43 protein-coding genes (1 of these 43 running past the window's edge) are annotated in these 57,671 nt (G+C 72.3%); 20 read left to right on the top strand and 23 right to left on the bottom strand.

Annotation, left to right across the window (positions count from 1 at the left end):
- The 6 genes from ACWGI6_RS16300 to ACWGI6_RS16275 all read left to right on the top strand — a co-directional run.
- Positions 1 to 148 carry the 3' portion of a YfjP family GTPase gene (locus ACWGI6_RS16300; protein WP_453268117.1) on the top strand. Its footprint begins 2,198 nt before the window's first position, so only the last 148 of its 2,346 coding nucleotides appear in the window; its start codon lies beyond the left edge, outside the window; the stop codon is at positions 146 to 148.
- A gap of 182 nt (positions 149 to 330) precedes the next feature.
- On the top strand, positions 331 to 1,077 hold the full coding sequence (locus tag ACWGI6_RS16295; RefSeq protein ID WP_453268182.1) for a single-stranded DNA-binding protein: 747 nt from the start codon (positions 331 to 333) through the stop codon (positions 1,075 to 1,077).
- 225 nt (positions 1,078 to 1,302) lie between these two features.
- Complete coding sequence (locus ACWGI6_RS16290) at positions 1,303 to 2,700, top strand: LAETG motif-containing sortase-dependent surface protein (protein ID WP_453268116.1); 1,398 nt, start codon at positions 1,303 to 1,305, stop codon at positions 2,698 to 2,700.
- Between the two features lie 460 nt (positions 2,701 to 3,160).
- A complete protein-coding gene (gene ettA / locus ACWGI6_RS16285; RefSeq protein WP_453268115.1) occupies positions 3,161 to 4,825 on the top strand; it encodes an energy-dependent translational throttle protein EttA in 1,665 nt (554 codons plus the stop codon).
- Positions 4,826 to 4,830: 5 nt separating this feature from the next.
- Positions 4,831 to 5,265, top strand: a complete 435-nt coding sequence (locus ACWGI6_RS16280; RefSeq protein ID WP_393906204.1) for an acyl-CoA thioesterase — start codon at positions 4,831 to 4,833, stop codon at positions 5,263 to 5,265.
- The gene (locus ACWGI6_RS16275) at positions 5,262 to 5,993 is read left to right on the top strand and encodes a hypothetical protein (protein ID WP_453268114.1); all 732 of its coding nucleotides are present in this window, start codon (positions 5,262 to 5,264) and stop codon (positions 5,991 to 5,993) included. Before ACWGI6_RS16280 ends, ACWGI6_RS16275 begins: the two co-directional genes overlap by 4 nt.
- A gap of 279 nt (positions 5,994 to 6,272) precedes the next feature.
- Here the strand turns inward: ACWGI6_RS16275 and ACWGI6_RS16270 are convergent, their stop codons facing one another.
- From ACWGI6_RS16270 to ACWGI6_RS16235, 8 genes are all read right to left on the bottom strand, one after another.
- The gene (locus ACWGI6_RS16270) at positions 6,273 to 6,677 is read right to left on the bottom strand and encodes a globin (RefSeq protein ID WP_393906202.1); all 405 of its coding nucleotides are present in this window, start codon (positions 6,675 to 6,677) and stop codon (positions 6,273 to 6,275) included.
- A 130-nt stretch (positions 6,678 to 6,807) separates the two neighbouring features.
- Entirely contained in the window at positions 6,808 to 8,388 is a 1,581-nt protein-coding gene (locus tag ACWGI6_RS16265; protein ID WP_453268113.1) for an FHA domain-containing protein, read from the bottom strand.
- A gap of 60 nt (positions 8,389 to 8,448) precedes the next feature.
- Entirely contained in the window at positions 8,449 to 9,801 is a 1,353-nt protein-coding gene (locus ACWGI6_RS16260) for a vWA domain-containing protein (protein ID WP_453268112.1), read from the bottom strand.
- 268 nt (positions 9,802 to 10,069) lie between these two features.
- Complete coding sequence (locus tag ACWGI6_RS16255) at positions 10,070 to 11,563, bottom strand: protein phosphatase 2C domain-containing protein (RefSeq protein WP_453268111.1); 1,494 nt, start codon at positions 11,561 to 11,563, stop codon at positions 10,070 to 10,072.
- A gap of 1 nt (position 11,564) precedes the next feature.
- A complete protein-coding gene (locus ACWGI6_RS16250) occupies positions 11,565 to 14,150 on the bottom strand; it encodes a tetratricopeptide repeat protein (protein WP_453268110.1) in 2,586 nt (861 codons plus the stop codon).
- A complete protein-coding gene (locus ACWGI6_RS16245) occupies positions 14,147 to 15,469 on the bottom strand; it encodes a hypothetical protein (protein WP_453268109.1) in 1,323 nt (440 codons plus the stop codon). The genes ACWGI6_RS16250 and ACWGI6_RS16245 overlap by 4 nt, the downstream gene beginning before the upstream one ends.
- 147 nt (positions 15,470 to 15,616) lie before the next feature.
- Positions 15,617 to 16,633: a glutamate ABC transporter substrate-binding protein gene (locus tag ACWGI6_RS16240; protein WP_453268108.1), complete on the bottom strand. Its 1,017-nt coding sequence runs from the start codon at positions 16,631 to 16,633 to the stop codon at positions 15,617 to 15,619.
- 20 nt (positions 16,634 to 16,653) lie between these two features.
- Positions 16,654 to 18,027 (bottom strand): hypothetical protein, encoded by a 1,374-nt coding sequence (locus ACWGI6_RS16235; protein WP_453268107.1) that lies wholly within the window; start codon positions 18,025 to 18,027, stop codon positions 16,654 to 16,656.
- Positions 18,028 to 18,285: 258 nt separating this feature from the next.
- Between ACWGI6_RS16235 and ACWGI6_RS16230 the strand changes: the two genes are divergently transcribed.
- Both ACWGI6_RS16230 and ACWGI6_RS16225 read left to right on the top strand, forming a co-directional pair.
- Positions 18,286 to 18,978, top strand: coding sequence for a FadR/GntR family transcriptional regulator (locus ACWGI6_RS16230; protein WP_453268106.1), 693 nt, complete (start codon positions 18,286 to 18,288; stop codon positions 18,976 to 18,978).
- A 290-nt stretch (positions 18,979 to 19,268) separates the two neighbouring features.
- Complete coding sequence (locus ACWGI6_RS16225) at positions 19,269 to 19,607, top strand: hypothetical protein (protein WP_453268105.1); 339 nt, start codon at positions 19,269 to 19,271, stop codon at positions 19,605 to 19,607.
- A 193-nt stretch (positions 19,608 to 19,800) separates the two neighbouring features.
- Here the strand turns inward: ACWGI6_RS16225 and ACWGI6_RS16220 are convergent, their stop codons facing one another.
- The 7 genes from ACWGI6_RS16220 to ACWGI6_RS16190 all read right to left on the bottom strand — a co-directional run bounded on the left by ACWGI6_RS16220 (position 19,801) and on the right by ACWGI6_RS16190 (position 28,165).
- Positions 19,801 to 20,787, bottom strand: a complete 987-nt coding sequence (locus ACWGI6_RS16220; protein ID WP_453268104.1) for an N-acetylglucosamine kinase — start codon at positions 20,785 to 20,787, stop codon at positions 19,801 to 19,803.
- On the bottom strand, positions 20,778 to 22,061 hold the full coding sequence (locus ACWGI6_RS16215; protein WP_453268181.1) for a 6-phospho-beta-glucosidase: 1,284 nt from the start codon (positions 22,059 to 22,061) through the stop codon (positions 20,778 to 20,780). The genes ACWGI6_RS16220 and ACWGI6_RS16215 overlap by 10 nt, the downstream gene beginning before the upstream one ends.
- Before the next feature lie 42 nt (positions 22,062 to 22,103).
- Complete coding sequence (locus ACWGI6_RS16210; RefSeq protein WP_453268103.1) at positions 22,104 to 23,006, bottom strand: carbohydrate ABC transporter permease; 903 nt, start codon at positions 23,004 to 23,006, stop codon at positions 22,104 to 22,106.
- 6 nt (positions 23,007 to 23,012) lie between these two features.
- Entirely contained in the window at positions 23,013 to 23,969 is a 957-nt protein-coding gene (locus ACWGI6_RS16205) for a carbohydrate ABC transporter permease (protein WP_453268102.1), read from the bottom strand.
- Between the two features lie 12 nt (positions 23,970 to 23,981).
- On the bottom strand, positions 23,982 to 25,322 hold the full coding sequence (locus ACWGI6_RS16200) for an ABC transporter substrate-binding protein (protein ID WP_453268101.1): 1,341 nt from the start codon (positions 25,320 to 25,322) through the stop codon (positions 23,982 to 23,984).
- Between the two features lie 179 nt (positions 25,323 to 25,501).
- Positions 25,502 to 26,638, bottom strand: a complete 1,137-nt coding sequence (locus ACWGI6_RS16195; RefSeq protein ID WP_453268180.1) for an ROK family protein — start codon at positions 26,636 to 26,638, stop codon at positions 25,502 to 25,504.
- A gap of 438 nt (positions 26,639 to 27,076) precedes the next feature.
- A complete protein-coding gene (locus ACWGI6_RS16190) occupies positions 27,077 to 28,165 on the bottom strand; it encodes a mechanosensitive ion channel family protein (RefSeq protein ID WP_453268100.1) in 1,089 nt (362 codons plus the stop codon).
- Positions 28,166 to 28,455: 290 nt separating this feature from the next.
- On the opposite strand from ACWGI6_RS16190, the gene ACWGI6_RS16185 reads away from it, so the two are divergent.
- On the top strand, positions 28,456 to 28,992 hold the full coding sequence (locus ACWGI6_RS16185) for an HNH endonuclease (protein ID WP_006605595.1): 537 nt from the start codon (positions 28,456 to 28,458) through the stop codon (positions 28,990 to 28,992).
- Between the two features lie 229 nt (positions 28,993 to 29,221).
- Here the strand turns inward: ACWGI6_RS16185 and ACWGI6_RS16180 are convergent, their stop codons facing one another.
- A complete protein-coding gene (locus tag ACWGI6_RS16180) occupies positions 29,222 to 32,380 on the bottom strand; it encodes a beta-N-acetylglucosaminidase domain-containing protein (RefSeq protein WP_453268099.1) in 3,159 nt (1,052 codons plus the stop codon).
- 468 nt (positions 32,381 to 32,848) lie between these two features.
- On the opposite strand from ACWGI6_RS16180, the gene ACWGI6_RS16175 reads away from it, so the two are divergent.
- The 7 genes from ACWGI6_RS16175 (at position 32,849) to alc (ending at position 41,192) form a co-directional block, all read left to right on the top strand.
- Positions 32,849 to 33,118, top strand: a complete 270-nt coding sequence (locus tag ACWGI6_RS16175; RefSeq protein WP_393906186.1) for a hypothetical protein — start codon at positions 32,849 to 32,851, stop codon at positions 33,116 to 33,118.
- Positions 33,119 to 33,124: 6 nt separating this feature from the next.
- Entirely contained in the window at positions 33,125 to 35,458 is a 2,334-nt protein-coding gene (gene malQ / locus ACWGI6_RS16170; protein WP_453268098.1) for a 4-alpha-glucanotransferase, read from the top strand.
- Between the two features lie 145 nt (positions 35,459 to 35,603).
- Complete coding sequence (locus tag ACWGI6_RS16165; RefSeq protein ID WP_453268097.1) at positions 35,604 to 37,280, top strand: alpha-L-fucosidase; 1,677 nt, start codon at positions 35,604 to 35,606, stop codon at positions 37,278 to 37,280.
- A gap of 77 nt (positions 37,281 to 37,357) precedes the next feature.
- Complete coding sequence (locus ACWGI6_RS16160) at positions 37,358 to 37,606, top strand: hypothetical protein (RefSeq protein ID WP_393906183.1); 249 nt, start codon at positions 37,358 to 37,360, stop codon at positions 37,604 to 37,606.
- Between the two features lie 290 nt (positions 37,607 to 37,896).
- Positions 37,897 to 38,877, top strand: coding sequence for an acyl-ACP desaturase (locus ACWGI6_RS16155; RefSeq protein WP_453268096.1), 981 nt, complete (start codon positions 37,897 to 37,899; stop codon positions 38,875 to 38,877).
- A gap of 74 nt (positions 38,878 to 38,951) precedes the next feature.
- The gene (locus ACWGI6_RS16150; protein WP_453268095.1) at positions 38,952 to 39,956 is read left to right on the top strand and encodes a LysR family transcriptional regulator; all 1,005 of its coding nucleotides are present in this window, start codon (positions 38,952 to 38,954) and stop codon (positions 39,954 to 39,956) included.
- A 90-nt stretch (positions 39,957 to 40,046) separates the two neighbouring features.
- Positions 40,047 to 41,192: an allantoicase gene (alc, locus tag ACWGI6_RS16145; protein ID WP_453268094.1), complete on the top strand. Its 1,146-nt coding sequence runs from the start codon at positions 40,047 to 40,049 to the stop codon at positions 41,190 to 41,192.
- Positions 41,193 to 41,399: 207 nt separating this feature from the next.
- Here alc and pepN (ACWGI6_RS16140) read toward each other — a convergent pair whose 3' ends face one another.
- Complete coding sequence (gene pepN / locus ACWGI6_RS16140; RefSeq protein ID WP_453268093.1) at positions 41,400 to 43,994, bottom strand: aminopeptidase N; 2,595 nt, start codon at positions 43,992 to 43,994, stop codon at positions 41,400 to 41,402.
- Between the two features lie 183 nt (positions 43,995 to 44,177).
- On the opposite strand from pepN (ACWGI6_RS16140), the gene ACWGI6_RS16135 reads away from it, so the two are divergent.
- On the top strand, positions 44,178 to 44,744 hold the full coding sequence (locus ACWGI6_RS16135; protein ID WP_453268092.1) for a DUF1203 domain-containing protein: 567 nt from the start codon (positions 44,178 to 44,180) through the stop codon (positions 44,742 to 44,744).
- Between the two features lie 68 nt (positions 44,745 to 44,812).
- Here the strand turns inward: ACWGI6_RS16135 and ACWGI6_RS16130 are convergent, their stop codons facing one another.
- Positions 44,813 to 45,844: an aspartate-semialdehyde dehydrogenase gene (locus ACWGI6_RS16130; RefSeq protein ID WP_453268091.1), complete on the bottom strand. Its 1,032-nt coding sequence runs from the start codon at positions 45,842 to 45,844 to the stop codon at positions 44,813 to 44,815.
- 420 nt (positions 45,845 to 46,264) lie between these two features.
- On the opposite strand from ACWGI6_RS16130, the gene ACWGI6_RS16125 reads away from it, so the two are divergent.
- Positions 46,265 to 48,013 (top strand): TIGR03767 family metallophosphoesterase, encoded by a 1,749-nt coding sequence (locus ACWGI6_RS16125; RefSeq protein ID WP_453268090.1) that lies wholly within the window; start codon positions 46,265 to 46,267, stop codon positions 48,011 to 48,013.
- 46 nt (positions 48,014 to 48,059) lie between these two features.
- Here ACWGI6_RS16125 and ACWGI6_RS16120 read toward each other — a convergent pair whose 3' ends face one another.
- A complete protein-coding gene (locus ACWGI6_RS16120) occupies positions 48,060 to 49,082 on the bottom strand; it encodes a hypothetical protein (RefSeq protein WP_453268089.1) in 1,023 nt (340 codons plus the stop codon).
- Between the two features lie 124 nt (positions 49,083 to 49,206).
- Positions 49,207 to 51,795 carry an aminopeptidase N gene (gene pepN, locus ACWGI6_RS16115; protein ID WP_453268088.1) on the bottom strand — a complete coding sequence of 863 codons (2,589 nt, stop codon included), beginning with the start codon at positions 51,793 to 51,795 and terminating at the stop codon, positions 49,207 to 49,209.
- Between the two features lie 125 nt (positions 51,796 to 51,920).
- Here pepN (ACWGI6_RS16115) and ACWGI6_RS16110 point away from each other — a divergent pair, with 125 nt between their 5' ends.
- On the top strand, positions 51,921 to 52,556 hold the full coding sequence (locus ACWGI6_RS16110) for a mycothiol-dependent nitroreductase Rv2466c family protein (protein WP_453268087.1): 636 nt from the start codon (positions 51,921 to 51,923) through the stop codon (positions 52,554 to 52,556).
- Positions 52,557 to 52,688: 132 nt separating this feature from the next.
- On the opposite strand, the gene ACWGI6_RS16105 is transcribed toward ACWGI6_RS16110, so the two are convergent.
- The 3 genes from ACWGI6_RS16105 to ACWGI6_RS16095 all read right to left on the bottom strand — a co-directional run bounded on the left by ACWGI6_RS16105 (position 52,689) and on the right by ACWGI6_RS16095 (position 56,648).
- Positions 52,689 to 53,330: a superoxide dismutase gene (locus ACWGI6_RS16105; protein WP_453268086.1), complete on the bottom strand. Its 642-nt coding sequence runs from the start codon at positions 53,328 to 53,330 to the stop codon at positions 52,689 to 52,691.
- A 170-nt stretch (positions 53,331 to 53,500) separates the two neighbouring features.
- Positions 53,501 to 54,943, bottom strand: a complete 1,443-nt coding sequence (locus ACWGI6_RS16100; protein ID WP_393909783.1) for an amino acid permease — start codon at positions 54,941 to 54,943, stop codon at positions 53,501 to 53,503.
- Between the two features lie 292 nt (positions 54,944 to 55,235).
- Positions 55,236 to 56,648, bottom strand: coding sequence for an amino acid permease (locus tag ACWGI6_RS16095; RefSeq protein ID WP_453268085.1), 1,413 nt, complete (start codon positions 56,646 to 56,648; stop codon positions 55,236 to 55,238).
- Positions 56,649 to 56,973: 325 nt separating this feature from the next.
- Between ACWGI6_RS16095 and ACWGI6_RS16090 the strand changes: the two genes are divergently transcribed.
- The gene (locus ACWGI6_RS16090) at positions 56,974 to 57,606 is read left to right on the top strand and encodes a biotin transporter BioY (protein WP_453268084.1); all 633 of its coding nucleotides are present in this window, start codon (positions 56,974 to 56,976) and stop codon (positions 57,604 to 57,606) included.
- The last annotated feature ends 65 nt before the right edge of the window (positions 57,607 to 57,671 follow it).

Raw genomic sequence — 57,671 nt, 5'->3', positions numbered from 1 at the left:
GGCCAGGCGCTACGGGCAGGACGCCGAGCGGCGGCTGCGGAGTGCGGCGGCCGGGTGCGGACGGGCGCGCGTCCTGGAACCGGTCGCCGCCGAGCTGTTGCGCTATCGCGAGGTACGGGAGCAGTACGCGGTGGCGTCGGGCTCCTGACGGGCGGGCTCGTGGCGGCGGATTCCCTCTCCCGGGTGGCCGGGTTGTCCACAGCCGGCCACCCGTCCACATGCCGCCGCGGCGCCCGCCGCATCCGTGCAGCATGAGGTCAACGCAGCGCGAGCGGCACAGGACGGGAGCGAGCGCATGACGCGGGGGAGGCATGTTCCGTGCACGACACGATGGTGACGCTGGTGGGGAATGCCGCGACAGCGGTGGAGCACCGGCAGACGACGGCGGGGGTGACGGTGGCGAGGTTCCGGCTGGCCGCGACGTCCCGTCGGTGGGACAGGGCGCAGGAGCGGTGGACCGACGGGGGGACGAGTTTCTATACGGTCCGGTCGTGGCGCGCGCTCGCCGACAATGTCGCGGCCTCGGTGGCGGTGGGGGAACCGCTCGTCGTCCAGGGGCGCTTGCGGCTGCGGGAAGGGGAACAGTCTCCTGAACGGGGCGGGCAGCGCTGGTTCTCGGCGGAGGTCGACGCCGTCGCGATCGGCCACGATCTCGCGCGCGGCACCGCCGCGTTCCGGAGAGCCGCCCGGCCGGCGCGTACGGAAGCGGACCACGGACCGTCCCCGTCACCGCACCCCTCACCACCGTCGCGACAAGGGGGACCGGAACAACAAGAGACCGGGGAGGGGATGTTGCCCGCCGACCGGACACCGCCGAGCGCCGTCGGGTCGCAGACAACCGGGGAAGCGCCGCCGGCCGGGGCGCCACCCACACCTGCGGAAGTACCCACACAAGCCCGGGTGCGGCCGCCCGCGGAGACGGCGGCACAGGCCGGGCTGCGGACCCCTGCCAAGAGGTCGGCAGGCGCCAAGAGAACGGCGACCGCCGCGATTTCGCCACCGGCCGAGCCCCTGGACGCCGCCATTCCGCCGACCTCACGGGCAACCCATTCGCCCCGGAAGGCCGCTGTGTCCTGAAACGTCCCGGGGATTTGTCGATAATGCCAGTTCAGGGTGCCCGCTGCCGGTAACGATTGCGATTCGGATCGCTTATGGGATGCCATTACTGGGGACCCTGATGCACCTGCTCCATAAGATCCGACAAGTACTCACGGGGGCTGACCTGTTCGGCTGTTGAGTTCTTGGGATCTTTCCGGCGAGGCATCCTCTCCCACTCTCCCGCCTCGCCCAGAGGGGAATTTCATGCTTTCGATGAAGAGGCGGGGCGCAGCTCGCCTTGCCGCCGCGGTCTTGGCCTCGGGCCTGGTCGCGGCGGGTGCGATAGCCACCGCGGGAACTGCCGCGGCGGACGAGACCACCCCCACGCATGGGGGTGCCACCGCCACGCTGGGCGGTCTGAAGACCTTCGACCAGGCGGTCGTGCACAACGACGGAGGGGACCAGCGCGTAGGCGCCGGCCTCTTCGAGATGGCGGTCGACAACGGCGGCACGCTCCAGACGTACTGCATCGACATCCACAACCCGACGCAGCAGCAGGCGAAGTACCAGGAAGTGCCCTGGAGCGCCTCGTCGCTGCACAACAACGGGGACGCGGGCAAGATCCGTTGGATTCTGCAGAACTCGTACCCGCAGGTGAACGACCTGGCCGCGCTCGCCTCCAAGTCCGGCGCCGGTAACCTCACCGAGAAGACCGCCGCGGCCGGTACCCAGGTCGCGATCTGGCGCTTCTCCGACCACGCCAAGGTGGACGCGGTCGACCCGGCGGCCGAGAAGCTCGCCGCGTACCTGGAGAAGAACGCGCAGAACGTCGGCGAGCCCAAGGCGTCGCTGACGCTGGACCCGCCGGCTGTCTCCGGCAAGTCCGGCAGCAAGCTCGGCCCGGTCACCGTGCACACCAACGCCGACAGCGTCACGGTCTCCCCGGCCGCCGGTGTGCCGGCCGGTGTGAAGGTCGTCGGCAAGGACGGCAAGCCGGTCACCAGCGCCGCCGACGGCACCCAGCTGTTCTTCGACGTGCCCAAGGGCGCCGCCGACGGCAGCACCTCGCTGACCGCGCAGGCCGCCACCAAGGTCCCGGTCGGCCGCGCCTTCACCGGCATCGGTGAGCACGCCAAGAGCCAGACCCAGATCCTGGCCGGCTCCAGCGAGTCCACGGTCTCCGCGGCCGCCACGGTCTCCTGGAAGAAGCAGGGCGCCATCCCGGCGATCACCGCCGAGAAGAACTGCGCCAAGGGCGGCGTGGATGTCACGGCGGCCAACAAGGGCGATGAGGCCTTCCGCTTCCAGCTCTCCGGCAAGGACTACGAGATCGCCCCGGGCAAGTCGCAGACCGTGACCGTCCCGGTGGCCGAGGACCAGCCGTACAACATCACGATCAAGGGTGAGGGCGGCTTCAAGAAGTCCTTCTCCGGGGTCCTGGACTGCAAGACCGCCGGCAGCGGCGGCGGCAAGCCCTCCACCCAGCCCAGCCCGGCCTCGGTCGGCGGCAGCACGGGCGGCGACAAGGGCGGCGACCTCGCCGAGACCGGTTCCAGCAACGCCACCCCGATGATCGCGGGCGTCGCGGTCGTCCTCGTCGTGGTCGGCGGCGGCGCGGTGTTCTTCCTCCGCAAGAAGAAGGCCGGCACCCCCGCCCAGTGACACCGGGCACCCGGCGGAACCCGGCGTCCGGTGATACCTGGCCGGAGCCGGTGAAACCCGGCGCACAGTGAATATCGGCGGCCGCTCGGTGACCTCACGGTGAGCGGGCGGCAGTCGATCGAGTAACCCAAGGCCCCGGAGCGCAGCGACGCTCCGGGGCCGCTGGCGTCCGCCGCCTCGGCGCCGCTCCTCCCCCCGGGAAGGCGCGGCCCGGGGGCGGACGGCGGACAAAGAGCAAAGGCCCGCCCGCCGGCGACCGACGCTGACGGAGGGCGACCGAGCGGACACCGTGTCGTAGCAGGTCAACGCTGAGCAGGGGCGCTCTGACCTACTCGTTTCCGCCAGAGCGCAGCCGTACGGCAAGATGGGGTGTATCTGCCCTCCCTCGGTCACGGCGCACGATGGCCCGGGGGCGGTGCCGCACAGACCCTGATCGATCCAATCTGCCGGACGGTTTCTCTTGGCTGAGTACATCTACACGATGCGCAAGGCGCGCAAGGCGCACGGCGACAAGGTCATCCTCGATGACGTGACGCTGAGCTTCCTGCCGGGCGCAAAGATCGGTGTCGTGGGTCCCAACGGCGCCGGTAAGTCCACGGTGCTGAAGATCATGGCCGGTCTTGAGCAGCCGTCGAACGGTGACGCGTTCATCTCCCCGGGCTACACCGTCGGCATGCTCCTGCAGGAGCCGCCGCTGGACGAGTCCAAGACGGTGCTGCAGAACGTGCAGGACGGCGCCGCCGAGATCATGGGCAAGCTGCACCGCTTCAACGAGGTCGCCGAGCTCATGGCGACCGACTACTCCGACGCGCTGATGGAGGAGATGGGCAAGCTCCAGGAGGACCTCGACCACGCCAACGCGTGGGACCTGGACACCCAGCTCGAGCAGGCCATGGACGCGCTCGGCTGCCCGCCCGGCGACTGGCCGGTCACCACCCTCTCCGGTGGTGAGCGCCGCCGCGTCGCGCTGTGCAAGCTGCTGCTGGAGGCCCCCGACCTGCTGCTGCTCGACGAGCCCACCAACCACCTGGACGCCGAGTCCGTGCAGTGGCTGGAGCAGCACCTCGCCAAGTACCCCGGCACCGTCGTCGCCGTCACCCACGACCGGTACTTCCTCGACCACGTCGCCCAGTGGATCTGCGAGGTCGACCGCGGCCGCCTGCACGGCTACGAGGGCAACTACTCCAAGTACCTGGAGACCAAGCAGACCCGTCTCAAGGTCGAGGGCCAGAAGGACGCCAAGCGTGCCAAGCGTCTGAAGGAAGAACTGGAGTGGGTCCGCTCCAACGCCAAGGGGCGGCAGGCCAAGTCCAAGTCGCGCCTTGCCCGTTACGAGGAAATGGCCGCCGAGGCCGACAAGATGCGGAAGCTGGACTTCGAGGAGATCCAGATCCCGCCGGGCCCGCGCCTGGGCAGTGTCGTCGTCGAGGTCGACAAGCTCAACAAGGCCTTCGGCGAGAAGGTCCTGATCGAGAACCTGAGCTTCACGCTGCCGCGTAACGGCATCGTCGGCATCATCGGCCCGAACGGCGCCGGCAAGACCACGCTGTTCAAGATGCTCCAGGGTCTGGAGACCCCCGACTCCGGCGACATCAAGGTCGGCGAGACCGTCAAGATCTCCTACGTCGACCAGAGCCGCGAGAACATCGACCCCAAGAAGACCCTGTGGGCCGTGGTCTCCGACGAGCTGGACTACATCAACGTCGGCCAGGTCGAGATGCCCTCGCGCGCCTACGTGAGCGCCTTCGGCTTCAAGGGCCCGGACCAGCAGAAGCCGGCCGGTGTGCTCTCCGGCGGTGAGCGCAACCGCCTCAACCTGGCGCTCACCCTCAAGCAGGGCGGCAACCTGCTGCTCCTCGACGAGCCGACCAACGACCTCGACGTGGAGACCCTGTCCTCGCTGGAGAACGCGCTCCTGGAGTTCCCGGGCTGCGCCGTGGTCGTCTCCCACGACCGCTGGTTCCTCGACCGCGTCGCCACGCACATCCTGGCGTACGAGGGCGAGTCCAGGTGGTTCTGGTTCGAGGGCAACTTCGAGTCGTACGAGAAGAACAAGGTCGAGCGCCTCGGTGCGGATGCGGCCCGCCCGCACCGCGCCACGTACAAGAAGCTCACCCGGGGCTGACCGGCATGCGTCACCTCTACTCCTGCCCCCTGCGCTGGTCGGACATGGACGCGTTCGGCCATGTCAACAACGCGGTGTTCGTCCGCTACCTCGAGGAGGCGCGGATCGACTTCATGCGTGGTCTGGCGCCCGGGGACGGCAGCCCGTCGTTCACGGGCGGCTCGGTCGTCGCCCGACACGAGATCGACTACGTGCGGCCGTTGGTGCACCGGCCCGCCCCGGTGACCATCGAGTTGTGGGTGACGAAGATCAGCGCGGCGTCGATGACGGTCGGCTACGAGGTCAAGGACGAGGACACCCTCTACCTGCGGGCCTCGACCGTCGTCGTCCCGTTCAACTTCGCCGAGGAGCGCCCCCGCCGCATCACCGCGGAGGAGAAGGCGATCCTCAAGGAGTATCTGGCGGACGCGTCGCACCAGGAGGGGGCCGTCGCGGTATGACGGCGCTGCAACTGGCCGACGCGGGGGAGGCGGCGGACCTCGCCGCCTTCCTCGCCCGGCTGATCCACTACGACAAGGCCGCCGCGGTACGCCTCCAGGCCGGCGGCGGCGTGCTCGCCGTCTTCGGCCGCCCGCCGTCCTTCGAGGTGCTGGCGATCCGCACCGCCCGGCTCGCCGACGACACCGCCCTGGACCGGACGGTCTCCGCCGGTGAACTCCTCGAAGGCATCACGGAGTCGGCGGACGAGCTGACCGTGCCCGCCTCCGTCACCGGCCCGCCGTGGACCGGGCTGCTGCCCCCGCGCGGCGGCTGGCAGCGGGTGCCGGGACTGCCCGCGCCCGAGCCGCTGGTGCGCGCGGTGGCCGCCGCGGTCGCCGAATTCCGAGCCCGTGACGAGGCGTTGCCGCCGCAGCACCGCACCCGCAGCGAACGGGACCGTATCGGCCGGGAGATCTGGTCGCGCACCCTCGGCGACACCCCTCTTCCGCTGCGCGCGGCCCATGCCGCGCAGTCGCTGGGCTTTCTGCGGCCGGTGCGGGCCGGTGCGCTCGTGGGGGGCGGTACGGCTCCCGGAGCCGCTGCCCGTGCACCGCAGCCCCAGCCGCTGAGCCTGCTGTCCGCGGGCGGCTGGCTGCGGTTGAGCACCCCGTACGGGTCCATCGCCGTACGGACCGGGGGCCCGGCAGGGCTGACCGGGCTGTCGGGGCTCACGGTGACGCCCGCCTGACGGAGGCGGTTACCGCAGGACCGCAGGACGTGGGTGCGCCGTGCCGGGCTGCGGCCCGGCGACCGTGCCGCCGGGTCGCTCCGCGCGAAGACGGGCCGCCGGGTCGCTCCGCGCGAAGACGGGCCGCCGGGTCGCTCCGCGCGAAGACGGGCCGCCGGGTCGCTCCGCGCGAAGACGGGCCGCTCTCTCCGGAAGGGCCGTCGCCCGCTGCCGGGTGAGCTGGAACGGGCCTCGGCCGGACCGGTTCCGTACGGAGGCCGGCCCGGTGTGACGCGTTTCTCAGTCCGCAGCGTTGATCATCGTGGCGGCCGCGTACGTGAGGTAGTCCCACAGCTGCGTCTCGTGTGCCTCGGACAGGCCGAGGGAGTCCACCGCGTCCCGCATGTGGCGCAGCCACGCGTCGTGGGCGGCACGGTCGACGGTGAAGGGGGCGTGCCGCATCCGCAGCCGGGGGTGTCCGCGCCCGTCGCTGTACGTACGGGGGCCGCCCCAGTACTGCATGAGGAAGAGCGCGAGCCGCTCCTCGGCGGGGCCCAGATCCTCCTCCGGGTACATCGGCCGCAGCAGCGGGTCCTCGGCGACTCCCTGGTAGAAGCGGTGCACCAGGCGCCGGAAGGTCTCCTCGCCACCGACCTGTTCGTAGAAGGTCTGCTCCTCAAGCGTGCCGCGTGGAATCTTGTTCACCCGTCCATGGTGGCAGACGTCCCGGCCGAGGACTTCGGTCGTAGGACGGAGAGGCCGGCGACGGCCGGAAATGCGGCCGGGGCGTGACCGGTTGATCACGCCCCGGGGCCGCTTCGCGGTCGGTGGCCGGTCAGCCGCGGCGGACGGTCAGCGTCGTCCACGCACCGACATGCACCCGGTCGCCCTCGTGGAGCGGCACCGGCACATACGGCTGGATGGGGTCCTCGGCGAGGTTGACCGTCGTGCCGTTGGTGGAGTTCTGGTCCACCACTGCCCAGCTGCCGTCCTGCTGCTGCACCAGCAGCGCATGCTGGTGCGAGACGCCCGGGTCCTCCGGCGCGCTGCCCAGATCGATGTCCGGGGCCTCGCCGGTGCTGTTCCGGCGGCGGCCGACCGCGATCTGGCCGTTGGCAAGCGGGAGTACCTGCTCGGGGGAGTACGAGGGCAGATTGAGCCCCGCCGCCTCCGGGCCGCTGCGGCCCATCATCGCCATGAAGTACTCGCGGTCCGGCGCGATCGCCACCACCCAGCCGTTGCCGACGACCGGCGGCGGACCCTGCGGCGGCGCCGCGGGTCCCTGGCCGGGGCCGCCGTTCCACTGCTGGTCCGGTCCGGGCTGCTGCTGCGGCGGCATCTGCTGCTGTTCGTACGGGGCCTGCGGCTGCTGCTGTTCGTACGGCGCCGGCTGCTGCGGCGGGAACGGTGCGGGCTGCTGCTGCTCGTACGGGGCCTGCGGGCCCGGTCCGGGCGGCGCGGGTGCCATCGGCGGGGGGCCGGCCTGGGCGCTCGGCGGATTGAGCGTCCAGTCGTCGCCGCCCTGCTGCTGCGGCGGCGGGCCGGGCTGACCGGCCGGGCCGGGGCCGGGCATGCCGGGGGGCGGGCCGGGCTGGCCGGGGAAGCCGCCGGGACCCTGGTCAGGGAAGCCGCCGGGCCCCTGGCCGGGGAAGCCGCCGGGTCCCTGGTCGGGGAAGCCGCCGGGGCCGGGCTGGCCGGGACCACCGGGGGGCATGCCGTGCTGCTGCGGGGGCTGGGGCTGCTGCGGCGGTGGGAAGCCGTAGCCTTCCTGGCCGCCCTGCGGGCCGGGTGACGGCGGCGGGAAGCCGTAGCCGCCCTGGCCGCCCTGCGGTCCCGGCTGCCCGCCGGGCGGCGGGGCGTAGGACGTCGGGGAGTTGGTGAGGAAGTTGTAGCGGCACGCCTCACAGAACGGCGCCACCGCCTCACGCGGCGTACCGCACTGCGGGCACGTCTCGGGCTGACCGGGCTGACCGGGTCCGCCCTGGGGGCCGGGTGCGGGCGGCGGGAAGCCGTACCCGCCGTGGCCGCCCTGGGTGCCGGGGCCGGGAGCGCCGGGGCCGGGTCCGCCCTGGGGGCCGGGTGCGGGCGGCGGGAAGCCGTACCCGCCCTGGCCGCCCTGGGGGTCGGGGCCGGGCGCGGGGGGCGGGAAGCCATAGCCGCCCTGACCGCCTTGGCCGTCCTGACCGCCGGGGCCGGGGCCACCGAAGCCGGGGCCGGGACCACCGGGCGGCGGACCGGGCTGTCCGGGCGGGGGGCCGGGCTGCCCTGGAGGCGGGCCGGGCTGGCCGGCCGGCGGCGTGTTCAGAAAACCTGCAGGCAGGGAGGGCGGCGGGGGGACAGCGCCCGCCATCCGCTGGCCGCACACCTCGCACCAGTCTTCGGCCACCGACTGGTGGCCGCTCGGGCAGGTCGGCATGTCGGTTCTTCCCCCTCCGTACCGATTTGCTTCGGTGGTACTGCTCGGTACTGATCGTGGCTATTTCTTCACGCGAACGGTCTTCGTCGAGCGGGTCTCAAGAGTCATCTCGTCCGCTTCGGCGACCTTCGCCTTCAGTCGCACAGTACCGGTCGTCGCATCGACGACGTCCACCACCTTCGCAAGCAGTTTCGCAGTCTCCTCGTTCCCCGAGGCACCGGCGAGCTGTACCGCGCGGCCCAGTTTCGCCGTGGCACTGTCGATATCACCCGACTTGCGCGCATCCAGCCCCTGTTGGATGGCGTGTGCCAGTTCCGCCTGTCCTGTGTAGTGCGCGACCTGCGGATTGATCGATGTGGAGACGGTCACATCATCCGTCCACACGGCCCGTACGAGCCCCTGTGACAGGGGCTGCGGCGGGGTGGCGGGCGAGGCGAGGCCGTCCGGCGCGGAGATGATCAACGAGACGCGGCCGGCCAGCATTTCCTGGCCGACGGCGGCGGCCGGGACCCGCAGGCAGAGGTGGTAGTCGCGGGACTCGTCGCCCCAGGAGCCGGTCGGATAGTCCCCCGACCGCGGGCCGGAGTCCCTGCGCCGGCCCGTCAAGTCCTCCACGGTGGGCGCCACTTGCTTGACGAAGACGGTCTCGGCGCCCAGCGGGGTCCACAGCCGCAGAGCGACATCGGCGATCTCCTTGCCCATCGCCTTCTCCATCATCTGTGTGAAGTCTGCGGCGAGGCCGGCCGGATCGGCGACGATATCGGCGGTGCCGAGCAGCGCCGAGGCGATGCCGGTGACCTCCTTGACCTCCCAGTCCGTGCCGACGCCGCGGGCGTCGCAGGTGAAGGAGCCGAAGCAGGCGTCCAGGGCGGCGCGCAGCTCCTGCGGCGACTCGTGTTCATTGCGGCCGTCGGTGAGCAGGACGGCGTGCCGGATACCGGCCTCGGCGGACGACAGCAGCCGGTCGGTCAGCCGCAGCCAGGTCCCGATGGCCGTGCCGCCGCCCGCGCTCAGCTTCCGCAGCGCATCCTTGGCCCGCGCACGGGTGGCCGCACCGGCCACGGCCAGCCGGCCGCCGCCGGGGAAGATCTCGGCGGCCCGGTGCGTTCCGGCCACCACGGCGAAGCCGACACCGTCGCGCACGGTGTCGATGGCGGCGGCCGTCGCCTCACGGGCGCCGCGCATCTTCGTCGGCGGATGGTCCATCGATCCGGAGCAGTCCACCATGATCACCACGCCGGCGTCCGGCCCGCCGGTGCCCGCCGCGGTGACCGGCCGGCCCCCGGTCGTGCCGCCCCCGGTCGCGGTGACCGTGACGATGGCGTGGACCTCGCGACCGCCCTCGGGCAGGTACGGGTTCTGGTACACCTCGGCGGAGAAACGTGGCACACGGGACTTGGTGAAGTTGGCCATCCGTTCCGCTCCTTGAGACGCCGTAACCGGTCGATCGGTGCCGTGCCGCGTCGTACATGCCGCGTCGTACGTGCCGCGTCGTACGTGGTGCGTCGTACGTGGTGCGCGCCGTGTATGACTCGTGGTGCGCGGCGCTTCGTCCCTCGTGCGTCAGGCCTCGTACGTGGCGTGGGGCGCGCCGCAACGCACAGATGGCGCGCCCTGCCTGGCCGATGGTGCCTCCTGCCGGGCGCCTCACCGGCGCCCGACTCGTTCGGTTTTGAGCTGGTCAGGCCGATTCTGCCCGCACCGCGGGTGCGGGGAACGGCACCAGCGCCACCGTTACGTTGTCGTGCCCGCCGCCGTCGAGGGCGTGGGTGACCAGCGTGCGGGCGCCGCTCAGGGGCCGGCTGGGAGCGTCGTACGGCAGTGCCGCGGCCATCTGCTCCGCGGACTCCGCGTAGTTCCACAGCCCGTCGGTGCACACCACCACGACGCCGGGCCCGTCCGGCTTGAACGTGGCGGTGTGCGGCTCGATCTCGTAGGCGTCCGCGCCGAGCCAGCCCGTGATGGCGTGCGCACGCTCGTCGGCATTCGCCTCGGCCTCGGACATCAGGTTGTTGGCGACCATCTGGGCGGCCCAGGAGTCGTCCTCGGTGAGCCGGGCGGGCGGCGCCGAACGGTCGTTGGGGATCCAGTAGGCGCGGCTGTCGCCGACCCAGCCGACGGTCAGCAGCCCGCCGCCGACCACCGCACCGACGAAGGTGCAGGCCGGGGCGTTCTGCTGGCGGTGCTCGTCATGCGCCGAGGAGGGGTCGGCGGCCAGCGCGTCGACCGCCGAGGAGGCCGCCAGGATGGCGTCGTGCATGGCCTGTTGGGGGTGCGTACCGCGCGGCAGCGACGCGAGCAGCGCCTCCCCGGCGGCCTCGGACGCCGCCGTGGACGCCTCGTCCGGGCGGGTCGCCGAGGAGACACCGTCGCAGACCACCGCGACCACGGCGGGGGTGCCGTCCGGGAGGGCGGCGGCGCGGAGCGCGAAGAAGTCCTCGTTGCGGTGGTGCCGGTGGCCCCGGTCGCTGACCGCCGCGATGCCCGCCAACTCGCTCTCCATGTGGTCACGTCCGCAGGGCTGGGCGTGGCCGCAGCGCTCGCAGTAGCCGTCCGGCCCCACGGCACCGGACCGGCAGGCGGCACAGAGGGGGGTGCCCCGGGCGGGGGTGGCGGACGGCGCCCCGTCCGCGGCGGGCGCACCGGAGGGCGCGGCGGGCGTGCCGGGTTCCGTGTCCGGCGCAGCGGGGGCCGCGCCGGGCGCCCCCCGTTCCGCGCCCGGCGCACCGGACTCCGCGGCCGCCGCGTCGGCGACCGCCTCGTAGCCGACGACGCGCGGATCGGCGGCCGGCGGCGGGTCGGTGCCCGCTGCGGGAGCGGGCACCGAGGGCGCACGGCCGGGCACCGTCGGGGCGTGGCCCGGCATCGGCGGTGCGCCCGCGTCCCCGTACGGGAGAAGGGACTGCGGGTCCGGAGGGGGCGGCGGCCCGGCCGGAGCGGTCCCACCGGACACTGCGGGCGCGGGCGGCGGCCCGGCCGGAGCGGGCGGCACAGGGGGCGCCGGCGGCAGCGGCGGCAGGGGCGGTACGGCGGGGGCGCCGGCCGCGGGCGCGGCGCCGTACGCCGGCGGCGCGGCGGGCGCCAGGAGAGCGGCGCCGCACCGCCCGCAGAAGTTGTCTCCCGCATCCAGCGGTTCGTCACAGCCCGGACACCGGGACGGCCCAGTCACACCCATGTCACACCCACGTCCTGGGGCGGAAGCGGTTGGCCCGTTCCACCAGTTCGATCCTTTTCTCACCACGCTGCGCCAGCCGCGCGAGCAGGCGGTACGACCGCTCCAGGCCGAACCGCAGACCGCGCTCGTCCAGCGGGCTGCCGAGCAGCGCCGGCCGCTCGTCCACGGCCGCCGGGCCGGCCGGCCCGGCACCGTGGCTACCGGAGAGTACCCAGTCCAGGGCGCTGCCCAGTACCTCGGTGGTGAGTTGTTCCCTTCGCTCGGCGTCCAGACCGAAGTCCGCGAGCGCCTCGACCTGTTCGGCGGCCGCCCGCAGATCCGCCGGCAGCGGATCGTGGGGCGGGCGCTCCCGCAGCCGGGCGCGGACCGCCGCGATCCGCGCCGCGATGTAATGGATGGACGACTCCGGGACGGACTCCAGCGCCTCGACCGCGCCCGTACGGTTGCCCGCCGCCAGCCGCACCCGCGCCAGTCCGAACGCCGCGCTGACATAGCTGCGGTCGGTCGCCCACACCAGGCGGTAGTACTCCACGGCGTTGTCCAGCTGCCCCAGCAGCTCCGCGCAGATCCCCAGCGCCAGCTTCGGCGCCGGCTCACCGGGGAAGGCGTCGTAGACCGCGTCGAAGGCCAGCGCGGCGCTCTCGCGGTCACCGGTCGTCAGCGACACCAGGCCGCGGTGCCACACCACCCGCCAGTCCGCGCCCCACGTCTCGGACTCCGTGCCACCGCCCCGCTGCGCGGCGGCCCACTGCTCCGCGGGCTCCGCGGCGATCGCCTCCAGCGCCCGCTGCGCCGCCGCACCGTCACCCGTCTCCAGACGGGCGCGGAGGGCCAGCAGCCGGACCTCCAGGGAGTCGGCGGGCGCCGAGCGCAGGGCGCCCAGCCGCTCGGCGGGCGGGGCGGCCAGCAGCCCGGCCAGCAGCCCGGCGTGGGGATCGCCCGGATCCACCCGCGGCACCGGCAGGGCCAGGGCGGCGCCCGCGACGTCCAAGGGGCGCAGCACGGGGCCGCCGGACGCCGGTTCCGCGGGGCGCTCCGGCGCCGTCCCCCGCGCGCCCAGCAGCGAGCTGTCGCCCTCCGCCGCGGCCATCAGCTCCGTGTCGACGACCCGGAGTTCGGGCCCGAACAGCTGCGACAGCGCGGGTCGCGGCTCGCCCGACTGGAGCGCCACCACCTCCCGCAGCACGCCCGTCAGCTGCTCGGCCATCTCCTCCGCCGAGGCGAATCTGCGCACCCGGTCCGGGTCCGTGGCGCGCACCAGCAGCCGGTAGAAGGACTCGTAGGTGCGGAACACCTCGATGTTGTCCGGATCGGGCAGGGAGTCCGCGAAGACGTTCGTATAGCCCTGGAAGTCGAAGGTGAGGACGGCGAGGGTGCGCGCGACGGTGTAGAGGTCGGAGGAGACCGACGGGCCGAGCGCGGCGACTTCCGGTGCCTGGTAGCCGATCGTGCCGTATATCGGGCTCTCGTGGTCGTCCATCCTGCGCACCGCACCCATGTCGATCAGCTTGAGCCGGTCGTGCTGCTGGATGGCGTTGTCGACCTTGAAGTCGCAGTAGAGGTAGCCGCGGCTGTGCAGATGACCGAGCGCCTCCAGTGCCTCGATGCCGTACGCACAGGCCTGTTCGACCGGCAGCGGATCGCGCCGGCCCTGGGGCGTGCGCCGGTCGTTGGCGAGGTCCTTGAGCGACTTGCCGCCGACGTACTCCATGACGATGTAGCCGTCGAGGCTGCCCGTCGCCCGGTCGAGATGCTCCACGAAGTTGTAGATCCGCACGATGTTGGAGTGCTCGATCTCGGCGAGGAAGCGCCGCTCGGACATCGCCACCGCCAGCGCCTCCTCATCGCCGGTGTCCAGCAGCCCCTTGAGCACCACCCACCGGTCGGAGACCGCATGGTCCGTCGCCAGATAGACCCAGCCGAGCCCGCCGTGCGCCAGACAGCCCACGACCTCGTACTGGCCGTGCACCATGTCGCCGGGCCGCAGCTTGGGCACAAAGCTGTACGGATGGCCGCACTTGGTGCAGAACCCTTCCGTACGGCCCGGCCGCTCACCACGCGCCCGGCCCACCGGCGCACCGCAGTCCGCACGGCTGCAGAACCGCTTCCGCTCCGGGACCTCCGGATGCTCCAGCACCGCCGTACGCGGATCGGGCCGCGGCACCTCCGGCACCGCCACCAGGCCCGCGCCCAGCCGCCCCCGCGCCGCCCCGGACGACGAGCCGCTGCCCGCACCGCGCACCGACACCGCCGACATACCGCGCGTCGGACCACCGCCGGACACCGCGCGCGACAGCCGCCCGGACACCGAGCGCCGCGACGTCGACACGCGGGCGGAGGGCACGCTGTGACCGGAACCGGGGGCCGGGGAGGGGACCGTCAGCAGCGCCCCCGCCGCCTCGCGGTCCGCCGTGGTCTCCGCGAGCGCCCGGCCCGTCAGGCCCGTGGGCGGCGAGGACAGCAGACCGTCCGGCGAGACCACCGGCGCCAGCCCGCACAGGTCGCAGTACAGCTCACCGCCGCCGACATCCTCGTAACTGCCCGCGCACTCCCGCCGCTGGCAGCGCTCGTCGGCCCGCTCCGTCACGGCTCCCCCCTGCCCTCCAGCCGCTGCGGGGCCAACGCCTCCGCCGCCGCCTGCTGATAGCGCCACACCGCCTGCTCCGCCGCCCGCAGATCACACGGCCCGCTCCACAGCATCCGCCGCGCCGCGTCGTACCGCTCGGTCAGCAGCGGATCCTCCGCCAAACCGTGACGTGCGACCTTCGCCTTGTACGCGTCCAGCCGGCCGCGCAGCTCGGCCCGCACCGCCAGCGGCGCGGTCACCGCCGTCAATGACTCACGGGCGCGCAGGAGTTCGTCCTCCGCCCGCTCCTCCAGGCTGTCCAGCAGCGGCGAAAGCCGGTGCCACTGCGCCCGCCTGCGGTAGTCGGCGGCCGCCGCCAACTGCTCGTGCAGCGCCGTCGACGGGCCGCTGACCGCCGGCACCTCCGACGCGGCGATCTTCGCCAGCACCTCGCCACGGGCCTGCCGCGCCTCGGTCAGCGTGCGGTCCGCCCGCGACAGCACGTCCCGCAGCTGCATCAGCCGCCGCTCCGCGTCCTGCCGCACATCCAGCACCGCCGCCACCTCACGCCGGATGTCCTCCAGCGCACGCGCCGCACGGTCATAGCGCCCGGTGTCCGGACGGCCCCCGCCCGGCGCCGAACTCCCCGTCGACGACGACACCCAGAACGCCAGCGGATCCGCGATCACCTGGGCACGCAGCCGCAACAGCTCATCCGTGATCCGCTCCAGGTCGTCGCCCGCCGGATGCTCACCGGGGCGCACCCCCACCGAATGGGCCAGCGAACGCGTCCGCTGCAACTCGGCCGACAGCAGGTCTATACGGGCCGGCAGCGCCGACCAGACCGCATCGGCGGCGACGATGACATCCAGCGACCGCGCGTACAGCCCGTTCATCCGCTCGACGAGCCCCTCCAGACTGAACCGCTCGCTCAGCCGGGCCGGGCCGCTCTCCGCGCCGCCGGCCGCGGCCGCACCCGGCACCGTCACCCCGTCGCCGCGCAGCAGCTCCGTCAGCTCCGCCAGATCCTCCGGGGACGGCCAGCGCCGCCGCGCCCGCAGCTCACGCGCCGCCTCCAGCGCCGCCGTATACGCATCGAACAGCGACCACAGGACCGTGATGGACCGCTCCGCCGCGGCCCAGCGCTCCTTGGTGGTGCCGGCCAGATCGGCGCCCTCCAGCAGCCGGCGCCCCGCGTGATCCTGCAACGCGAGCAGCGACGTCTCGATCGCCTCGTACTCGGCATCGAGCCGCGCCAGGGCGCGGTCCACCTCCTCCCGGCCCAGCACCGGGGCATCGGGCCTCCCCGGAGAACCGGGGAAGGGTCCAGGGACCCCCATCGATCACCTCTCCAATACGCGTACGGTGCACGGCGGTTGCTGCGGCCGGACGGCCGATGCGGTCTGCTCCTCCCGCGTCCCCTTCCATAGTGACGGCATCCGGCCCTCCCGGGGCGGCCAGTGGCGGTACTCCGCTCCTTGGAGCGATCAGTCGCCGTACTCCGGCGACGGCGGCCCCGATATGCCCGGCAGATCGGCCTTCAGCCACTTGCGGTACGCCCGCATCCACGAGCTGTCGTCGCCGCCGCCCCGGTAGTCGTCCAGGACCTTGTTGACCCGCCGCACCAGATCCGTGTCGTCCTTGTTCATCGCCACGCCGTACGACTCGTCCGTGAACGGCTCGCCCTTCAGCTCCACCGCCGGATCCTGCGCCGCCTGCGCCGCGGCCAGCGCACTGTCCGTGACCACCGCGTCCGCCTGCCCCAGCTGCAGCCGCACCAGACAGTCGAGTTGACTGGGCACCGTCAGCACCTTCGCGCCGTGCCGCTGCGCCGTCAGCGCGGTCTCGCCCGTCGAACCCGCCGCCGTGCACACCCGCTTGCCCCGCAGCGAATCGTCGAACGCCCTGACCTTCGAGGCGATCGGAGCCAGCACCTGCTGCCCCGCCTGGAAATACGAGGTCGAGAACGCCACCTGCTGCTTACGCGCACAGTTGATCGTCATCGTCCGCACCACCATGTCGACGGAACGCTTCTGCAGCGCCGGAATCCGCTGGTTGGTCGGCACCGCCTTGAAGACCACCTTGGGGTGCGGCCCCAGGAGGTCCTCGGCGATCGCCCGCGCCAGATCGATGTCGAAGCCCTCCAGGGTGCCGGTGGCCGGATTGCGGTACCCCCACCGGTAGGTGTTCTGGTCCACCCCGACGACCAGCTGGCCCTTCTCCTTGATCCGCTTCACCGCCGCACCGTCGTCCGGCGACGGGCGCAGACTCTCCGCGGCGTTCCGCGCCGTGCACGGCGCGCCGGCCGGCGCCGCCCCCGGGCCGTGCGCCCGATGCGTCGCCGCGGGCGGGGAGACACGGCCGGGACCGCGCCCGGCCCGCCCGGCGTCACCGCCCAGCGTCGGCACCAGCACGGCGGCGGCCGCGGCCATCACACACATCCCGGCGGCGACCGGCGCCAGGACGGCACGCAGATTCACCAGCCCTCGCGCGCGCACCCTCATGTCCCTCCCACCAGGCCTCATCACCGGTACTCCGCCAGCCTGCGGCCGATCCCCAGCACCGCGCCCACCGCCGCCGACGCCGCCAGCACCCCGGCCCCCACCGGAAGTCCGTCCAGCGCCCCCCGCCCGGCGTCCGCCGCCGACCGGAACTCCGCCTGCTCATGCACCAGCGCCTGCTGCAGCCCGGCAGCCACCCCGTCGAAGGACTCCCCGGTGGACCCGCCCGTGCCGATCACCTTGGCCAGCGCCCGCTCGTAATCGCCCTTGTCGTCCGCCGCCCGCGCCGCGCCGTGCCGCACCTGCCACTGCCGCACCTGCGTCAGCGCCTCGCGCACCGGACGCCGCCCCGCCTCGTCGTCCGCCAGCGCCAGCGCCGCCCCGAGCCTGCTCTTCGCCGACGCATCCCCGTGCTCGCCCCCGCCCGCCAGATCCGCCATCCCGGAACGGAAACCGGCCTCGTAGAAATCCTCTTGGCCATCGGTCAGCACCGCACCGCGCGCCACCAGCGTCAGATTCTCGTCCCCGCGCGCCTGCAGCGCATCGATCCGCGCCTCGTTGAGCACCCGCAGCGACCGGGCACCGTGCTCATACGAACCGGTCAGCCCCGTGCGCGCCACCGTATGCCCGGCCACCAGCCACAACAACACCACGACGGACGCCGCCGTCGCCGCCAGCAGGCCCCTGCTGAACACCCGGTTGGTGCGCCGGTAGTGCCGCCGCTGCGCCCACCCCAGCGCACCGATCGCCACCACCCCCGCCGCCAGCGCGTACCACGGCCACGCCTTGGCCGCGCCGTAGTCCGCCGCCAGCCGGTCCGTCTCCGTGTCGTACAACGCCCGTGCGGCCGGGAGGAGTTCCGTACGCATCTGCTCATTGGCGTACCGCAGATACGCGCCGCCCAGCGGCAGCCCCTGCCGGTTGTTCGCCCGCGCCGTCTCCACCAGCCCCGTATAGCGCGGCAGCCGGCTGTTGAGCTTCGCTATCTGCGCACCCGCCCCGTCCGAACCACTGCTGTTGGCCGCCGCCTTGACCAGCAACGCGGACGCCGTGGAGATATCGGCGGCATACCGGTCGCGGGTCGCCTCGCTCTCCTTGTCACCGGCCAGAAAGCCCGCCGCGGCCGTCGTATCGGCATCCGCCAGCGAGCGGTAGATGCTCGCCGCGTCCGCGGTCAGCGGCTGGCTGTGCTCCACCACATCGTCCGCGGCCGCCGCCCGGTCCGCGACCTGCCAGGCCGTGACCGCGCCGAACAGCACCACCAGCAGGGCCAGTACGGCACCGATCACCCGCAGCCGGCCCGGCTCGGTCGTCGCCGCGGCACGCAGCTCGTCCAGCCCCTCGGCCCAGGCCGTCCTGCGCCTCGGGACGGGCGGTGACACGCTGGTGGTCGACACGGAACCTCCCCCTGGGCGCTGGCTTCGGGACCGGCCCCCGCGCACAGCGCCCGGGAGCGCTCACGAGAAGGACTGGTGCATGGGCAGCAGTATGTCTGTAGCCGCTGACACACACACCGCGATTGCCCCGATCTTGTTCGGATCGCGATCCGGCGGGAGCCCGCCGTGCCACCGGGACCGGCACTAGAGTTGGCGGAGAGTCGTCAGACATCAGGTGATGCCGGAGCCCGGACACCGCGCCGAAGGGGGAGTGATCTCGTGCAGTCGGTCCGCAAGGGCAGGGTGTCGCTCGTGGAGACCGCGACCGACGAGATCCGCGCCCAGATCGTGAACGGCACCTGGCCGGTGGGCGGCCGCATCCCGCCCGAGAGCGCGCTCTCCGAAACCCTCGGCGTCAGCCGCGCCTCGGTCCGCGAAGCCGTACGGTCCCTGGTGCACTCCGGCCTCCTGGAGCCCCGGCAGGGCGACGGCACCTTCGTGATCTCCGACGACGACAGCGCGGTCGCCCTCCGCCGCCGCCTCGAACGCGCCGAGCTCAGCCATGTCACCCAGGTCCGCCAGGGCCTCGACGTGGTCGCCGCCCGCCAGGCCGCCAAGCACCGTACGAACGCCCAGCTCGCCGGTATCGAAACCGCACTGAACCGCCGCAAGGCCGCCCTCGCCGCGCATGACAGCGAGGCGTTCACCGCCGCCGACGCCGAGTTCCACGTCCTGGTCGCCGAGGCGAGCGACAACCCCGTCCTCGCCGACATCTACCGCTCCCTGAGCGCCGCCCTCCGCGAGGAACTCCGCCGCGCCGCCTGCCTGGACACCGCCACGGCGGCTCCCGACGACCCGCACTCCCGCCTCACCGATGCCATCCGCGCCCAGGACCCACAGGCCGCCGTGGACGCCGCGGTCCTTCTCCTCGCCGGTCACGTACGGGATCTTGCGCTTCCGGTGGATGACTGACCGGTGGATGACTGACCGGTGGGTGACTGATTCGGGAGGGGTGGGCCGGTGGTCTGGCGGGCCGGTGGTCCGGTGGTCCGGTGGGCTGGCGACCTGGAAGTCCGGAGGCCTGGCGGGAGGTGACCCGGAGGCGCGCTGCGGTGTCTTCGCGCCCCCCGTTTCGCTCCCACGCGCCGCTGTCCCGCGAACCCCTCTCCGACTACTCTGAGTGACGAAGGTTGAACCTCGTCCCAGCAATCGCCCCGGGTCCGCCCTGCGCCCGGCGAATCGGAGAGCACGCCATGCGCCGTATGAACAGACTCCTCAACTCCCTTACGACCGCCGCGAGCGGAGACGGGCCGACCTCCGACAGACCTCCTTCCGCCAGTGGTTTCCTGACCATCGGCGGCACCACCTACGTCGATCCCGACGGCAGCTACCCCCTCGACCACCGTGTGGACGGCTCCGCCACGCTCATCATCAACGACACGGACCAACACGTCACCATCGTCACGGAGCGCGACTCCCGCGACCCCCACGCGCCACCGGGCCACACACCCCTCCCGGACGACACTTCCCGCCCGGACCTCGTCCTCGCTCCGGGCGAACGGACGGAGACGCGACGGGGGGACAGCGTGCGGGTGGGGTGACGGGGGCGCGGGGCCTGGGGCGTGGGGGAGGGGTGGGGGGAGGGGGAGGCCCCCAGGGAGGCGGCCCAGCGCGGTGGCTCAGCACGGCGTCGCCCCCAGCCCCACCACCCCCAGCCCCACCACCCCCCAGCCCCACCACCCCCAGCCCCACCCCAACCTCGCCCCCCACCCCCAACCTCGCCCCCACCTTCCCCTACCCCTCCCCCCAAGCCCCCCTCAACCGCTCATAAGCCCCCGCCTCCGCCCCCGCCCGGTCCAAGGTGTCCAGGGCGGCGCCCAACACCGGTGGGGCGGTCACCACATGGGGAACCGCCTTGGGGGCGCGCTCCGAGAGGAGCTGGGCGATCCGGTCGTGGAGAAGAGGGTGACGGGCGGCCAGGACGCCGCCCCCCAGGACCACGGGGGTCGGTTCGCCGAGGAGGCCGAGACGCTCCAGTGCGACGGTGGCCAGGACGGCGACTTCCTCCGCCTGGCGGGACACGAGGGTCCGGGCGACCGGGTCGCCGGAATCCGCGACGGCGAAGAGCAGCGGCGTCATTTCATGGCGGCGGCGGTCGGGGATGTCCCGCAGATGGAGGGCCTCGATCAGTTCCTGCACGGTGGTCAGGCCGAAGTGGGCGGGCAGGGCCTTGGCCAGTCCGGTCGGTGCGCCGCGGCCGTCCTCGGCGCGGGCCGCGCACCACAGTGCCTCTTCGGCGAGGAACGAACCGCCGCCCCAGTCACCGGAGATCCGGCCGATGGACGGGAAGCGCGCGGTGGCCCCCTGATGACCGAGCCCCACGCAGTTGATCCCCGCCCCGCACACCACGGCGACGCCCACCGGTTCCCCGTCGTCCGGCAGCCCCGCCCGCAGCAGCGCGAAGGTGTCATTGCGGACGCTCACCGTGCGGGCCCACCCCCGGCCCGCGATCTCGGCGGTCAGGTCCTCTTCCTCGACGGGGAGGTCGGCGTTGGCGAGAAAGGCGGAGAGATGCCCGACGGGGCCCGTCACCCCGGCCTGTGCCAGGACGGACCGCATCAGCGGCGCCAGGACGTCGACCGCCGGGCCGACGCCCACCACCGGCGGCTGGAAGCCACTGCCGCGTGCCGTGCCGAGCAGTGTGCCGTCCGCGGCCACCAGCGCCACGTCGGTCTTGCTGTTGCCCGCGTCGATGGCGAGCGCCGTGCCGGTCAGGCCCACGTGAGGTGCTCCCGGTTGTGCGCGATCAGTTCGTCGGTGAGCCGGTCCGCGTGGTCGGTCTGGCCGATGAGGGGGTGGGCGAGCAGGGCGGAGAAGACGGCTTTGCGCCCGCCGGCCCGGTCGGCGCTCCGGCCGTCCCCGCACCACAGCGCGGCCTCCAGGGCGAGGTGTTCGTAGGCGGTGACGTTCGCGACCAGCCCGGCGTACAGCGGTTCCAGGGGGCGTACGGGGAGGGGCGTGGCGCCCGTCGAGTCCACGGTCGCGGGGACCTCGATGACCGCGTCGTCGGGCAGGAACGGCAGGGTGCCGTGGTTGAGGGCGTTGACGACCTGGGTGTCTCCGGTGCTCCGCAGGAGGGAGGAGGTGAGCGCCACGGCGGCCTCCGAGTAGAAGGCACCGCCGCGCCGGGACAGCAGCTCCGGCTTCTCGTCGAGTGCCGGGTCGCCGTACATACCGAGGAGTTGCTGCTCGATGGCGGCGACCTCCGCCGCGCGGGAGGGTTTGCTGCGCAACTCCCGTACGACCGCGTCGTGTTGGTAGTAGTAGCGCAGATAGTAGGAGGGGACGACGCCGAGGCGGTCGAGGAGCGGGCGGGGCATGCGCAGGTCGTCGGCGAGGGCGTCGCCGTGTTCCGCCAGCAGTTCGGGGAGGACGTCCTTGCCCGCGACGCGTACCGCCCGCTCCCAGGTGAGGTGGTTGAGGCCGACGTGTTCCAGCTCGACCTCGCCGGGGGAGACGCCCAGCAGTGCGGCGAATTTGCGCTGGAAGCCGATGGCGACGTTGCACAGTCCGACGGCCTTGTGGCCGTGGGTGAGCAGCGCCCGGGTGACGATGCCGACGGGGTTGGTGAAGTCGACGATCCAGGCGTCGGGGTTGCGGCGGCGCACCCGCTCGGCGATGTCGAGGACGACGGGGACCGTGCGCAGCGCCTTGGCCAGGCCGCCGGCGCCGGTGGTTTCCTGGCCGACGCAGCCGCACTCCAAGGGCCAGGTCTCGTCCTGGTTGCGGGCGGCCTGGCCGCCGATCCGCAGTTGCAGCAGCACGGCGTCCGCGCCGTCGACACCGGCGTCCAGGTCGTCGGTCCAGGAGATCCGGCCCGGGTGCCCCTGCTTGGCGAAGATCCGCCGGGCCAGGCCGCCCACCAGCTCCAGCCGGTCAGCGGCCGGGTCGATGAGGACGAGTTCCTCCAGCGGCAGGACGTCCCGCAGGCGCGCGAAGCCGTCGATGAGTTCGGGGGTGTAGGTCGAGCCGCCGCCGACCACGGCGAGCTTGATGCGGGGGTGCGGGGTGCGTCCCTCGGGAGACGGCATGCAGGATCAGCCCTTCACTCCGGTGAGCGTGACGCCTTCGACGAAGGCCTTCTGTGCGAAGAAGAAAACGATGATGACCGGCGCCATGACCAGCAGCGTCGCCGCCATGGTGAGGTTCCAGTTGACGCTGTGGGCGGTCTTGAAGGACTCCAGCCCGTAGGAGAGCGTCCAGGCCGCCGGGTTCTGCGCGGCGTAGATCTGCGGGCCGAAGTAGTCGTTCCAGCAGTAGAAGAACTGGAAGAGGGCGATGGCGGCGATGCCGGGCCTGGCCATCGGCACGACGATTTTCAGCAGGGTGCGCAGTTCCCCGCAGCCGTCGACCTTCGCCGCTTCGATGTACTCCGGCGGGATGGTCAGCAGGAACTGCCGCAGCAGAAAGATCGAGTACGCGTCGCCGAATGCCATCGGGATGATCAGCGGCCACAGCGACCCGGCCAGATGCAGCTGCTGTGCCCAGACCAGATACATCGGGATCACGATGACCTGCGGCGGCAGCATCATCGTCGAGATGACCAGGATCAGCGCGGTGCGCCGGCCGCGGAAGCGGAACTTGGCGAGCGCATAGGCGACGGGGACGGCCGAGCAGACCGTGAACAGGGTGCCCAGGCCCGCGTACAGCAGGGAGTTCTTCCACCAGTCCAGGAACCCGGGGGTCCGGAAGACGGTGACGTAGTTGGACCAGTGCCATGCGTGGGGCCACAACTCGCCGCTCATCGCCTGGTCGTCGCTCATGACGGAGGTGAGGAAGACGAACACGAACGGGAGGACGAAGAACAGCGCGGCGGCGAGGGCGACGGCGTGTACGGCGATCCAGTGCAGCAGCCGGGTGCGGCGGGCGCGGCCGGCCGGGCCGACGGCGGTGCCGCCGCGGGCCGGGGCGCGGCGCGTGTCGAGGGTCGTGGTGGCCATGTCGGATCAGTCCTCCGCCCGGAGCAGGCCGGCGCGTTTGCGCAGCAGCAGGGTGGTGACGGCCATGGCGAGGACGAACAGCACGAGGGAGAGCACGCACGCCGCGCCGGTGTTGAAGTTCTGGAAGCCCAGGGAGTAGACGAGCTGCGGGACGGTGAGGGTGGAGTGGTCCGGGTAGCCGGGCTGGATGACCGTGCCGGGGCCGATGGAGATGCCGGAGGCGAGCTTTCCGGCGACCAGCGCCTGGGTGTAGTACTGCATGGTCTGGACGACGCCGGTGACCACCGCGAACATCACGATCGGGGTGAGCGACGGCCAGGTGACATAGCGGAACTTCCCCCAGGCACCGGCCCCGTCCAGCTCGGCGGCTTCGTACTGTTCCCTGGGGACGTCCAGCAGCGCCGCCACGAAGATCACCATCAGGTCGCCGATGCCCCACAGGGACAGCATGACCAGCGACGGTTTGGCCCAGGCGGGGTCGTTGAACCAGGACGGGGCGGGGATGCCGATCGCCCCGAGGATGTCGTTGACGGGGCCGGTGCCGGGGTTGAGCAGGAAGACGAACGCCACGGTGGCCGCCACCGGGGGTGCCAGATACGGCAGATAGAAGGCCGTACGGAAGAGGCCGACGCCCGTCTTGATTTTCGTGACGAGGAGGCCGACGCCCAGTCCGAAGAGCACCCGCAGCGCGACCATCACCACGACCAGCCACAGGGTGTTCCACAGTGCGGGCCCGAGCAGCGGCATCTGCGTCAGCACATATTTCCAGTTCCGCAGCCCCACGAAATCCGGGGGTTCGATCTGGTTGTAGTGCATGAACGAGAAGTACACGGTGGCGATCAGCGGATAGCCGAAGAAGACCGAGAAGCCGATGAGCCAGGGGGAGAGAAAGCCGAGGGTGCGCAGCCGCGCGCGCGTGCGCTTTCGCCGTAGTGCGGGCGGCGTGAGAGTGGTGGATGCCATGTCGGTTCTCCGTCAGTTCTCGGACTGAAGGTTGTCGGCGTCGATCTGGGCATCGAGTCCGCGCAGGCCGGCGTCGAGATCGGGGACCTTTCCGGCCTCGACGCGGTAGGAGAAGTCCTGCAGCGTGGTGACGTACTGCCCGCCGTTGTTGGACGGCGGCAGGGCCACGCTGTGCGGGTTCTGCGCGATATCGAGGAACGTGCGGAACGTCGGATCGGCGTCCAGTTCGGGCGAATTGAGCGCCGCCTGCGTCGACGGCACGTTATGGATGGCATTGGCGAGCCGGACCACCTGGTCGGTGTCCACGGTCAGGAATTTCACCAGCTCCCACGCCGCGTTCTGGTGCCGGCTGCTGTGGGCGATGCCGGCGACGGTGCCCGTGAGATACCCCCGGCCGTAGGTGTCCGCCTGGTCGTCCGGGACCGGCATCGGCGCGGTGCCCCAGTGGAAGGGTGCCTTTGCCTGGCGGAGCATCAGTCCGCGCCACTCGCCGTCCAGGTGCATGGCCAGCTTCTGCGTCAGAAAGGCGTTCTGCGACGACATCTCATCGCCGAAGGTGGTCCGGAATTTCTCCAACGGCCCGTAGCCGCCCTGGGCGTCCATCAACGCGCGGGTGGTGGCGAAGAATTTCTTGCCGGCCGGGTCCTTGGCGAGCCTGGCCTTGCCGTTCTTGTCGAAGTACTCCGGTCCCCACTGGGCGAGCATCCGGTCCGGACTGTTCTGGTAGAGCCGGAAGTTGGGCATGAAGCCGACCTGCTCGTACGAGCCGTTCCTGTCCCGTCGGGTGAGTTTGACGGCATCCCGTTTCAGCTCGGACATGGTGTGCGGCGGCCGTCTGATACCGGCCTTCCGGAACGCGTCCTTGTTGTAATACAGCCCGTAGGAATCGGCGAGCAGGGGCAAGGCGCACTGCTCGCCCTCATAACTCGTGTAATCCAGGAAGGTCTTGGGGAAGACCTTTTCCTTGTCCACCCCGGTCTTCTTCAGGAACGGATCGAGGTCCACCCACATGCCCGACGAGCAGTACTGCCCCACATTGTTGGTGGTGAACGACGACACCACATCGGGTGCCTCGTCCCCGCCGGCCCGCAGTGCCTGATTCATGGTCTCGTCGGTGACATCGGGCACCACTTTCACCGTGATGTTGGGGTGCCGTTTCTCGAAGCGGGCGACGCTGTCATTGATGGCCTTCCGTTCGCCGGCGGTGGACCAGCCGTGCCAGAACGTGAGCGTGGCCGGCTCGGCCGGATCGTCGTGCGCACTGCCGACGCCGGGATTGGCGCAGCCCGGAACGAGCAGCCCGGCGCCGGCCAGCACCGCCGACAACCAGACACGCGGACGCGGAAACGGCATGGCGGACTTCCTTTGCTGCGGAGGGAGGGGGAAGTGACCGAGTGACGTGCGTGGTCGTCCACTTGGCCGGTCCGGCGCCGGAAGTGTCCGGCCGGTCCGGCAACGGCACCGCGCCCGGCCGGTCCGGCTTTACGGCACCGTCCGGCCGGCCCGCGCAGGCATCGCGCCCGGCGTGCCGCTCAGCCGGTGCGGAACACCGCATCGCGCACATCCGCGAGCGCCGTCCGCAGTGCGCCGATCAGGATCGGAGGGCCGTCGATATGGCTCAGGCGCAATGCGGGGCGGGGCAGCGCGAGCCCGGTGAACTCCTCCTCGACCAGGGCGCGCAGCGCCTCCCCGCCGGCCTGGGCGACCTCACCGGAGAGCACCACCAGCCGCGGGTCGACGACCGCGACCACGGCCGCGATCCCGGTCGCCAGCCGCCGCGCGATCTTGGCGCGGACCTCGTCGTGTGCCAGCGCCTCGGCGACCGTACGGACCTGTGGGGCCCCGTACTCCCGGGCCAGCGCGATCACGCTCGGCGAGCCGACGAGCCGCTGGAAGCCGCCGCCGGCGTCCGCCTGCGCGGCGCTGCGGTCGCCGCCCCGGGACAACGGGGCGCCGGGCAGCGGCATATAGCCGATCTCGCCCGCGCCGCCGGTGGCCCCGCGCAGCAGCCGGCCGCCCAGCACGATGGCGGCGCCGACCCCCTCGTCGGCCCACACCAGCACGAAGTCGTCGAAGTCCTGTGCGGCCCCGTCGTGCTGCTCGGCGACCGCCGCCAGATTCACATCGTTCTCGATGGTGATCGGCGTGCCCAGCACCTCGGCGAGCTCTTCCTTCAGCGCCCGCGAGTGCCAGCCCGGCAGATGTGGCGCATAGCGCAGCCGCCCGGTCTGCGGGTCCAGCGCTCCGGGTGTGCCGATCACCGCCCCGTGCAGCTGCTCGCGCTCCAGCCCTGCCTTGGCCAGCGCCCCGTCGACGGCCCGCGCGACCAGTTGCGCGGTCCGGTTCGGCGCGTCCTCGGCAACGGCATCGGTGTCGACCCGTTCCTCCCCGAGCACCTGCCCGGTGATGTCGGCGACCGCGGCGGTGATCCCCAGCTGATCGACGGCCAGCGCGGCGATATGCGCCGCCGTCGGGTTGATCTCGTACAGCTGCGCGCTGGGCCCCGGCCGCCCGGTCACGTTCCCGGTCGTCCGTACGAGTCCCGCGGCCTCCAGCCGCGCCAGCAGCTGCGAGGCGGTGGGCTTCGACAGCCCGGTCAGCTCCCCGATCTGCGTACGGGTCAGCGGCCCCTGCGACACCAGCAGATCGAGCGCCGCCCGGTCGTTCATGGCCCGCAACACCCGCGGCGTCCCGGGCGTCCCCTGCGCGCTCTGCCCACCGGCCATGACCGTCACCCCCGTTCACCGGCGGCCGTGACGCCCGCCGAGCATCTGTTAAGAAACCTTCCAATCGATGAACAGGAAGGTAGGCGGCGGGCAGGGGCGAGTCAATGGGTACGGCAGGCTGACCTTGCACGCGACCCCGGACACGACAGACGGAGAACGGGCTCTGCCGTTGTGCGGGCAGGACCACGGCGTCGAGCCGATCACCCTCACGGCCGGCAGCAGCAACAGGCCGCGGAGCAGCGGCATCCGGTTCCCGGACGTCTCCGTACGCGATGCCCACGAAAACCCGCGATGCCCATGAACCCGCGATGCCCACGAACCCGCGACGCCCCGGGCTCGACGAACGAGTCCGGGGCGTCGCGGCGACGAACGCGGTGGGTGCTACTTCCCCATCTTCGACGGCGACGCGATCGGGCTGGTCGCCAGGGACTGCGGGGAGAGCGGGTTGTTGAGGGCCGAGGGGGCGGCCACGGCGTCGCTGGGGTCGGCGGCCTCCTCGTCCTCGTCCTCGGGGGCCGGGCGCGGGGCGAGGTGGACGCCGGCGCCGTCCAGGGCGCGCTTGATGCGCCAGCGCAGTTCGCGCTCCACACCGGCGGCCTTGCCGGGCATGGTCTTGGCCGAGACGCTGATGGTGACGGTGTCCAGGTGCACCTCGCTCAGGCCGAGGACCTCCACCGGCTCCCACAGCTGCTCGTTCCAGGGCTCGGCCTTGAACATCTCCTCGCCGGCGCCGGTGATGGTCTCGCGGGCGCGTTCCAGGTCCTGGTCGGCGGCGATCACCACATCGACGGCGGCGGTGGACCAGCCCTGGCTGAGGTTGCCGATCCGCTTGACCTCGCCGTTGCGGATGTACCAGATCGCGCCGTTGGGGCCGCGCAGCTTGGTGACGCGCAGGCCGACCTCGATGACCGTACCGGTGGCCACCCCCGCGTCGATCTCGTCGCCGACGCCGTACTGGTCCTCCAGGATCATGAAGACGCCGGAGAGGAAGTCGGTGACGAGGTTGCGGGCGCCGAAACCGATGGCGACACCGGCCACACCGGCGCTGGCCAGCAGCGGCGCCAGGTTGATCTTCAGCACGGAGAGCACCGTCAGGGCGGCGGTGCCCATGATCACGAAGGAGGCGATGCTGCGCAGCACCGAGCCGATGGCCTCGGAGCGCTGCCGGCGTCGCTCGGCGTTGACGAGCAGACCGCCCAGCGCGGTGCCCTGGGCGGCGGCCGCGGTGCGGTTCATCCGCTCGATGAGCTTGGTGATCGTGCGGCGGATCACATGCCGCAGCACCACCGCGATCACGATGATCAGCAAGATCTGCAGGCCGGACGTGAGCCACGTCCCCCAGTTCTCCTGCACCCAGCCGGCGGCGTTGGTGGCCTTCTGGGTGGCGTCGTCGAGCGACGTCGGGCCGGATGAGCCGGGCGTGGCGGCGCTCAGGTGCGCGGCAGCGGCCGGCGAAGCGGACCAGAACACAGTCGAACCTTCCGTGTGGGACAGCAGACCCGGGCCTCGGGGGGACCCCAGGAACCGGGCAGACCAACCACACTAACGGGGCAACGGGAGCGGTCCGCGCCCTTGTTCGAGTCGGATAGTTGTGCGCGGGCCCGAATGAGCCGGATCCGGACGGGCGTGCCGGATGTGTGGTGGAAAACACCTCCGACCCGTTACTCGGTCATGGTGGCGCTCCCACCAGGCACCGGGGGACACTGTGGGGAGATCGTCCCGGCGCGAGCCACGCGCCGCCGGCGTACAAGGAGGCACCCGTGCCGCATGTCCTGGTCCTCAACGCGTCGTACGAGCCGCTCGGCGTCGTACCGCTCCGCCGCGCGCTCATCCTCGTACTCAATGAGAAGGCTGTGAGCCTCGAGGAGTCCGGCGCCCTGATGCACAGTGCGACCCATGTCATACCCGCTCCGAGTGTGGTCCGCTTGAAGCGGTTTGTGCGGGTGCCCTTTCGCGGCCCCGTGCCACTGACCCGCCGGGCGCTGTTCGCCCGTGACGGCGGGCGCTGTATGTACTGCGGTGGCGTCGCAACCAGCGTCGACCACGTCATCCCGCGCAGCCGCGGAGGTCAGCACACCTGGGAAAACGTCGTCGCCGCGTGCCGGCGCTGCAACCACGTCAAGGCCGACCGCCATGTCGCCGAGATCGGCTGGCGGCTGCGGCATCAGCCCGCCCCGCCGTCAGGACTGGCGTGGCGGATCATCGGCACGGGCCATCGTGACCCGCGCTGGCTGCCATATTTGCAGCCGTACGGCGCGGATGACGCCCTGGCCCGGATCGACGCCGTATCGGCGTAGGTCCGGGTTTCTCCGTCCGTGACGGTGGTGTCGAACGTCTCGCTCCGGCCGGGGCGGACGCCGCCGGACCCTCGCCCCGTGGCCGACCGCCACGACGACGAGGGTCCCGCGGCGCCCACGACGGCAGCCCTTCTCCGTGCTACGGCTCACCCGCGGTGCCCGGCCGCGGCCCGCACGCCGTACGGCTCTCCCGTGCCCATGACGGCGGTCACCGCGTACGCCGCACCGCTCACCCCCGGTCAGCAGGTGCTGACCCGTGGTCCCCGCCTGCTGACCCGTGGTTCCCGCCCGCTGACCCGTGGTTCGCGTCTGCCGGCCCGCGGTCCGCGTCCGCCGGCCCGCGACCTGCGTCCGTCGGCCCGCGGTCTGCCGTCCCATGGTCTGCGTCTGCTCTCCCGCGGTCTGCGACCGCATACGCCTCCACCGACCACAGCGAGTAGCCGAAGCGGGTGGCCCGCTTGTCGCCCTGGATGCGGACGAACCGGGCGTCCTTGGCGTCCATCCGGACGGACTCGCGGCCGCCCTTGCCGTCCCGGACCGTGGCCGCCGTGCGCCAGCTGCGGCCGTCCGGCGAGACCTGGATGCGGTAGCGGGCGGCGTAGGCGTCCTGCCAGTTGAGGACGAGCCGGCCGAGGCGGGTCGGATGGGCCAGCGCGAACTGCAGCCAGGCGCCGTCCTCGGCGGTGGAGGACCAGCGGGTCCTGGGGTTGCCGTCGGTGGCCGCCGACGCCGGGAAGCCGGCGGCCTCGTCCCCGGATGAGGTGGCGACGGTGCCGCGCGCCAGGTCCTTGTCGTCGGTGCGCGGATACGACCGCACGGTCAGCGTCCGCTCCGCGCCGCCGAAACTCACCGGGATCTCATATGTCCCCGAGGGGGCGTCCTCGGGGACATCGACCGTGATACGGACCATGGCCGTGCCGCCGCGCGGTGCGGTGACCTCCTTGGGGGCGTGCACGGTGAAGCCCTTGGGCGCCTTGACCGTCAGCTTCCCGCGGACATCGCCGGGGCGGCGGGAGTAGATCCGGGCGTCCACCGTCGCGCTGCCGCCGGTCGGGGCGTCGGACTCCTTGCGGGACAGTTCGAGCCCGGCGGCGGAGGTGTCGTCGAACCACGGGGTGACTGCGTGGACGGTCGGGGCGTCCGCCCCCTTCGCCCAGGTCAGCCGTACCGCGTCGGCGCGCAGCCGGGGCGTTTTCGACTCGGTCCAGCCGGTGGCGGAGAGCCGGTCGAGACGGCGCCAGCCCTCGCCCGGGACGTGCGCCTCCAGGGAGACGGCACCCGCGGACGGGCCCGGATCGGTCAGCGCGGTCACCGCGGCCAGCGGGCGGGTCCGCTCGAAGGGGACGGTCAGGGACGTCGGAGCGGCGCCGTCGTCGGGCCGGGGGGCGTCGTGGCGGGCGCCGGTCCAGGCGTCGGCCTCGGTCATCGCCCGCTCCAGGAACGGTGCCAGCACCCCCTTGCCGACCGTCGCCGGGCTGTGCGCGCACTCCTTGCGCAGTTGCTGCACCGCCCGCTGGGCCGACCAGGCGGCGTCACCGTCGTCATGGGCCTGCGCCATGAGCGTGTCGACGGCCTGTGCACCGGCGCTGCCGTAGCGGGACAGCTGCTCGGCCCAGGGACGGATCTCCGCGGCCAGGTCCGAGCGCAGGTCCCGGGGCGCGGTGCTCATGGTGCGGAACGCGGCCCGCAGTGCCTTGGCCGCCTTGGCGAGGTCCGGGTCCCGGCCGGGCCGGCCGTGGTTGACCGCCACCTCGCGAGCCTTCCAGAAGCGGTCGATCAGGGGCTGCAGATAGCCGGATTCGGTGCGGTCCAGCACCGAGGAGGAGGCGTTGCCGGCCAGCGCGCGCAGCGCGGCACGGGCCCGCGGATCGCCGCCCGCCAGATCGTCGACGGCCGCGTCCCAGGACTGGGCCGGGCGGTAGTCGCGCGGGTTCCACGCATAGTCGGCGGCCGTGAACAGCGGGATGCGCGAGGCGAGCGGCTGCTGCATGGCGTTGGCGAGCAGCGCCGTGGAGCCGGTGGCGACGGCCGGCTCCCGGCCCCGGTAGGGGCCGAGGAAGATCCGGTCCTGGGCATAGTCGTTGACCGGGTAGTTGTCCATGGTCACCAGGGGGTGGCCGAACGCCTGGCGGGCGGTGGACAGCTCCCCGCCGGTGATGGTCCGCGGGACCACGCCCACACCGGTCCAGGCCACCTCGACCCGGTCGCCCAGCGCATCGGACAGCGCCCGGCGGTACGCCGTCGAGCCGTCCTGGTAGTACTCGGTCGGCATCAGCGAGAGCGCCGCGGACTGCGGGTGCCGCTGCGCCAGATGCTCGGCGAGCGTGTTGGCGACCCGGGCCTGGGCCCTGGCCGCGGCCCCGGGGCCGGTGCCGAAGGCGTCCGCGTCGGCGTCGCAGTGCCATTCGCTGTAGCTGACGTCCTGGAACTGCAGCTGGAAGGAGCGCACCCCCAGCGCCCACATCGCGTCCACCTTGCGCCGCAGCGCCCGCAGGTCCTCCTCGGACGACAGGCACATCGCCTGGCCCGGGGCGAGGGCCCAGCCCAGCGTGACGTGGTTGGCGCGGGCCCGCTCGGCCAGCGCCCGGAACTCGGCCCGCCGGTCGGCCGGGTAGGGGTCGCGCCACCGGGCCTGGCGGTACGGATCGTCGCCGGGCGCGTACAGATAGTGGTTCTGCTTGGTGCGGCCCATGAAGTCCAGCTGGGCGAGCCGCTGGGACTGGCTCCAGGGCTGCCCGAAGAATCCCTCGGTGGTGCCGCGGACCGCCGTGCCGGGCCAGTCCCGTACGGTCACCGAGGCCAGCTGCCGGCCGCCCGCCCGACTCCCGCCACCGCCCCGGCCGGAATCTCCCCCCGGGCCGTCGGTGACCAGTTGCCGCAGCGTCTGCGCGGCGTGGAAGAGCCCGTCGGGGCCGACACCGTCCAGGGCGACGGTGTCCCGGCCCGCGACCTGGCCCACGGCCAGCCGGTAGCCGCCGGCGGGCAGATCCCCGCGGGCCGGTGCCCGCAGCGCCCGCAGGGCGTCCGTGGCCTGCTTGCCGCCGACCCGGATCACCGGCCCGGCCGCGGGCAGCCGGTCGCCGGGCGCCGACCGGTGGACCGTGTGCACCCCGGCGTCCCGCAGCAGTCCGCGCAGGACGTCCAGCGCGTAGGGGTCGGTGTCCGGTGCGGCCACCAGCGTCGCCTCGCCGCCGAGCGGCACGGCGGCGCCGAGTTCCTGCATCGACTGCGGGCGCGGCCAGACGGCGGGCAGCTGCCCGCCGTCGGCCGGCCGGTCCGGCTGGTCGGGGGCGCCGATGGCGGGGTCCGCGGGCGCCGCCTGGGCGCTGGGTACCCCGCCGAGCAGGCCTCCGATGACGGCGGCGGCCAGCGCGGTGGTCCCCGCCACCCGCGCACGGGCGCCCGCGCCGTTCCCCCTGCCGCTCCTACCGATACTTCCGACGCTCCATACGCCCCGGCCTCGCACGGCTGCTCCTCGTCCCCGTCCATCACTCGCCGGTCTGCACCGGCGCCCCGTTTTTCCCCGCCGATGCCCGTTCGGACAGACCTTCGGCCGTGAGCCCACCATTGTGGCGGTTCGGGTGTCAACAAGGCGATGGCGGGGGTCCCGGACAGTTTGGCCGGTAGTGGCCTCCGGCCGTTCCGAGGGCGGTATCCGGGGGTTCGCAGGGCCGCAGAGTTTCCGTCCCGATGCCCGCTTTCCCGGCGTTCTCTGCGTCCGCCGGGCTCCCCCACAGTGAAATCGCCTGCGTGAGGCATAATGTGACGTGGGTCACGTTTCGTGAGCAGATGCGTCTGCGATCGTGTCGAGTGGGTAGGGCCCACCTGTCCCATTACCGATGAACGGGAGGCCCTCGTGGCCGCATCCGCTCAGCTGCTCCTCGACGCTCTGTCCTCCAAACCGGGAGGTGCGACGATGGAGCCCGACATCTTCGACGGGGTGTCCGACCCCGATTCCGGCCTGGACGGCTCCGGATCCTTCAGCTTCATCGAGCCGCCACTGACCAGCGAGCCCCCGCTCGCCGATGCCGCGCCGCTGACCAGTGAGGTCCCGATCGCTGCCGAGCTGCCGCTGACCAGCGAGCCGACAGCCGCCGGCCTGGGTACGGAGTCCATGGAGGTCTGAGGACCCATGGGCCGCGCGCGGCTCGCCCGGCTGCACGGCATCGCCACGTCCTACGAGCCCTCGCCGGGCAGGAGCGTCCCGATCACCGGCGACACCGTCGTCGCCGTGCTCGCCGCACTGGGAGTCGATGCCTCCACCCCGCACGCAGTACGCACCGCCCTGGCCGCGTACGAGCAGGGCGCGGGCCGCCTCTTGCTTCCCGGCACCGTCGTCGCCCGCCCGGACCGGCCGCCCGACCTCGCCGGTCTCCCCGAAGGCACCGTCCTGCGGGTCGAGACCGAGAGCGGCGCGGCCACGGAAGACCTGGCGGCGTCCGAGCCGGCGGCCCTCACCCGGCTGCCCCTCGGCGTCCATCTGCTGCACGCCCGCGCCCCCGACGGCCGCAGCGCCCGCGCCCGGCTGATCGTCGCGCCCGACCGGGTGCCCGCACCGCCCGGCCGCAGCCACGGCTTCCTGGTGCAGCTCTACTCGCTGCTGTCCCGGCAGTCCTGGGGCATGGGCGACCTGGGAGACCTCGCCGACCTCGCCGCCTGGTCCGGACGCGCCCTGGCCACCGGCTTCCTCCAGCTCAACCCGCTGCATGCGGCCGTCCCCGGTCCGCCCACCGACCCCTCGCCCTACCGGCCCTCCTCGCGCCGCTTCCCCGACCCGGTCCATCTGCGGATCGCACACATCCCGGAGTACGCCCAGCTCACCGGCGCCGCACGCTTACGGGCCGACGAGCTGACCGGGCAGGCCCGTGCGCTGCGTGACGGGGTGCTCGACGGGGGCGCGCTGATCGACCGGGACGCGGTCTGGGCGCTCAAGCGCGAGGCCCTGGAGCTGGTGTGTGCGATCCCGCTCACCCCGGGCCGGCGGGCCGCGTACTGCGACTTCCTCGCCGAGCAGGGCGAGGCGCTGGAGGACCACGCCACCTGGTGCGCGATCGCCGAGCGGCACGGTCCGGACTGGCGCGGCTGGCCCGACGGGCTGCGCGATCCGCGCTCCCCGGGCACGGCCCGGCTGCGGCCCCAGCTGCTGGACCGGATCGACTTCCACTGCCGGCTCGTCTGGCTCACCGACCAGCAGCTGGCCGCCGCGCAACGGGCCGCGCGGGAGGCGGGGATGGGCATCGGGCTGGTGCACGACCTCGCCGTCGGTGTCCATCCCTCCGGCGCCGACACCTGGTCGCAGCAGGACGCCTTCGCCGCCGGGATGTCCATCGGGGCGCCGCCGGACGCCTTCAACTCGCGCGGCCAGGACTGGGGTTTGCCGCCCTGGCGCCCGGACGCGCTGGCCGCCGCGGGCTACACCCCCTACCGGGAGCTGCTGCGCGGACTGCTGCGGCACGCCGGAGCGCTGCGCATCGACCATGTGATGGGGCTGTTCCGGCTGTGGTGGGTCCCGGAGGGCCGGCCGCCGACGGAGGGTGCCTACGTCCGCTACGACGGTGAGGCGATGCTCTCGGTGCTGGCCCTGGAGGCGCACCGGGCCGGCGCCGCGGTGATCGGCGAGGACCTGGGCACCGTCGAGCCGGGCGTCCGCGGCGCGCTCGCCGAACGGGGCGTCCTGGGGACGTCGGTGCTGTGGTTCGAGCGGGACTACGGGGGCGGGGAGCGGGAGGCCGAGGACGGGGACGAGGGCGGGGACGGGGCGCTGCGGGACGGGGCGGCGGACGGCCCCGGTGCGGCCCTGGCGCCGGAGGCCGTGGCCGAGCCCGCCCACAGGCCCGACCCGGAGGCCGCCCACAAGCCCGTTCCGGAGCCCGTCCCCGAGCCCGCGCCGACGGCCGTGGCCGCGCCCGACCCGGAGCCCGCCCCGGACGCCCACCCGGAGCCCGTCCCCGAGTCCGCCCCGACCGCCGCCCCCGAGCCCGTCGCCGTGGCCCGCATCCTGGCGCCCGAGGAGTGGCGCAGCGCCTGTCTGGCCACCGTCACGACCCACGATCTGCCGCCCACCGCGGCCCGGTTGACCGGCGAGGACGTCGCCCTGCGCGAGCGGCTCGGGCTGCTTGCCGGACCGCCGGAGCGGGAGCGGTCCCGGGCCCGGTACGAACGCGCCGAGTGGCTGCGGGAGTTGGTGCGGCACGGCCTGCTGCCCGAAGGGGCGGGCGACGAGGAAGCGGCCGTCAAGGCCGTACACCGCTTTCTGCTGCGTACCCCGGCACGGATGGTGGGCGTCTGGCTGCCCGATGCGGTGGGGGACCGGCGCCCGCAGAATCTCCCCGGGACATGGGATGAATACCCGAACTGGCGCCTGCCGATCGCCGGCCCCGACGGGCGTCCGCTCAGCCTTGAAGAGCTGGCCGCCTCGCCCCGCCTGCATGCGTTGATGCGGGAATTGGCCGACGGGCAGCGGTAGTCCGCCCCGGGATCAGGGCCGGAAGCGCCGGGAACCCGCCACTGCACACACCCTTCCGGTACGCCGCGCCGTCCGGCACCATGCCGTGGAAACCATCCAGACATCCGACCATTCATCGTGCGTGGTCGGCGAGTTGGAGGGAACCATGGCACTCCGCAGCACCCGGCGGACGCTGTGCGCGCTTGCGCTCACCGCGGCCGCCGCGCTCGTCCCCGTCCAGAGCTCCCTGGCCCAGTCGCCGCCGACCGCCGCCGGTCCCTGCGACCGGCCCGTACGCCCCGCCTCCCAGATGGCCGTCGAGCCCTGCGACACCCCGGACCGCGTCATCGAGAAGGCCGCCCATACCGTCCCCACCAAGGGGCAACTCGCCTGGCAGCAAAGGGAGGTCACCGCCTTCACCCACTTCGGCATGAACACCTTCACCAACCGGGAGTGGGGCTCCGGCGCCGAGGACGAGAAGCTCTTCGACGTCTCCGGCCGCTCCCGCATCGACGCCGACCAGTGGATGCGCGCGTACAAGGCGGCCGGCGCCGAGCAGGTGATGCTCACCGCCAAGCACCACGACGGGTTCGTGCTCTACCCGAGCCGCTACACACCGCACTCCGTCGCGGCGAGCCCCGGCCGCCCCGATGTCGTGGGTGCGTACGTCAGGGCCGCCCGCAAGGCCGGGCTGAAGGTCGGGATCTATCTCTCGCCCTCCGACGGCGCCGAACTCCCGCACGCCTGGCATGCGCAGTGGGTCGAGGAGATCCGCAGGAAGCAGCAGGAGGGCAAGCCGCTCAGCCTGCCCGAGCGGGTCGCCCTGGAGGACGGCGACCGGGCGCCGCGCGGCCTGGGCCGCTTCGGCAACGGCAGCAAGGTCACCGAGCGCACCATCCCCACCCTCGTCCCCGGTGACGACCGCGCCGCCGCCGTCCGCAGCGGCAGACTGCCCGTCTTCCCTGTCCGGGCGGACGACTACGACGCGTACTACCTCAACCAGGTCTACGAGCTGTTCACCCAGTACGGTCCCCTCGACGAGCTGTGGCTGGACGGCGCCAACCCCTGGACGGACTCCGGCATCACCCAGAAATACGACGTCGCCCAGTGGTTCCGGCTGATCCACCGGCTCTCCCCGGACACCGTCGTCTTCGCCGGGCCGCAGGGCGCCCGCTGGGTCGGCAACGAGAGAGGCGTCGCACGGGAGACGGAGTGGAGCGTGACCCCCTCCGTCGAAGACCCCTGGACCGTGATGGCCGGCGGACTGCCCAACGACTCCACCGACCCCGACATCGGCTCCCGCGCCAAGCTCCTCGCGCCCACCACCAAGTACCTCCAGTGGTACCCGGCCGAGGCCGATGTCTCGCTGCGCCCCGGCTGGTTCCACCACCCCGGCGAACACCCCAAGACCCCGGCCGAGCTGATGGACCTGTACGAGAAGAGCGTGGGACGCAACGCCTCGCTGCTGCTGAACGTCCCGCCCGCCAAGGACGGCCGGATCGCCGCCGAGGACGTCGCCTCGCTCGCCGCCTTCGGGACCGCCGTGCGCGACACCTACGGCAGGGATCTGCGGGCGGCCGGACCCGGGCCCTGGACCTTCGACCGGATCGGGCTCGCCGAGGGCATCCGTCACGGGCAGCGGGTCGAGCGCTTCGCCGTTCAGGCGCGGACCGGCGGGACATGGACGACGCTCGCCCGGGGCACCACCATCGGGCACCGGCGGATCCTCGCGCTCCCGGCGCCGGTGACCGCGGACGCCGTACGGGTCACCGTCGAGCAGTCCCGCGGCCCGAGCCGCCTCGCGCCGGTGACGCTGCACCGGAGCCGGGCCGCGGGCGGCTGAGCGGCGCCGGCCCGGCGGGGCGCCGGTCGTGCCACCCCGGGCGCGCGGGGCGCCAGGGCGTCCGATACGTTGACTTCGTGAGCAACAAGGTCAATAAGAATGTCCTGCGCGCCGGAACCATCACGGCCGGCACCGCGCTGATGCTGCTGATGTCGTCCCCCGCGTTTGCGCTCACCCGCGACGATGGTGACGACCCGGGTCCGGGCCTGAGCGTGATCGCGACGCTCGGCCTCTATGTCGCTGCACCCATCGTGCTCTTCCTGATCATCGCCGGGCTGGTCGTCGCGGGCGACAAGTCCCGCAAGCAGGCCAAGTCCGCGGGCTGACGCCGGGCAACAGTGACGCTTCGGGGCGCCCCTCGGTTCACCAGAACCGGGGGGCGCCCTTCGTCGTAGCCGGACAGGGCACCCACCGGTGACAAGAACCGGCGGGTGCCCTTTGTCGTACTCGGATATTTCCGCAGGTGAAAAAGGGGTTGCGAGGAGGCTATCGAGCGCTTTTCGACCGGTTTGAAGGGGGCGCAGTGTTTAACCCGCTCTAACCTACGATGACGTAACCTACGGGTCCGTAGGTCAAACCTACGGACCCGTAGGTCATCGTCCCCAGGAGTTCCCCCGTGACCATCGCCCCCGCCCGCCATAACGGAGAGCTCGGCCAGGCCGCCTGGAGCGACGCTCAGCTGCTCTACGCGCTCGAAGAGGTCGTAGAGAAGGAACTCAACCGCCATCTGAAGATCGCCAAGGACTGGATGCCCCACGAGTACGTGCCGTGGAGCGACGGGCGCAACTTCCCCGGGCCGCTGGACGGCGAGGCCTGGGACCCCGAGCAGTCCAAGGTCAGCGACATCGGCCGGATCGCCCTCGTGGTCAACCTCCTCACCGAGGACAACCTCCCCAGCTACCACCACGAGATCGCCACCCTCTTCGGCCGCGACGGCGCCTGGGGCACCTGGGTGCACCGCTGGACCGCCGAGGAGGGCCGGCACGGCATCGTGATGCGCGACTACCTGCTCACCAGCCGTGCGGTCGACCCGGACGAGCTGGAGCAGTTCCGCATGGCCCACATGTCGGAGGGCTTCGAGTCCGACAACGCGCACAGCATGCTGCACTCGGTGGCGTACGTCGCCTTCCAGGAGCTGGCCACCCGGATCTCGCACCGCAACACCGGCCACCACTCCGGCGACCCGGTCTGCGACCGGATGCTGGCCCGGATCGCCACCGACGAGAACCTCCACATGGTCTTCTACCGCAACCTCCTGGGCGCGGCCTTCGAGATGGCGCCCGACCAGACCATGAGCGCGGTGCGCGACGTCGTCACCGGCTTCCGGATGCCCGGCCACGGCATGCCCGGCTTCGAGCGCTCGGCCGCCCGGATGGCCATCGGCGGGATCTACAACATGCGGATCCACCACGACGATGTGCTCCAGCCGGTGCTGCGCTATCTGAAGGTGCTGGAGATCGGCGGGCTCGGCCCGGCCGGGCTGGCGGCGCAGGAGGAGCTGGGGCTGTTCATGGACGGTCTGGACGGCCAGGCGCGGAAGTTCGACGAGCGCCAGGCCGCCATCCTCGCCCGCCGCGAGGCCAACCGCCGCGGCTGACGGCTGACCCCGGCCGGCTTCCCGCCGCCGTCGCCCGCGGGCGGGTGGCCGCGGCGGGTGCGTACGCTGCCCGCATGGCCGACTGGGACCTCAAAAAGCTGCGTATCCTGCGCACCCTCCAAGAGCTGGGCACGGTCACCGCGACCGCCGAGGCGCTGCACATGACGCCCTCGGCGGTCTCCCAGCAGCTGACCGGGCTGGCCAAGGCGCTCGGGGTCACGCTGCTGGAGGCCCACGGCCGGCGGGTACGGCTGACCGACGCCGCGCAGCTGGTGCTGCGGCACGCCGAGGCGGTCTTCGCCCAGCTGGAGCGCGCGGACGCGGACCTGCTCGGCTACCTCCAGGGCGAGGCGGGCCAGGTACGGGTCGGCGCGTTCTCCACGGCCATCCCGGCCCTGGTGGTCCCGGCCGTCCGTGAGCTGCGCCGTACGCATCCGGGCCTGTCGGTCGCCGTACGGGAGGCGGAGGCGGAGGCCGCCTACGAGCTGCTGGCACAGGGCAGCGTCGATCTGGCGCTGTCGCTGGCCGCGCACGCCCCCACCCCGCGCGACCCCAAGTTCAGCCGGGTCTCGCTGCTCGCCGACCCGCTGGACGTGGCGCTGCCGGCCGGCCATCCGCTGGCCGGTGAGCCGGGGCTGCGGCTGGCCGATCTGGCGGGCGAGCCCTGGATCTTCGGCAGCAGCGGCCCCTGGTCGCAGATCACCACCACCGCCTGCGAGAGCGCCGGGTTCGTGCCCGAGCAGGCGCATGCCGCCGCCGACTGGAGCGCGATCTGGGCGATGGTCGCGGCCGGGATGGGCGTGGCGCTGGTGCCGCGGATGGCGATGGCGGGCGGCCTCGGCGCCGTCGGACGTCAGGAAGCCGTCGGGCGCGGCGAAGAGGGGCACGGCGTATCCGCAGAGCGTGGCGCCGGGGGAGTGGTGCTGCGGGTGCTGCACGCCGACCAGCCGCGCCGCCATGTGATCGCCGCGGCCCGGCGCGGCTCCGAAGGGGCGCCGGGCCCGGCCCGGGTGCTGGCCGCGCTCCGGCAGGCGGCCGCCGCACAGACGCCGGGGGACACCACCGTTCAGCCCAGCTGAACGTATTCCTCAAAAACTTTCGATGGACCTGAGGGGTCGCCCGCTGCGACCGTGGAGCGGTCCGCACCTCCCGCCCATCGAAAGGCCACGATGACCGCCAACCCGGCCGCCGACACCACTGATCCGCACGCCAACGACGCCAACCCGTACGGTGGCGGAGATCCCTACGCCGACTACCGCGGCGGGGACTTCCCCTTCACCTCGTTCGTCGATCTCGCCGACCGCCGTTTGGGCGCCGGAGTGATCGCCGCGAACGACGAGTTCTTCGCCGAGCGCGAGAATCTGCTGAAGCCCACCCCGGCGGTCTTCGACCCCGAGCACTTCGGCCACAAGGGCAAGATCATGGACGGCTGGGAGACCCGGCGCCGCCGCGGCACCGACGGCGAGAACCCCTTCCCGGCCGACGACGAGCACGACTGGGCCCTGATCCGCCTCGCCGCCCCCGGCGTGATCCGCGGCGTCATCGTCGACACCGCCCACTTCCGCGGCAACTACCCCCAGCAGGTCACCGTCGAGGCCACCGCGCTCCCCGGCAGCCCGAGCCCCGAGGAGCTGCTCGCCGACGAGGTGAAGTGGGAGGAGCTGGTCCCGCGCACCCCCGTCCGCGGCCACGCCGCCAACGGCTTCGCGGTCACCGTGGAGCGCCGCTTCACCCACCTGCGGCTCAAGCAGCATCCCGACGGTGGCATAGCCCGCCTCCGGGTCCACGGCGAGGTCGTGCCGGACCCGGAGTGGCTCGATGTGCTGGGCACCCTCGACCTGGCCTCCGTCATGCACGGCGGCACCGTCGAGGACGCCTCCGACCGCTTCTACTCCTCGCCCACCCAGGTCATCCGGCCCGATCTGTCCCGCAAAATGGACGACGGCTGGGAGAACCGCCGCCGCCGGGTCAAGAACACCAACGACTGGGTGCGCTTCCGTCTCGCCGCCCAGGGCGAGATCCGCGCCGTGGAGATCGACACCGCCTACCTCAAGGGCAACTCCGCGGGCTGGGCCGCCCTGTCCGGATGCGACGGCGACCCGTCCGACGAGGCCTCCTGGTTCGAAATCCTGCCGAAGACGAAGCTCCAGCCCGACACCCCGCACCGCTTCAAGCTGCCGGAGGCCGTGACGGCCACCCACGTACGGCTGGACGTCTTCCCCGACGGCGGCCTCGCGCGGCTGCGCCTGCACGGTGCCCCCACCGCGGCGGGCCGCGCCGCCCTCGGCAGCCACTTCGACGCCCTCAACGGCTGAGCCGCACCCCCCTCTTCCACCGGGCCCCGACGGAGGGGCGGGGCCCGGCGGACACCGGCGCGTCCGGCGGACGGAAGCCACCGGGCCCGTCCGCCGGGCGTCAGCACCGGCCGTGGCGGCGGAAGGAGATCCCGCCGCCACGGCGGGCAACCCCCGAGGACGGGGGCCTGGCGCGATCCGCGCCGACGGACACCACCGGGCAGCGGGTCAGGCCGCCGCGTCCGCGGCCTGCGCCTTCAGCGCCCGCTCGATCCCCGCCCGCGACTCGGTCATCAGCCGGCGCAGCGCCGCACTCGGCTCGGCCGACGCCAGCCAGGCCTCCGTGGCGTCCAGCGTCTCCTGCGAGACCTGCAGCGCCGGGTAGAGACCCACCGCGATCTGCTGGGCCATCTCATGGCTGCGGGAGTTCCAGATGTCCTTCACCGCGGCGAAGTACTTCGCGGTGTACGGCGCCAGCAGCTCCCGCTGGTCGGTCTGCACGAAGCCGCCGATGACGGCCTCCTGCAGGGAGTTGGGGAGCTGGTCCGACTCCACCACCGTGGCCCAGGCCTCGGCCTTCGCCTCCGCCGTGGGACGCGCCGCGCGGGTCGTCGCGGCGTACCGCTCGCCCGCCGAGGTCTTGTCCCGGTCCAGCTCCGCCGCGATGGCCTTCTCGTCCGCCCGGCCGGTGGCGGCCAGCCGGTGCAGCAGCGCCCAGCGCAGCTCGGTGTCCACGGCGAGCCCGGGGATCTCCTCGGTGCCGTCCAACAGGCCCTGCAGCAGGTCCAGTTGCTCGTCCTTACGGGCCGAGGCGGCGAACGCACGGGCCCAGGCCAGCTGGTGGTCGCTGCCCGGCTCGGCCGCCCGCAGCTGCTCCAGGGCCGCCGCCGTCCAGGCCGCCAGCCCCGTCTCGCGCCACTCCGGCGCCGCGTACAGGTCCAGCGCCAGCTTCACCTGGCGGTGCAGCGACTGGACGACGCCGATGTCCGACTCCTTGCCGATGCCGGACAGCACCAGCGAGAGGTAGTCGCGGGTGGGCAGTTCGCCGTCCCGCGTCATGTCCCAGGCCGATGCCCACGACAGGGCGCGCGGCAGCGACTCGGTGAAGTCGCCGAGGTGCTCGGTGACGACCTTCAGCGACTCCTCGTCCAGCCGGACCTTGGCGTACGACAGATCGTCGTCGTTGAGGAGGAGAACGGCCGGGCGCTGCTTGCCCGCCAGCTGCGGTACGGGGGTCAGCGCACCGTCCACGTCCAGCTCGATCCGCTCGGTGCGGACCAGCTTGCCGCCCTGCAGCTCATAGGCGCCGATCGCGATCCGGTGCGGCCGCAGGACCGGCTCGCCCTTGGCGCCGGCCGGCAGCGCCGGGGCCTCCTGCCTGACCGCGAAGGAGGTGACGACGCCCTCGGCGTCCACCTCGATCTCCGGCCGCAGGATGTTGATCCCCGCCGTCTCCAGCCACTTCTTCGACCAGGTCTTCAGATCCCGCCCGCTGGTCTCCTCCAGCGCGCCGAGCAGGTCCGACAGCCGGGTGTTCCGGTAGGCGTGTGCCTTGAAGTAGGCCTGCACGCCCTGGAAGAACTCGTCCATGCCGACGTAGGCGACCAGCTGCTTGAGGACGCTGGCCCCCTTGGCGTAGGTGATGCCGTCGAAGTTGACCAGCACATCGTCGAGGTCGTTGATCTCGGCCATGATCGGGTGGGTGGAGGGCAGCTGGTCCTGCCGGTACGCCCAGGTCTTCATGGAGTTGGCGAACGTCGTCCACGAGTGCGGCCACCTGGAGCCCGGGGCGTAGGCCTGGCAGGCGATGGAGGTGTAGGTGGCGAACGACTCGTTCAGCCACAGGTCGTTCCACCACTCCATGGTGACCAGGTCGCCGAACCACATGTGCGCCAGCTCGTGCAGGATCGTCTCGGCACGCACCTCGTACGCCGCGTCCGTCACCTTCGACCGGAAGACGTACTGGTCGCGGATGGTCACCGCGCCCGCGTTCTCCATCGCGCCGGCGTTGAACTCCGGCACGAAGAGCTGGTCGTACTTCTCGAACGGGTAGGCGTAGTCGAACTTCTCCTGGAACCAGTCGAAGCCCTGCCGGGTGACCGCGAAGATCTGCTCGGCGTCGAGGTGCTTCGCCAGCGACGGCCGGCAGTAGAGGCCCAGCGGCACCGTCCGCCCGTCCTTCTCGTACGAGCTGTGCACGCTGTGGTAAGGACCGGCGATCAGCGCCGTGATGTACGTCGAGATCCGCGGTGTCGGGGCGAACTGCCAGACGTTCCCGTTCGGCTCCGGCGTCGGCGAATTGGAGATCACCGTCCAGCCCTCCGGGGCCTTCACGGTGAACCGGAACGTCGCCTTCAGATCCGGCTGTTCGAAGGACGCGTACACCCGTCGCGCATCCGGTACCTCGAACTGCGTGTACAGATAGGCCTGTTGGTCCACCGGGTCGACAAAGCGGTGCAGCCCCTCACCGGTGTTGGTGTAGGCGCAGTCCGCCACCACCGTCAGCTCATTGCGGCCGGCCCGCAGACCCGGCAGGGCGATCCGCGAGTCCTTGAACACCTCGCCCGGATCCAGCGCCTCGCCGTTGAGCACCACCTCGTGCACGGCCGGCGCGACCAGGTCGATGAAGGAGTCCGCGCCCGCCTCGGCCGCATCGAAACGCACCGTCGTCACCGACCGGAACGTGCCACCCCCGCTCTCGGCGTCGCCCGGGGTACCCCCCTCCTGCGCGCCGGAGAGGTCGAGATCGATCTCATACGCATCCACGGTCAGCAGGCGCGCCCGCTGCTGCGCCTCGTCGCGGGTCAGATTCGTGCCAGGCACCAGGTCATCTCCTCGTAAGCGTCCTCGTATGCGGCGTTCCCGTCATCCTTCCACGGCGCGGGTCCCGTGATCGCGGACAGTTTGCGATCGGGCGCCGCCCGGTCCACGCCCGCCGCCCGCGGCCGCCAACGCGTCGTCCGATTCCCGCCGGCGCTCCGCGCCCGCGACGCCGACGCTGGACCCATGACGACCCACACCGCGCACCGGACCCACCGAGCCCCGCACCCGGCGGCCCACACCGCCCTTGCCATCCCGGAGACCGCCCTCAAGGAACTCCGGGTCACCGACGACGCCGGGTGGCCCACCGAACCGTTCACCGCCCGTGAGGACGGTGTGCCGCACGACTGCGTCGGGTCGCTGCTGCGCTGCTGTCTGCGCGACGCCCGCCCCGGCGAGCGGGTGGCACTGGTCTCGTACGCGCCGCTGCGCCGCTGGGCGGCCGGGACCGGGGCGAAGCCCGGGGCGTACGACGAGCAGGGGCCGGTGTTCATCCACGCCGGGGCGTGCGGCGGGCCGGACGGTGCGGCCGGCAGGTATCCGGCCGTACGGGCCGGTGCGCTGCGCGTGCTGCGCCGCTACGACACCCAGGGGCGGATCGTCGGCGGCCGGCCCCTGGAGGTGCCCGAGGACGCCCAGGCCGCGTTCGACGCGGCCCTCACGGAGGCGTTCGCGGACCCGGAGGTGGCTCTGGTGCACGTCCGGGCCGTGGAGTACGGGTGCTTCCACTTCGAGGTCCGGCCGGGACGCTAGGGCCTGAAAACGGCGGGTGCCCGTACGGAGACTCCGTACGGGCACCCGCCGTTTGCGGTGCGGTGCGGTCAGCCGCGCAGCTCCGCCGCGACCAGCTCCGCGATCTGGACGGCGTTCAGCGCCGCGCCCTTGCGGAGGTTGTCGTTGGAGACGAACAGCGCCAGGCCGTTCTCGGCGGTCTCGTCCGTGCGGATACGGCCCACGAAGGACGCGTCCTGGCCGGCGGCCTGGAGCGGGGTGGGGACGTCGGAGAGGGTGACGCCGGGGGCGCCGGCCAGCAGCTCCTGGGCGCGGGCGGGGCTGATCGGACGCGCGAAGCGGGCGTTGATCTGCAGCGAGTGGCCGGTGAAGACCGGGACGCGGACGCAGGTGCCGGACACCTTCAGGTCCGGGATCTCCAGGATCTTGCGGCTCTCGTTACGGAGCTTCTGCTCCTCGTCGGTCTCGTTCAGACCGTCGTCGACGACCGAGCCGGCCATCGGCAGCACATTGAAGGCGATCGGGGCGACGTACTTGTCCGGCTCCGGGAACTCCACCGCGCCACCGTCGTGCGTCAGCTTGGTGGCGTCCTGCTCGACGGCCTTGCGGACCTGGCCGTCCAGCTCCTCCACGCCGGCCAGACCGCTGCCGGAGACCGCCTGGTAGGTGGCGACGACCAGCGAGACCAGACCGGCCTCGTCGTGCAGCGGGCGCAGCACCGGCATCGCGGCCATGGTGGTGCAGTTCGGGTTGGCGATGATGCCCTTGGGGCGCTCGGTGATCGCCGACGGGTTGACCTCGGAGACGACCAGGGGGACCTGGGGGTCACGGCGCCAGGCCGAGGAGTTGTCGATCACGACGGGGCCCGCGTTGGCGACCTTCTCCGCCAGCGCCTTGGACGTGGCGCCGCCGGCCGAGAAGATCACGATGTCCAGCGCCGAGAAGTCGGCGGTGGCCGCGTCCTCGACCGTGATCTCGGTGTCCTGCCACGGGAGCGTACGTCCGGCGGACCGGGCCGAAGCGAACAGCCGCAGCTGCTCGACCGGGAAGTTTCGCTCGGCGAGGATGCCCCGCACCACGCCGCCGACCTGTCCGGTGGCTCCGACGATTCCGATCCTCATGGGACTCCTTCTTTCTGGCCTGACATAGGTGTCTGCTCGGAACACCTGCTCAGTAGTGCCTCCATCATGTGTGTGACACCCGTCGCCTTGTCCAATCCGTTCCATTCCGTGGCGGGTCGGGAGGCCGGGCGGCGACGGAGCGTTCCGATGCATGCGCGGTCCGTAGTGGCCGGGCGGGCGGGGGCTGAGCTGTCCGGGTACCCCGGGGGATGAACGGCCGGTGACCGCCGGCCGCACCCGCGGGCAGGGCTCCATGGCCGGCAGGTGGCCGGCAGGTGGCCGGCAGATCCCTGTGCGGTGATGGGTTTTCCGCGTTGCGGTGGCGTTCACGCTCAGGTCATCCCCGATGCCAAGCATCCCAGGTGACAGGGCAGTTGTGCTGCCCGGCCGCTTTCGCGTTCGCACCCGGGGAGCCTGCGTATGTCCCGTATACGGTCCGCCGCCGCTACTTTCGACCGCCGTACGTTCCTCACCGCCACCGGAGCCGTCGGCGCCGCCACCGGTCTCGGGCTCGCCTTCGGCGTCGGCCCGGACCGGCCGGCGCAGGCCGCCACCGTCACCTCCGGCCCGGCCCCGGCGGCGCCCGTCCCGGTCGATGCCCCCGCCGTTCCCCGTACGCCGTACCACCGGGGCACCACCCTCGGCGGGGTGTCCGCCCCGCGCGGCAGCGGGGGCTACCGCCGCCTCGCCGACGGCCCCGCCTGGGACCGGGTCGTCCGCGCCGATCTCGCCACGGCACACGGCGGGCGCGACCGGCGGCGCACCGCGCTGGCGTCGTTCGTGCAGTTCACCGATCTGCACCTGGTCGATGTGCAGAGCCCGCTGCGCTACGAGTACCTGCGCGCCGAGACCGCCAGCGCCTGGCGGCCGCAGGAGGCGCTGTCGGTGGCCGGGGTCGTCTCGCTGATCGAGCGGGTCAATGCGCTGCCCGGCGGGCCCGCCACCGGCGCCCCGCTGTCCTTCGTGATGACCACCGGCGACAACACCGACAACAACTCCAAGCTGGAGCTGGAGTGGTTCCTGACCGCGATGAGCGGCGGCCGGATCACCCCGAACTCCGGCGACCCGCGCCGCTACGAAGGCGTCCAGGACAGCGGGCACAAGCTGTACTGGCAGCCGGACAGCGCGCTGCGCGACGCCGACAAGAAGCTGGGCTTCCCGCAGCTGGACGGGTTCCTGCAGGCCGCGATCCGCACCGTCCACAGCCCGGGACTGCGGCTGCCCTGGTACTCGACGGTGGGCAACCACGACTCGCTGCCCGGCGGGTGCTACGCCCCCGGCGACTCCTTCTGGACCGAGATCGCCACCGGCGGCCGCAAGCTGGAGACGCTGCCCGCCGCGGAGGCCGCAAAGGTCTGGAAGGCGGTCAAGGACGGCCTCGACCCCAAGGGGGCGGACTTCAAGCGGCTGCTGAAGGCGCATGCCAAGCAGGCCAGGGCGGTCACCCCCGACGAGCGGCGCGCCCCCTTCACCCGGGCCGAGTATCTGCGCGCCCACCTCGACCCGGCGCACACCGGCCCCGGCCCGCACGGCCACGGCTACACCGCCGCGCATCTCGACGCGAACCGCCTCTACTACACCTTCCGGGTCTCCGACGACGTCCTCGGGATCAGCCTGGACACCACCGACCCCGGCGGCCACTACACCGGCTCCGTCGGTGACGCCCAACTGCGCTGGCTGGAGCGGACGCTGAAGGAGAACGAGAAGGGGGAGAAGGCCCATGTCCTGGTCTTCAGCCACCACACCAGCAAGACGATGAACAACACCCGGCCCGACCCGGCCCACCCGCAGGAGCGGCGGCACACCGGTGCGGAGCTGGTGGAGGTGCTGGCCGCCCACCCCCGCGTCGTCGGCTGGATCAACGGCCACAGCCACAAGAACGACATCGTCGCGCACGGCAGCTTCTGGGAGATCTCCACCGCCTCCCACATCGACTTCCCGCAGCTGGCCCGGGTCATCGAGCTGGTGGACAACCACGACGGCACACTGTCGCTGTTCACCACCCTGGTCGAGTCGGCCGCCCCGCACCGCACGGACTTCAGCGACCTCTCGCAGACCGGACTGGCCGCCCTCTACCGCGAGCTGTCCTTCAACGCCCCCGAGGCCCGTACGGACCTCGCGGGCACGGCCCGGGACCGTAACGTCGAGCTGCTGCTCAAGCGGCACTGACGGCGTCCGGTCCGAGCGCCAGGCCCTGGCGGTCCGGACAGCACACCTAGCGCGGCAGGACCACGACATACGCGCTCGGCTCCCGGTCCCCTGCCGCCATCAGGGCCGTACGGATCACCGCGGCCTGCTGCTCGGGCGCCGTGCGCAGGGTGCGCGGCAGACAGCGGACGACGGTGATCCCCAGCCGCTCCAGATGCTCGCGCTTGTGGAAGAACGGCGACTGCAGCGGGTCCTCCTCGGGGCGCGGTGCCCGGGTGTCGATCTCCAGGGCCACCGCGTGCTCCGGCCAGAAGGCGTCCACGCCGCCCAGGTGCGGTCCGCCCGGCAGCCGCAGCTCGACGTTCCACAGCGGGTCGGGCAGGCCGTGGGCGCGGACCATCGCATAGAGCCGCTGCTCGGCCAGCGCCCGGCCCTCGGCCAGCAGGGTGTCCACCGCGTCCATCACGTGCGGCCGGCTCAGCAGCCGGGCCCGGCTCAGCTCCCGTACCACCGAGGTCGCCTCGCAGTGGCCGCCGCGCACCGCCTCGGTCAGCAGCCGGCGCACCGTCGTGGCGTCGGTGAGCGTGCCGACCGCGTCCGCCACCGCGCGCGGCACCGGCGCGGCCGGCACTCCGGTGATCTCCTGCGCGACGGGCAGTTCCACCGTCCGCACGATCCGCGCGAAACCGGTCGAGCGCAGCCGCCGGGTGCGGGCCACCAGTACCTCGATGCGCTCCAGGTCGAGCAGCGGGGGCACCTCGGTGAAGCCGTGCAGGGCGAGCGCCGCCAGTCCCGTGATCATCGCCTCGGGGGCGTCGTCGGACCCGTCGCCCTGCCGGGGCACCGTCGGCCCCCGGTGGCCGGCGTACAGCAGGGCCGCATGCAGCCGTTCCTCGCTGGTGGGCGGTCCCGGGTGCAGCAGATAGACGCCGGGGAGCAGTTGTTGCCAGGGGCCGCCGGGGCGGCAGCGTTCGGCGGTCTCCGCCGCCGGGATGCCGTGCTCACGCAGCTGACGGGTGGTCATCACCCGGCACTGCGCCTCGGAGAGGTGGCGGAGGGGGAGGGGGGAGAGCGGGGCGTCGTGGTTCATGACCCGTCGATTCCCGCACCCGCTGCACCCCCTAACCGCTGTTACACGCCCGTACCACAAACCGGACAACCCCGCACTAAAGTACGGGCGTTCGACTGCCGAAAAGGGCTGGTCGCCAGGGGGGTTACGGCCTCGGTCCGGCCGCCTCGTCACAAGCCTGTGCACGCAGTGCCCGCGCCAGATCGTCCCGCTTCTCCAGGACCATCCGCCGCAGCGCGGGCGCCGCCTGTGCATGCCCGGCCAGCCAGCCGTCCGCGGCGTCCAGCGTGGCCTGCTCCACCAGCCAGGACGGGAACAGCCCGCGTACCACCTCCATCGCAATCTCGATGGAGCGCTCCTGCCACACCCGCTCGATCGCCGCGAAGTAGCGCGGCAGGTACGGGGCCAGCAGCTCCCGCTGCCCGAACTGCGCGAACCCGGCGATCGTCGCTTCCACCAGGGCGTTGGAGAGTGCGTCGGACTCCACGACCTGGGCCCACGCCTGCGCCTTGACCTCGGCCGAGGGGCGGGCGGCCAGACAGCGCACCTGGTGGCGCTTGCCGGAGGCGGTGTTGTCGCGGGCCAGCTCGGCGGCGATCACCTTCTCGTCCGCGACGCCGTGCGCGGCCAGCGGCTCCAGGATCGTCCAGCGCAGCTCCTGGTCGACGTCCAGGCCGTCGATCTTCGCCGTACCGTCCAGCAGACCCTGGAGCAGCTGGAGATCGGCGGGGGTGGCGGCGAGGGCGATGAAGTGCCGGGCCCAGGCGAGCTGATGGCCGCTGCCGGGCTCGGCCAGCCGCAGCTCGTGCAGCGCGCCCTCGGCCGACTCCCGGGCGGCGCGCTCCTGGCGGTCCGGCGCGGAGTACTGCTCCAGCGCCGTCTGCGCCTGCCCGTGCAGCGACTGCAGCACGCCGATGTCGCTCTCCCGGCCGGCGAACCGCCGCACCAGATCGAGGTAGTCGCGGGCCGGCATCAGCCCGTCGCGGGTCAGGCCCCACAGCGCGGCCCAGCACAGCGCCCGCGCCATCGGGTCGGCCAGATCGCCGAGCCGGGCCCGCAGGGTGGCCAGCGACCCCTCGTCGAAACGGACCTTGGCGTACGTCAGGTCCTCGTCGTTGACCAGCACCAGCTCGGGCCGTTCGAGGCCGGCCAGCTCGGGCACGCCGGTCCGCGGCCCGGAGACGTCCACCTCGGCGCGGGCGTAGCGCACCAGTGCCGAGTCCGCGTCCTGGCGCCGGTAGAGAGCGACCGCGATCCGGTGCGGCCGCAGCTCGGGGTGCGAGGGGGCCGCCTCCTGGAGGACGCTCAGCTCGGTGATCCGGCCCTGGGCGTCGTAAGTGACCTGCGGCGTGAGGGAGTTGACGCCCGCGGTCTCCAGCCAGGACCGTGACCAGGACGCGAGGTCCCGGCCGGAGGTCTCCTCCAGCACCGTCAGCAGATCCGTCAGCCGGGTGTTGCCGTAGGCGTGCCGCTTGAAGTAGCGCCGGGCGCCCTCCAGGAAGGCGTCCTGCCCCACGTACGCCACCAGCTGTTTGAGGACCGCGGCGCCCTTGGCGTAGGTGATGCCGTCGAAGTTGAGCTTGGCGTCCTCCAGGTCACGGATGTCGGCGGTGACCGGGTGGGTGGAGGGCAGCTGATCGGCGCGGTAGGCCCAGGACTTACGGCGGTTGGCGAAGGTGATCCAGCCGCCCGTGAAGCGCGTCGCCTCCACCAGCGCGAAGGCGCCCATGAAGTCCGCATAGGACTCCTTGAGCCACAGGTCGTTCCACCACTGCATGGTGACCAGATCACCGAACCACATGTGCGCCATCTCGTGCAGGATGACGTTGGCCCGGCTCTCGTAGGAGGCCTCGGTCACCTTCCCGCGGAAGATGAACTCCTCGCGGAAGGTGACACAGCCCGGGTTCTCCATGGCGCCGAGGTTGTACTCCGGGACGAAGGCGCTGTCGTACTTCCCGAAGGGGTACGGGAAGTCGAAGTGGTCGTGGAAGAAGTCCAGGCCCTGCTTGGTGACGGTGAAGATGTCGTCCGCGTCGAAGTGCTTCGCCAGGCCCTTGCGGCACAGCGCGCCCAGCGGGATCTCCAGCTCGGTGCCGTCCTCGAAGGTGCGGCGGTAGCTGTCGGAGACGTAGTGGTACGGGCCGGCGACCACGGCCGTGATGTACGTCGAGATCGGCTCGGTGGTGGCGAAGCGGTGCCGGCCGCCCTCGGCCTCGCCCTCCTGCGCGCCGTTGCTGAGCACCCGCCAGCCCTCGGGGGCGGTGACCTCGAAGGTGAACGGGGCCTTGAGGTCGGGCTGTTCGAAGTTGGCGAAAACCCGGCGGGAGTCGGCCGGCTCGTACTGGGTGTAGAGGTAGACCTCGCCGTCCTCGGGGTCCACGAAGCGGTGCAGGCCCTCGCCGGTCCGGCTGTATGCGCACCGCGCGTCGACGACGAGGGTGTTCTCGGCGGCCAGCCCGTCCAGCGTGATCCGGGTGCCGTCGAAGACCGCCGCGGGGTCCAGCTCCCGGCCGTTGAGGGTGACGGAGGTGACCGCGGGCGCCAGCAGGTCGGCGAAGGTCGAGGCGCCGGGCTCGGCACAGGAAAAGCGCAGGGTCGTCCGGGAGCGGAAGGTCTCCGCCGCCGGACCGGAGTCGACCGCTGAGCGGACGTCCAGTGCCACGTCGTAGGCGTCGACGCTCAGCAGCCGGCCCCGTTCACGTGCCTCGTCCCGGGACAGATTCTCACCTGGCACGGCGTGACTCCCTCGTCCTCGTCTCGAATATCGAACAACGGGAATCATGGCATGCCCGCTGTCGGTTGAACCTTCCACGGAACAGCACCGTTGACCGACGCAGACAGCTCTCATGAGGAGACCCCGTGTCCGACACCGCGAAGACCCCCGCAGACTTCTGGTTCGACCCGCTGTGCCCCTGGGCGTGGATGACGTCCCGCTGGATGCTGGAGGTGGAGAAGGTCCGACCGGTCGAGGTGCGCTGGCATGTGATGAGCCTGGCCGTGCTGAACGAGGACAAGCTCGACGAGCTGCCCGAGGGCTACCGCGACCTGCTGGCGACCGCCTGGGGCCCGGTGCGGGTGTGCATCGCCGCCGAGCAGCAGCACGGCAGCGAGGTGCTCGGCCCGCTCTACACCGCGCTCGGCACCCGCTTCCACAACCGCGGCCTGGAGCGCACCCGCGAGACCATCGTGGAGGCCCTCCAGGAGGCCGGTCTGCCCGCCGAACTGGCCGATGCGGCGGACTCCGACGCGTACGACAAGCAGCTGCGGGCCTCCCACAAGGACGGCATCGACCTGGTCGGCCAGGAGGTCGGCACCCCGGTCATCGCCGTCCCCGGGCACGACGGCGAGCAGATCGCCTTCTTCGGCCCGGTCGTCACCCCGGCCCCCAAGGGCGAGGAGGCCGCCAAGCTGTGGGACGGGACGCTGATGGTCGCGTCCATCCCCGGCTTCTACGAGATCAAGCGGACGCGGACGCAGGGCCCGATCTTCGACTGACGTCCGGCACCGAGCACAGGGGAGCGCCTCCGCACGTATCGGACGTGCGGAGGCGCTCCGTTATTCCGCCTGCCGGGTGAAGGGTGAGAAGACGATCACGAGGCAGGACGACTGCGGCCGCGGGCGGGGCCGTTACGGCGCCAGCAGCAGGCTGTGCGCACGCTCCTTGGCGGACGCGTACCGCTTGGCGACGTCCTGCCAGTTCACGACCTGCCACATGGCCTCGATGAAGTCCACCTTCTGGTTCTTGTACTGCAGGTAGAAGGCGTGCTCCCAGGCGTCGAAGACCAGGACCGGGACCGAGCCCTGCCCGACGTTGCCCTGGTGGTCGTAGACCTGCTCGACGATCAGCCGGCCGCTGACCGGCTCGTAGGCCAGCACGCCCCAGCCGGAACCCTGGGTGGTGGCCGCGGCCTTCGTCAGCTGGGCCTTGAACGCCGCGAACGTGCCGAAGGACTCGGCGATCGCGTCGGCCAGCTCGCCCACGCCGTCCTTCGCCAGCGGCTCGCCGCCGCCCTCACCGGTCATGTTGTGCCAGTAGATGCTGTGCAGGATGTGGCCGGAGAGGTGGAACGCGAGGTTCTTCTCCAGGCCGTTGACGTTGCCCCACTGGTCCTTGTCGCGTGCCTCGGCGAGCTGCTCCAGGGTGTCGTTCGCGCCCTTCACGTACGCCGCGTGGTGCTTGTCGTGGTGCAGCTCGATGATCTCGGGGCTGATGACCGGGGCCAGCGCCGAGTAGTCGTACGGAAGTTCAGGAAGTGTGTAGGTGGCCATGCCGAGCCTCTCCAACTGCTTACGACTTCTTATTGCAATCAATGTGCAAGAGCACGCTACCAGCAGGAGTGATCACCGGCCGGTTTCGGGGACCGGCCTGGTCCCAAAGAAGGAGGCGGGGCGGGACCTCGGTGGGAGGTCCCGCCCCGCCCGCGGGGAGTGGGGGAGCGCTACTTCTTGGCCAGGTCCGCGCCCTTGCCCAGCGACTGCTGCCGGACCAGTCCGATCACGGCCAGCACCGCCCCGAAGCCGCCGGTGAACAGCAGCTGGATCCGCTGGTTCTCATCGCGCAGCATCAGCAGCAGCACGGCGACGATGCCCGCCAGTGCCACCCAGGTCAGGACCGGGAAGGCCCACATCTTCACCACGAGCTTCTCGGGCGCCTCGCGCTCCAGCTGCCGCCGCATCCGCAGCTGGGCGGTGGCGATGAAGCCCCACACCACCAGGACGGCAGCGCCGACCATGTTCAGCAGCCACTGGAAGACCGTGGTGGGCCACCAGAAGCTCAGGAGGACCGCGAGGAAGCCGAAGGCGGAGCACATCAGGACGGCGCGGCGCGGGACGCCGCCGCTGACCTTGCCGAGGAAGGCCGGGCCCTGGCCGCGGGAGATGAGCGAATAGGCCATCCGCGAGGAGCCGTAGAGGTTGGCGTTCACCGCGGAGAGCAGCGCGACCAGGATGACGACGTTCATGATCTGGCCGGCCGCCGGGATCTTGAGGTAGTCCAGGACCGCCACGTACGGGCCGCTCTTGGCTATCGAGGGGGCGCTCCACGGGATGACCGTGACGATGATCGCCATCGAGCCGACGTAGAAGAGGGCGATGCGCCACATCGCGGTGCGCACGGCGCTGGCGACACCGCGTACCGGGTCCTTGGACTCGGCGGCCGCGATGGTCACCGTCTCCAGACCGCCGTAGGCGAACACCGAGGCCAGCAGACCGACCATCAGGCCGTCGACGCCCTTGGGGAGGAAGCCGCCGTCACCGGTGAGGTGTGAGGTGCCGGGGGCGTGGGTGCCGGGGAGCACACCGAAGATGGCCAGCAGGCCCAGGACCAGGAAGATGCCGATCGCCGCGACCTTCAGGGCGGCGAACCAGAACTCGAACTCACCGAAGTTGGAGACCGCGGTCAGGTTCGTTCCCGTGAAGATCACCATGAACAGCAGGACCCACATCCAGGGCTGGGTGCCCGGGAACCACTGCAGCATCACATCCGCGGCGCCCAGCGCCTCGGCGGCCACCGCCACACACAGCAGCGCGGTGAACATCCAGCCCGCCGTGAACCCGGCCCAGGAACCTATGGAGCGCTCGGCGTGCACGGAGAAGGAGCCGGAGGCCGGATTCGCCGCGGCCATCTCGCCGAGCATCCGCATGATCAGCATGACCAGCGCGCCGGAGACCGCGTAGGCCAGCACGATCGACGGCCCGGCCGCCGCGATGCCGGCGCGGGAGCCCACGAACAGGCCCGCGCCGATCACCCCGCCCAGGGCGATCATCGAGAGATGGCGCTGCTTGAGGCCGTTGGACAGCGTGGAGCCGCTGCCGGGGCCGGGGCCCTGAACCGCGTCGCCGTGCTCGCGCGCGGGTGCGGCGGACGAGGGTGTCCGATTCATGTCGTACCTGTCCCAGTAGGTGAGAGCGGAGCAAGGCGTTACTGCGTTCTCCCCGGGCCGCGACCGGTGCGACGGTGCTGCCGGGCCCCCGGACCCCGCCGGAGCGGCGGATCGCGCGGGGGCCTGCCGACGGCTGAACTCCGGGGTCCTCGGCAAAGCGGGCTCAGTTTGAGCGCCGGTGTCCGCTCAGGGCAACAGTCGTGCAGCGAATGTTCGGTATTCAGACGTTTTCGCGACTGTGTGTGTTCGATGCGTCGTCAGTTATGACGCGGTGTGACCCCGCCGCACGGCCTCAGCGGCGCGCGCGGCGCTCCCGGAGCGCGCGCAGGCCCGCGACGAGCAGCACCAGCCCGGTTGCCCCGGCCGACCACAGAAGCTGCGGCCGGGCCGCGTCATCGGTCAGCATCAGCACCAGCACGGCGCCCATCGCCACCAGCGCCGCCCAGGTCAGATAGGGGAACGCCCACATCCGCAGGGTCAGTTTCCCGGGTGCCTCGCGGGCGATCCGCGGACGCAGCCGCAGCTGGGAGACGGCGATCAGGCCCCACACGAAGAGCAGCACCGCGCCGACCGCATTGAGCATGTAGAGGAAGACCGAATCCGGCCATTCGAGATTCAGCAGTACGGAGATGAACCCGAAGGCCACCGACGCGAGCACGGCCCGGCGCGGCACCCCGCCCTCCGACACCTTCAGCAGCGCCCGCGGCGCCTCGCCCCGCTCGGCCAGCGAGAAGACCATCCGCGAGGAGCCGTAGAGATTGGCGTTCAGCGCGGAGAGCAGCGCCACGAACACCACGATGTTCATGATCTGGCCGGCCCCCGGCACTCCGATGCTGTCCAGCACCGCGACGTACGGGCTCTTGCCCGGCTGCATCGACGACCAGGGCAGCAGGGTCACGATGACCAGCATCGAGCCGACGTAGAAGAAGAGGATGCGCCACACCGCGCTGCGCACCGCCCGGCCCACCGCGCGCGCCGGATCGTCCGACTCGGCCGCGGCGATGGTGACGACCTCCAGGCCGCCGAAGGCGAACACCACCGCCAGGACCCCGGAGATCACCCCGGACCAGCCGTGCGGCAGAAAACCGCCCTGCCCGATGAGGTTCGCCAGCCCGACGGGGTCGGTGTCCGGCAGCACCCCGAAGACCGCCAGCAGGCTCAGCACGAGGAACAGCACGATCGCGGTGACCTTCAGCGTCGCGAACCAGAACTCGAACTCGCCGAAGTTCTTCACCGCGGCCAGGTTGGCGGCGGTGAAGACGATCATGAAGATCAGCACCCAGCCCCACTGCGGCACCGCCGGCACCCAGCCGTTGGCGATCTGCGCCGCGCCGGTGGCCTCCACGGCGAGCACCACGACCAGCAGGAACCAGTACAGCCAGCCGACGCTGAACCCCGCCCAGCGCCCCAGCGCCCGCTCCGCATGCACCGAGAACGCGCCGGAGGCCGGCATCGCCGCCGACATCTCGCCGAGCATCCGCATGACCAGCATGGCCAGCGCGCCCGCGATCAGATACGACAGCACGATCCCCGGCCCGGCCACCGCGATCCCCGCACCGGAGCCCACGAACAGGCCCGCGCCGATGACTCCGCCCAGGCCCAGCATCGTCAGATGTCGCTGCTTGAGGCCCGCGGACAGTGGCTCGCTCCCGTCGGCGCCCGTCCCCGGGGAGGACTCGACGGCTTGGGTCGGTGCGTCGTGCATGGGCTCGTACTCTCGCAAGGGCCGGGGCGGCGGGGCCGCCGGCGGGTTGGGGGAACTCCACAGGTCACCGCGGGGCGGCCCCAGTGTCGCCGCACGTTGCGCGCTACCACAAAACCGGCGTCCGGAAGCGGCCCGGACCGTGATGAGCGTCACGTGACCTGCAAAGACGTCTCGCGCCTCGCCACGGCCGGGCATTGTGGCGGTTGTTCGGAACTCTCCAAGCGGGCCGGTGCGGCTTTGTCGCCGCCACACGATGATCGCCGGCGGTCCGCTGGACTAACGTCATCGCGTCCCGTCCTGTCCCTCTCACACCCGCGGAGCCCCGATGAGCACTGCCGCTCTTTCCCGTCCCGATGGGGGCACCCCCTCCAGCCGAGCCGAGAGCCTGGGGGAGGTCCTCGCCGATCTGCTGCCGGCCGCCACCGCCTCCCGCGCCCGCGTCCGTGACGCCGCGCTGGTGCTCGGCGGCGCCGCGCTCACCGGCGTCGCGGCCCAGATCGCCGTCCCGGTCCCCGGCTCCCCGGTCCCGGTCACGGGCCAGACCTTCGCCGCCCTGCTGGTCGGCGCCTCGCTCGGCGCCGGCCGCGGTCTGCTGTCGCTGGCGCTGTACGCCCTGGCGGGAATCGCGGGCCTGCCGTGGTTCGCCGGCGGTGCCTCGGGCGCCGGCGGCGCCACCTTCGGCTACATCGTGGGAATGCTGCTCGCCGCCACCGCCGTGGGCGCGCTGGCCCGCCGCGGCGGCGACCGCGGTGTGCTGCGCACCGCCGCCACCATGGCCGCGGGCACGGCGCTGATCTACGCCGTCGGCGTCCCCTACCTGGCGCTGAGTACCGGCATGTCCTTCGGCCAGGCCGTCGCCGCCGGACTCGTCCCGTTCCTGATCGGCGACGCCCTCAAGGCCGCGCTGGCCATGGGCGCGCTGCCCACGGCCTGGAAGCTGGCCGGGCGCCGCGGCTGAGCAGGCGCCGTACCCCGCAGACAACGGGCCGGGCCCCGCGCGCACCGAAACGGTGCATGCGGGGC

It is taken from the genome of Streptomyces sp. NPDC054786, assembly GCF_053611685.1.
This window is presented reverse-complemented; position numbering and strand designations above follow the sequence as displayed.

Bases quoted from the DNA above. Each gene is read 5' to 3' on its own strand.
- ACWGI6_RS16210 (WP_453268103.1), bottom strand. From the start codon at position 23,006: ATGGCCACCACGACCCTCGACACGCGCCGCGCCCCGGCCCGCGGCGGC.
- ACWGI6_RS16240 (WP_453268108.1), bottom strand. From the start codon at position 16,633: ATGAGGGTGCGCGCGCGAGGGCTGGTGAATCTGCGTGCCGTCCTGGCG.
- ACWGI6_RS16225 (WP_453268105.1), top strand. From the start codon at position 19,269: ATGAACAGACTCCTCAACTCCCTTACGACCGCCGCGAGCGGAGACGGG.
- ACWGI6_RS16125 (WP_453268090.1), top strand. From the start codon at position 46,265: ATGTCCCGTATACGGTCCGCCGCCGCTACTTTCGACCGCCGTACGTTC.
- ACWGI6_RS16100 (WP_393909783.1), bottom strand. From the start codon at position 54,943: ATGAATCGGACACCCTCGTCCGCCGCACCCGCGCGCGAGCACGGCGAC.
- ACWGI6_RS16200 (WP_453268101.1), bottom strand. From the start codon at position 25,322: ATGCCGTTTCCGCGTCCGCGTGTCTGGTTGTCGGCGGTGCTGGCCGGC.
- ACWGI6_RS16130 (WP_453268091.1), bottom strand. From the start codon at position 45,844: ATGAGGATCGGAATCGTCGGAGCCACCGGACAGGTCGGCGGCGTGGTG.
- ACWGI6_RS16120 (WP_453268089.1), bottom strand. From the start codon at position 49,082: ATGAACCACGACGCCCCGCTCTCCCCCCTCCCCCTCCGCCACCTCTCC.
- ACWGI6_RS16265 (WP_453268113.1), bottom strand. From the start codon at position 8,388: ATGCCGACCTGCCCGAGCGGCCACCAGTCGGTGGCCGAAGACTGGTGC.
- ACWGI6_RS16150 (WP_453268095.1), top strand. From the start codon at position 38,952: ATGGCCGACTGGGACCTCAAAAAGCTGCGTATCCTGCGCACCCTCCAA.
- ACWGI6_RS16165 (WP_453268097.1), top strand. From the start codon at position 35,604: ATGGCACTCCGCAGCACCCGGCGGACGCTGTGCGCGCTTGCGCTCACC.
- ACWGI6_RS16095 (WP_453268085.1), bottom strand. From the start codon at position 56,648: ATGCACGACGCACCGACCCAAGCCGTCGAGTCCTCCCCGGGGACGGGC.
- ACWGI6_RS16280 (WP_393906204.1), top strand. From the start codon at position 4,831: ATGCGTCACCTCTACTCCTGCCCCCTGCGCTGGTCGGACATGGACGCG.
- ACWGI6_RS16105 (WP_453268086.1), bottom strand. From the start codon at position 53,330: ATGGCCACCTACACACTTCCTGAACTTCCGTACGACTACTCGGCGCTG.
- ACWGI6_RS16295 (WP_453268182.1), top strand. From the start codon at position 331: ATGGTGACGCTGGTGGGGAATGCCGCGACAGCGGTGGAGCACCGGCAG.
- ACWGI6_RS16260 (WP_453268112.1), bottom strand. From the start codon at position 9,801: ATGGCCAACTTCACCAAGTCCCGTGTGCCACGTTTCTCCGCCGAGGTG.
- ACWGI6_RS16205 (WP_453268102.1), bottom strand. From the start codon at position 23,969: ATGGCATCCACCACTCTCACGCCGCCCGCACTACGGCGAAAGCGCACG.
- ACWGI6_RS16090 (WP_453268084.1), top strand. From the start codon at position 56,974: ATGAGCACTGCCGCTCTTTCCCGTCCCGATGGGGGCACCCCCTCCAGC.
- alc (WP_453268094.1), top strand. From the start codon at position 40,047: ATGACCGCCAACCCGGCCGCCGACACCACTGATCCGCACGCCAACGAC.
- ACWGI6_RS16135 (WP_453268092.1), top strand. From the start codon at position 44,178: ATGACGACCCACACCGCGCACCGGACCCACCGAGCCCCGCACCCGGCG.
- ACWGI6_RS16195 (WP_453268180.1), bottom strand. From the start codon at position 26,638: ATGAACGACCGGGCGGCGCTCGATCTGCTGGTGTCGCAGGGGCCGCTG.
- ACWGI6_RS16245 (WP_453268109.1), bottom strand. From the start codon at position 15,469: ATGGGGGTCCCTGGACCCTTCCCCGGTTCTCCGGGGAGGCCCGATGCC.
- ACWGI6_RS16290 (WP_453268116.1), top strand. From the start codon at position 1,303: ATGCTTTCGATGAAGAGGCGGGGCGCAGCTCGCCTTGCCGCCGCGGTC.
- ACWGI6_RS16255 (WP_453268111.1), bottom strand. From the start codon at position 11,563: ATGGGTGTGACTGGGCCGTCCCGGTGTCCGGGCTGTGACGAACCGCTG.
- ACWGI6_RS16275 (WP_453268114.1), top strand. From the start codon at position 5,262: ATGACGGCGCTGCAACTGGCCGACGCGGGGGAGGCGGCGGACCTCGCC.
- malQ (WP_453268098.1), top strand. From the start codon at position 33,125: ATGGGCCGCGCGCGGCTCGCCCGGCTGCACGGCATCGCCACGTCCTAC.